Source organism: Streptomyces sp. NPDC050703 (genome assembly GCF_040654435.1).
GTDB lineage: Bacteria > Actinomycetota > Actinomycetes > Streptomycetales > Streptomycetaceae > Streptomyces.
Map to the genome: position 1 here is coordinate 55,341 of NZ_JBFAHX010000030.1, position 41,410 is coordinate 96,750.

Sequence of the window (41,410 nt, forward strand, 5' to 3'; positions counted from 1 at the left end):
TCGACGAGCGCTCGCGCGAGTTCTTCGTCGACTGGGAGCAGAAGGCGTCCGACATCGTCGGCTACCTCCGCATGGACGCGGGCTGCTACCCCAACGACCCCCGGCTCTCGGCGCTCGTCGGTGAACTCTCCGTCAAGAGCGAGGAGTTCAGGAACCTGTGGGCCACCCACGACGTGCGGGAGAAGGGGCACGGCGTCAAGCGCATGCGCCACCCGCTGGTGGGCGAGCTGACCCTGTCGTTCGAGACGCTGCGGCTGCCGGACGACTGCGACCAGTCGATGATCATGTACCACGCGGAGCCGGACTCGGCGTCCGCGCAGGCGCTGCGGCTGCTGGCGAGCTGGGGGCGGGACGCCTCGTCGGTGGGGTCGGCCACGCGGTAGCGGCCCGTCGGTTTCGCGCCCGGCGGAACGCCTCGCGCTGCCCGGCCGGCGGATCGGCTCCTAGGGTGGAACGGTGAGCAGCGAAGCGAGCAGCCGAGTGCGGGGCGGGACCGGCGGGACCGGTGGGGCCGGTGGGACCGGCGGTGGGGCGAGCGGGGCGGCCGGGCCGGGCCGCCGGGGGCCGGGCGGGGCCCGGGTGATCCCGTTGCGCCCGGTCACGGCGGGGCCTGCCGCGCGGGGCGGGAATACCGGAGCCCCCGCGGCCGGTCCCCCCGCGGCCGGTCCCCCCGCCGCCAGGGAACCCCTCTGGAGGGATGTCGTGGGGGACGTCCTGCGCCGCGAGCGCCTCGCCCAGGAACGCACCCTCAAGGATGTGGCCGACGCCGCCCGCATCTCCATGCCGTACCTCTCCGAGCTGGAGCGCGGCCGCAAGGAGGCCTCCTCCGAGGTCCTCGCGGCCGCGGCCCACGCGCTCGGCCTGCGGCTGACCGATGTGCTGTCCCTGGCCCAGAGCCGGCTGGCCGCCTCCCCGCGTGCGCGGCCCGCCGGGGCTCCGTACCAGGGCCAGGTCCGCCTGGCGGCCTGACGCCTGACGCCCCCGCCGCGCGGCTCAGGCGGCGACGGGCAGGGCCCGCTTGCTGAGCACCTGGTCGGCGAGCCCGTACGCGACGGCCTCCCGCGCGGTGAAGAACTTGTCGCGGTCCATGTCGGCCCGGAGCGTGGCGACGTCGTGGTGCGTGTGCCGCGCGAGGACCTCCTCCACCTGCGAGCGGATGCGCAGCATCTCCTTGGCCTGCAACTGGAGGTCGGAGACGGTGCCCTGCTGCCCCCGGCTCGCGGGCTGCCCGAGCAGCACGCGCGCGTGGTCGAGCACGAACCGCCGCCCCGGGTCGCCGCCGGCCAGCAGCACGGCGGCCGTGGACGCCGCCTGGCCCACGCAAAAGGTGGAGATGGGCGCCGAGATGAAGCTCATGGTGTCGTAGATGGCCATGAGCGAGGTGAAGGAACCGCCCGGCGAGTTGATGTAGACGGCGACCTCGCGGTCCGGGGCGGACGACTCCAGGTGGAGGAGTTGCGCGATGACGACGTTGGCGACGCCGTCGTCGATCTCCGTGCCGAGGAAGATGATCCGCTCGGCGAGCAGCCGGCTGTAGACGTCGTAGGAGCGTTCGCCCTGCGGGGTGCGCTCGACGACGGTGGGGATCGTGTACTGGCTCATGCGCTGTCTCCCTCTCCCTCAGACACCCAGGCCGATGCGCCGCTTCGACCCGGCGGGCCGCACGTCGTCGAGGGACCGGACCACGTGGTCGACCATCCCGTACTCCTTGGCCTGCTCGGCCGTGAACCACCGGTCGCGGTCGCCGTCCCGCGAGATGTCCTCCTCGCTCTGGCCGGTGTGCTCGGCGGTGATCCGCTCGATGGCCTTCTTCGTGAACTCCAGGTTCTCCGCCTGGATGGCGATGTCTGCGGTGGTGCCGCCGATGCCGGCCGACGGCTGGTGCATCATGATCCGCGCGTTGGGCAGCGCGAACCGCTTGCCCGGGGTGCCGACACAGAGCAGGAACTGGCCCATGCTGGCGGCGAACCCCATGGCCAGCGTGGCCACGTCGTTCGGGATCAGCCGCATGGTGTCGTAGATGGCGAGCCCGGCGCTCACCGAGCCGCCGGGGCTGTTGATGTAGAGGCTGATGTCGGTCTTGGGGTCCTCGGCCGACAGGAGCAGCATCTGCGCGCAGACGCGGTTGGCCGACACGTCGTCGACCTGGGTGCCGAGGAACACGATGCGCTGGTTGAGCAGTTGGGCGGCGAGGTGATCGTCGAAGCGCGACGGAGCGGTGTCCCCGTCCTCCCCCCGAGGCCGCGCCTCCCCACCATTACCGAGCACGGACCCACCGAACACGGACATGAAACCTCCTCAGGAACCCGCGACTCCGAACGCCGCGGCACTGCCCTCACTGTTGCCCGACGGGGCGGCGGGGGGCGGCGATATCGGCTGGGGGCAGATTCGCTGAGGGCAGAGGGGCCGGACGGTTCGGGTTGCGCGATGGCCGACGCCGGTACCACCCTCACCTCGTGAGACGACACGCGTGGCAACACCTGGGTGCCTGGTCCGCGTTGGCGCTGTGCGGTGCGCTCGGAGTCGGGGGTGCGCTCATCGCGGGACTGTGGCTGCCGGCCTCCTGGGCGGCGGTGATCGGCGGCGGCGTGACCGCCGTGACCGCGGTCTGGGCGGACCGGGTCAAACGGTGGCTCGACCGGCAGACCGAAGCACGGCAGAGCATCGACGGAAGCACCTCCGTGGCCGGTCGCGGAGGTGGGTTGCCCAGGGCCAGGGAGGCCCATGACGCCGTCCGGCTGGGGGTGCACCCGGCGCGGCAGGACGAGGAGTCACCGGTCGCGGGCGCGTTGCCGCCGTACGTCCCGCGCACGGTGGACCGGGCACTCCGGGAGGCCCTGCGCACCACGTCGTGCGTCGTGGTGGTCGGGGAGTCCACTGCGGGCAAGTCGCGAGCGGCGTACGAGGCCATGCGCGCGGTGCTCCCGGACCACCGGCTGGCCGCTCCCGCGGGCAGGGACGTGCTTCCCGCGCTGGTGACGCTCCTGTCACGCGGCGGCCCCTCGGTCCTCTGGCTGGACGACTTCGAACGCTTCCTCGGGCCGGGCGGCCTGACGTCCACGACGGTGGCCCGGCTGACCGGCGAGGGCACGGTGGTGCTGGCCACCATGCGTACCGCTGAGTACGACCGGTTCAGCGCACGGGAGTCCCGGTTGGCCGGTGACGAGGAGCGGGCCGCACTCCGGGAGGGCCGGGGAATCCTGCAGGCCGCACGCCTGGTGTTCATGGACAGGCTATGGTCCCCGGAGGAACTGCGGGCGGCCGAGGAGCACGCGGACGACCCGAGGATCGCGGGAGCGTTGCGGCAGACGGAACACTTCGGGCTCGCCGAGGTACTGACCGCGGGACCGGAGCTGCTGCGCGACTGGCGCCTGGCGTGGAGCCCCGGCACGCATCCGAGGGCGGCCGCGCTGGTGGCCGCCGCTGTCGACTGCCGCCGCACCGGCCTGGACCAGCCCGTCTCACGCGAGATCCTGGAAGAACTGCACGACCACTACCTGAGCTCCCGCGGCGGACACAGGTTGCGGCCGGAGCCGTTGGAAGAGGCGTGGCAGTGGGCACTGACACCCGTACACGGAGCGAGCAGCCTGCTGATCCCGGCGGGGCCGAACGATGAGGAGCCTCGGTTCCTCGCGTTCGACTACCTCATCGACCAGCCGGAACACGACCCCGTGCCGCGCGAGGTCTGGACGCGGCTCATCGCGATGGCGGACGCCTCACAGGCGCGGCAGGTCGCGAACGCGGCGTTCTGGCGCGTACGGACGGCGTTCCACACGGCAGTGGAGTCGGGGACCGTGGACGACGTGTACTCACGGGCGAGCGCGCTGGCCGACCGAGGCGAACGGACCGCAGCGATCGCCCTGCTGACCGAGGCGCTGGAAGCGTCACAGACCGGACCGGACCACGGCTCACAGGAGCAGGACGCACCTCTCGCCGACAAGGTGACGTTGCGACATCAGATCGCGTTCTACCGGATGCTGGCCGGACAGCACGCCGAGGCACAGGAGTCGTTCCGCGCACTCCTGGCCGAGTGCGAGGCGCGACTTCCCGCGGACGACGAGTATCTGCAGGTCATCAGGCACAACCTCGCCTCCTGTCTGCGGCGCGGCGGTGACCTGCCGGGCGCGCTCGCGGAGTTCCGCCGCATCCTCGCCGTCCGCGAGCGGAGCCTGGGGCCGACGGCGATGAACACGCTGGCCACTCGTGGGGTGATCGCCGACCTCACCTGCGACATGGGAGACCCCGTGGAGGCGCTTCACCAGGCCAGGGAGATCCTCGCCGCGGAAGAGGCATCCCTGGGCAAGGACCACACGAACACACTCGAGACCCGCTGCGCCATGGCGAAGTTCCTGGCCGCATCCGGTGATCACGCGGCGGCGGCCGAGGCGCTCGACGCCTGCCTTCCGGACCTGATCGCGGCGCTGGGCGACGACCACCCGGACGTCCACAAGGCGCGCGGCGATCTGACCGCCTATCGCGCGGTGGACGGCCCTGTGCGCGCACCCGGCGACCACCGGTCCTAGACAGCGTCGCGTGCCGACGCCAGGCCGCTGCGCGACCGGGCCCGGTGATGACGCTCACGCACCACGTCGAGGAGGACCGGGCGCAACGCGTGCCGCGTGCTGCCTCGGGTCTTGACGGCGTGGCAATTCGGACAGAGGGCGATCATCTGGCTCGGATGGTCGCGGCCCTCATGTGCGATCTGCACGATGTGGTCGACCTCCAGTATCGGGTCGCCGGCGTCGGTCACGTCGTCGGGTTGCCCCCGGCAGGCGGGGTTCTCGCATGCCCCCTCACTGCGCAGGAGGACTGCCCGCCTGGCCGATCCGGAACGGATGGGGTCGTGGGCCACGCTCTCGCGCCGTCGGCCGCGTCCCGACTCCTCCCGGCGTTCCACGAGCGTGCACAGTCGTTCGTACTGGGCGGCCAGGGTGACCGGATCGGCTGCCGGGGGCGGGGCGGAGGCGCCGTCGGGTGTCAGGTCAGGATCGTCGGCCACCGACTCGTCGTACAGACCGACTGCGGTGAGCAGCGGAATCTCGTCGAGGCCGTCGAAGAAACGGTCGACGATCTCCTGGATCATCGTGACGCGCGCCGGGCCCGAGGCACGCATCAACTCATGGACCGGCCTTGCCAGCCCTCCGACCGGCTGCTGCGCGGCGAACCAGCGACGGGGCACGGCGTCGCCGTGCGCGGACGGCACGGCCCCCTCGTGACCGTCGAGCGTCCACAGTCCCGCGTGGTACAGAGCGAGCACGGGGTAGTCCGGGCGGAGGCGTTCGCCGCGCGCGCCGAAGCGCTCCAGCAGGTCACGCAGAGAAGCGTTCGTCTCGCTCCAGGGCAGGGTCCGCGATCGGCCGCGGAAGGCCCGCCCTATCGCCCACAGCAGGGTGATCGGCTGGTAGAGGAGGGGGCCGCTCGGGCCGTGGGCGACACGCAGTCCGGCGATGCGGCCGATGAGATCGCCGGGGGCGGCATCGGTGACCGCCTCCTGGGACACCACCTGGAACCCCAGCACGCCGAGCCGCTTCACCGCGTGGTCACGACCGCCGGAGAACTCCGAGGCCAACAGCGGGGCCCGCCCCGGGAGATAGCCGTGGGCGGCCCCGACGATGGCCTTCGAGTCGTAGTACTGACCGTCGACCACGAGGAAGTAGCTGCGGGACGCCTTGAAGCCGTACCGCCCGAGGAACGCACTGCGGCCGAGTCGCCCGAACTCCTCGACCGCCCGCAGCACTTCCGCCCTGCCCACGTCATTCAGCCCCATGCCCCCACGATAAGCGGGGAAGGCCGGGCTACTCGCCCGCCTCCGGCGCCGGCGCGATGCCCGTCGGGCAGGCTCGGCCCCAGTTCGTTTCCGAGGGGCTTTCCAGTTCTACGCCCGTGCCGCCGATGCCGCAGTAGCCGTCGGGGTTCTTGTCCAGATACTGCTGGTGGTACGGCTCCGCCGGCCAGAGGGGGCGGGGGGCCGCGGGCAGGATCGTCGTGGTGATCTCGCCGTGGTTCGCGGCGGTGAGCACCTGCTGGTAGGCCTCGCGGGACGCCTCCGCCGCCGCTTCCTGCTCGGGGGAGTGCGTGTAGATCGCCGAGCGGTACTGCGTGCCCACGTCGTTGCCCTGGCGGAAGCCCTGCGTGGGGTTGTGGGACTCCCAGAAGACCTTCAGGAGGGACTCGTACGAGACGCGCTCGGGGTCGAAGACCACGCGGACCACCTCCGCGTGGCCCGTGAGGCCGGAGCACACCTCCTCGTAGGAGGGGTTCTCCGTGTAGCCGCCCTGGTAGCCGACGTACGTCGTCCAGACGCCCTCCGTCTGCCAGAACTTGCGCTCCGCGCCCCAGAAGCAGCCGAGGCCGAAGTCCGCGATCCGCAGACCCTCGGGGTAGGGGCCGAGGAGGGGGTTGCCGAGGACGGTGTGGCGGGAGGGGACCTCGAATTCCGGGGTCGCCCGGCCCTTGAGTGCCTGCTCCGGGGTGGGGAGCTCGGGCGTGCGGCCGAAGATCATGTGGTGGCTCTCCTCGTGCTGACCGTGGAAACAGGGGGTGCGTGACCGCGAAAGGCGCGGCTTCGGCACAACGCCGCCGAGCGGGCCCGCATTCCGGGGCCCGGCGGCCTCAGTGGGGCAGGGTCGCCGGGCTGCCGCCGTTCGCCTCGTACCCCGCGACGGCCAGGGCGCGGTAGATCGCGTAGTCCGACGCCGGGTCGGCGGAGAGGGTCCAGGGGAGGGCGCCGACGTGGCCGTCCACGTGGACCAGCTGGCTCATGGCCTCGCCCCAGCGCTCGCAGCGGACCAGGAAGAAGACCAGGAGGTGGCGGACGTGCGCCAGCATCGGGTCGTCCGGGCGCGCCGCGTGCACCGCGAAGAGGGCGCCCTCGATGGCCTTGGAGACGACCTCGCTCTCGTAGAACCCGCGGACGAGGTTGACTTCGGGGAGGTGTTCGTACACCGCGAAGAGGGGCAACGCCGCGAGCAGGGAGGCTCTGGGCGCGCGGGACGCGGCCGCCTCCGCGAAGCTCTGGGCGAGGTCGCGGGAGCCGTGCCACTTCTCGCACCAGTAGTGCAGCGCCGCCAGGTGCGCCCCCATGTGCGCGGGCGCGCGGTCCAGGATCTTCAGCCACAGCTGCTCGAACTCCTCGCGGGGGTACGCGAGGCCACGGGCGATGGACAGCTCGACGATGTACGGAATGGGGTCGCTGGGGGCCAGCAGCGCGGCCTGCGCGCACGCCTCCTTCGCCTCCTCCAGGATGATCCGGAACTCGTCGGTCCCCTGCGTGGAGGTGCGCCACGCCTGCTGGACCAGGAACTCCGCGTGCACGGCGGCGCCGCCCGCGTCCTTGGGCGCCTCCGCCCGCCAGACGCGCAGCCACTGCCCGCCGGGGCTGTCACCCACCCCGCCGGGCCGCTGCTTGAGTTCGAGGGAGGCCGCGCCCGCGAAGGCCTGCACGCGCTGCCAGCGCTGCTCGCCGTGCGTCTCCGTGCCCGCGAGGAGCTGCGAGGCCGCCTTCCACTCCTGCGTGCGCTGGACCAGGTCGAGCACTTCGAGGAGGTCGGCGTCCGGGCCCGGCATGCGGATGTCCAGCTCCTCCTGGCGCAGGAAGCCGTAGTCCGCCGGGTCCGCGGCGTCCGGCGAGCCCGGGGCGACCTGCCGGATTCCACCGCGCCCGCGCAGCAGGACGGGTCCGAGGACCGCGCCGATCATGATCACTGCCATCAGGACCCAGAGAATCTCCATGGACCAAGCGAACCAGACGGGTCCGACAATTGGCCAACCTGTGGGGACGTACCCGGACCGACTCGGGCGGAAGGCCCCCGCGGCGCACTACGCTCAGGCCGCATGAGTGACTCGTACAGCAGGCACAGCAGGCAGAATTTCGAGACCGTGGCGATCCACGCCGGCAACACCGCCGACCCCCTCACCGGTGCCGTCGTCCCGCCCATCTACCAGGTCTCGACCTACAAGCAGGACGGCGTGGGCGGGCTGCGCGGCGGCTATGAGTACAGCCGCAGCGCGAACCCGACGCGGACCGCCCTGGAGGAGAACCTGGCCGCGCTGGAGGGCGGCAGCCGCGGGCTCGCCTTCGCGTCGGGACTGGCGGCCGAGGACTGCCTGCTCCGTACGCTGCTCGGCCCCGGTGACCACGTCGTCATCCCCAATGACGCGTACGGCGGCACGTTCCGCCTCTTTGACAAGGTCGTCTCGCGCTGGGGCGTTGACTGGTCGGTGGCCGACACCTCCGACCCGGAGTCGGTGCGGGCCGCGCTGACCGACCGCACCAAGGCGATCTGGGTGGAGACCCCCTCCAACCCGCTGCTCGGCATCACCGACATCGCGGTGCTCGCGCAGATCGCCCGCGAGGCCGGCGTGCGCCTGGTCGTCGACAACACCTTCGCCAGCCCCTACCTCCAGCAGCCGCTGGCGCTCGGCGCGGACGTCGTCGTGCACTCCATGACCAAGTACATGGGCGGCCACTCGGACGTCGTCGGCGGCGCGCTCGTCGTCGGTGACGCGGCGCTCGGCGAGGAGCTGGCCTACCACCAGAACGCGATGGGCGCCGTCGCGGGCCCCTTCGACGCCTGGCTGGTGCTGCGCGGCATCAAGACCCTCGCGGTGCGCATGGACCGGCACAGCGAGAACGCCACCCGGGTGACGGAGATGCTGTCCCGGCACGCGCGCGTGACGCACGTCCTGTACCCGGGCCTCCCCGAGCACCCCGGCCACGAGATCGCCGCCAAGCAGATGAAGGCGTTCGGCGGGATGGTGTCGTTCCGCGTCGCGGGCGGCGAGGAGGCGGCCGTGGAGGTCTGCAACCGCGCCCGGCTGTTCACCCTGGGCGAGTCCCTGGGCGGCGTCGAGTCCCTGATCGAGCACCCGGGCCGCATGACGCACGCCTCCGTGGCGGGCTCGGCCCTTGAGGTCCCCGCCGACCTGGTGCGCCTCTCCGTGGGCATCGAGTCCGCGGACGACCTGCTCGCCGACCTCCAGCAGGCGCTCGGCTCGTAGGCCGGCTACCAGCGGGTGAGCGGTGGGGTCGTCTCCGCGGGCGGCTCCACCCACGGCTGCGCGACGGAGGCCCACACGGCGAAGGCGACGACGGCGGCGAACAGCGCGAACCACAGGAGCCTGCGCACCGCCCTGTGCCGCCGCAGCCTGCGCCCGCCGCGCCGGACCGCCTCCTCGTACAGCTCACGCGGCACGGGCGGCGGGACGCCGTCAAGGAGGCGCCGGACGGCGGCCTCCTTGCGCTCGTACTGGCTCATGACGGCGCCGTCCCGCTGAGGGCCCGCGCGGGCGCCGGGCCGCGCGGCGGGTGCAGGACCCGCGCCATGGCGCGGGCGCAGATCACCTGGACGCGCTCCGTGGGCAGGCCGAGGAGCGCCGCCGTCTGCTCCTCGGCCACGCCCTCGTACATCCGCAGGACGAGGATCAGCCGCTCCTGGGGATTCAGCCGTTCGAGGACCCCGCCGTGCCCGCGGTGACGCCGCCAGGCGCCGCGCGCGAAGCGGACGGCGACCTGCTGCCTGGCGCGGTCGTACGGGTCCTCGCCGCGCAGCCGGTCCCACGTCGCGTACGTGTGGGTGAGGGCGTCGGTCAGCAGGGCACGCGCGCGTGGGTTGTCGTCGGGCAGCTCGGCCGTGAGCAGGGTGGCGGCATGGAGGAGCCGCCCTGCCGCGCCCGCGACGAACGCCTCGAACTCCCGGGCACGGCGGGCGTCCTGGAACGCCTGCCGTTCTCGCACCGCGCCTCCCGGCCGGAAGGAAGGGGTATCCCGGTCTCATATGAGGCCCGACGCGGGGCCGGGGTCAAGACTCCGGAGTGGCCGGAACCTCCGCGCCGGGCGCCGTCTGTGACGTCTGTCGCGCCGAGAGGGCGGAATTGAAGCGTGTGAGGAGCGCGCAGAAGCTCTCACGCTCCTCCGGGGCCCAGTCCTGCGTCAGCTCGGCCATCAGCTCGCGCCGCGAGGAGCGGACCTCCTCCAGCCTGGCCTGGCCGCGCGGGGAGAGCTGGAGGACGACGGCCCGGCCGTCCTCGGGGTGCGAGGTGCGCTTCACGAGCCCGGTGTCCACCAGCGGGGCGACCTGCCGGGTGACGGTCGACGAGTCGATGCCCATGCTCGCGGCGAGCGCCTTGACGCCCATGGGGCCTTCCTTGTCGAGGCGGTTGAGCAGCAGGTACGCGGCTCGGTCCATGGAGTTGCGGACCTGGCCTACGCCGCCGAGGCGGGTCTGTTCGGCCCGGCGGGCGAAGACGGCCACTTGGTGCTGCAGGCTGTCGAGGAGGCCGGGTTCACTGGCGGTCGTCATGTCCGGAGTTGTGGGCATGGCCGGGGGCTCACTTCATGCGAGGGCGTTTGGGTTGGGGGACAGGGTACGCGGCCACGGCGTGGACCGTACCTGCGCTGCGCAAACCTACGCGGCAAACGGTCTCGGCCCGTGGTCGCCACGGAGGCGCGGGGCCTTCGGCTGCAAGACTTGCGGTCATGAGCTTCCGCACGCCTGACTCCTTTCCGACGGTGACCCTCGACGACGTGCGCGGCGCGCGGAAGATGCTGTCCGGCGTGGCGCGGACGACCCCGATCGAGGGCAGCAGGCACCTGTCGCACCTGGTCGGTGCCCCGGTGCGGCTCAAGTGCGAGAACCTTCAGCGGACCGGCTCCTTCAAGCTGCGCGGGGCGTACGTGCGGATCGCGGGCCTGCTGCCCGAGGAGCGCGCGGCCGGTGTGGTGGCCGCCAGCGCGGGCAACCACGCGCAGGGCGTGGCGCTGGCCTCCTCGCTGCTCGGCGTGCGCTCCACGGTGTTCATGCCGGCCGGCGCGCCGCTGCCGAAGGTCGCGGCGACGCGGGAGTACGGCGCCGAGGTGCGGCTGCACGGCCAGGTCGTCGAGGAGACGCTGGCCGCGGCGCAGGCGTACGCGCACGAGACGGGCGCGGTCTTCATCCACCCCTTCGACCATCCCGACATCATCGCGGGCCAGGGCACGGTCGGCCTGGAGGTCATCGAGCAGTGTCCCGAGGTGCGCACGCTGGTGGTGGGCGTCGGGGGCGGCGGTCTCGCGGCGGGTGTCGCGGTGGCGGTCAAGGCGCTGCGGCCCGACGTGCGGGTGGTCGGCGTGCAGGCGGCGGGCTCCGCCGCGTATCCGCCCTCGCTGGCCGCCGGGCGCCCGGTGTCGATCGCGGCGCAGGCGACGATGGCGGACGGCATCAGGGTCGGACGCCCCGGCGACGTACCGTTCCGTCTGATCGCCGACCTGGTGGACGACATCGTCACGGTCTCCGAGGACGAGCTCTCCAGTGCCCTGCTGCTCTGCCTGGAGCGGGCCAAGATGGTCGTCGAGCCGGCGGGCGCCAGCCCGGTCGCGGCGCTGCTCAGCCGCCCCGAGGCGTTCGAGGGCCCGGTGGTCGCGCTGCTCTCCGGCGGCAACGTGGACCCCCTGCTCATGCAGCGCATCCTGCGCCAGGGCATGGCGGCCGCGGGCCGCTACCTCTCGCTGCGGCTGCGCCTGACGGACCGCCCCGGCGCCCTGGCCACCCTCCTCGGCGTGGTGTCGGAGGTGGACGCCAACCTGCTCGACGTCCGGCACGTACGCACCGACCCGCGCCTCGGCCTCACGGAGGCGGAGGTCGAGCTGCACCTGGAGACGAAGGGCCCCGAGCACCGCGCCGAGGTGGAGTCGGCGCTGCGGGCGGCGGGCTACACGGTCATCGCCTGACGAGTTGTGGAAAAGGGGAGCGCGAACGCGATGTATCGCGTTACTGTGTGCTGCGCATCACGGATTCCCGGGCGCCCGGAGCCCGGCGAACCTAGTCTTTTTCCATAGGAAGTCACCCACATCACGGGGAGGGCTCTCATGCCAGGAGCCATCTACGCCGAAGGCCTGGTCAAGACCTTCGGCGACGTAAGGGCTCTGGACGGCGTCGATCTGGATGTCCCCGAAGGCACGGTGCTCGGCCTCCTCGGGCCGAACGGCGCCGGGAAGACCACGGCGGTCCGCTGCCTGACGACACTGCTCACACCGGACAGCGGCAAGGCCGTCGTCGCGGGCGTCGACGTGCTCAAGCACCCCAACGAAGTGCGCCGTTCGATCGGCCTCTCCGGCCAGTTCGCCGCCGTCGACGAGTATCTGACCGGCCGCGAGAACCTCCAGATGGTCGGCCAGCTCTACCAGATGCGGGCCAAGGAGGCGAAGGCCAGAGCGGCCGAGCTGCTCGACAGGTTCAATCTCCTGGACGCCGCCGACCGGCCCTCCAAGACGTACTCCGGAGGCATGCGCCGCCGCCTGGACCTCGCGGCGGCGCTCGTCGTGTCGCCGCCCGTCATGTTCATGGACGAGCCCACCACCGGGCTCGACCCGCGCAACCGCCAGCAGCTGTGGGAGGTCATCCAGGAGCTCGTCGCGGGCGGCACGACGCTGCTCCTCACGACGCAGTACCTGGAGGAGGCCGATCACCTCGCGCACGACATCTGCGTCATCGACCACGGCCGCGTCATCGCCCGCGGCACCTCCGACCAGCTCAAGGCCAGGACCGGCGGCGAGCGCGTCGAGGTCGTGGTGCACGAGCGCGAGCACATCCCGACCGCGTCGGAGGTCCTGCGCGGCTTCGGCAAGGGCGAGGTCGCCGTCGCCGAGCACACGCGCAAGCTGACCGTGCCCGTCACCGGCGGCGCCAAGCTGCTCGCCGAGGTCATCCGCGAGCTGGATGCCCGGGGCATCGAGATCGACGACATCGGGCTGCGCCGCCCGACCCTCGACGACGTCTTCATCTCCCTCACCGGCCACGCCGCCGAGCTGACGGACGAGGCAGGCGAGGAGGGCGCGGACGGCGCCGACGCCAAGACCCGTACGAAGTCCAGGCACGGCAAGGAGGCCGGCAAGTGAGCACCGTCACCGACGCCGTGCGCGGCGCGGGCCCCAGGCCCGCGGGCGGCATCGGCCAGTCCGTCAGGGACTCCCTGGTCGTCGCCAAGCGGAACCTGATCCGCATGACCCGCATCCCCGAGATGATCCTCTTCGGCCTCGTCCAGCCCGTGATGTTCGTGATCCTGTTCACGTACGTCTTCGGAGGCTCGATGAAGATCGGCGACACCGCGAACGCGGACGTCTACAAGAACTTCCTGATGGCGGGCATCTTCGCCCAGACCGTCACCTTCGCCACGGCGGGCGCGGGCGCCGGCATCGCCGACGACATGCACAAGGGCCTCATCGACCGCTTCCGCTCGCTGCCCATGGCGCGCGGCGCGGTCCTCACCGGACGCACCATCGCCGACCTCGTGCAGACCGCGCTGACCCTGCTCGTCCTCGCGGTCGTGGCGCTGCTCGTCGGCTGGCGCGTCCACGAGGGCATAGGCAAGGCGCTGGCCGCCTTCGGCCTGCTGCTCCTGCTGGGGTACGCCTTCACCTGGGTCGGCGCGCTCATCGGCCTGTCGGTCCGCACCCCGGAGGCGGCCACGTCGGGCGGGCTGATCTGGCTCTTCCCCGTCACGTTCATCTCGAACGCGTTCGTGGACTCCAGCCAGATGACGCCCTGGCTGCGGCACGTCGCGGACTGGAACCCCTTCAGCGCGACCGTCCAGGCCTGCCGTGAGCTGTTCGGCAACCCGGGTGTCTCGACCTCGACGGCCTGGCCCATGGAGCACCCGGTCTGGGCCTCGGTGATCTACTCGGTCGTGATCATCGTGTTCTTCCGGACGCTGGCCGTGCGCAAGTACCGCTCGGCGACGGCCTGAGCAAGGCCCCCGGGCACGGAATCCGGCACGGGACGCGGCAGGGCCCCCGGTGGCGCGTGGTCACCGGGGGCCCTGTCGTGCCGTGAGCGTCGAAGGTGCCTCAGGACTGGTACGGCTTGGCCTCAAGGATCTTGACGGAGGCGAACTTGCCGTTCGGCAGTTCGTACTGCGCGTTCTCGCCGACCTTCTTGCCGTTCACACCGGTGCCCAGCGGGGACTGCGGCGAATACGTCTCGATCTCGTCGCTGGCGTACTCCCGGGACGCGAGCAGGAAGGTCACCGTGTCGTCCTCGTCGCCGTCGAAGGCGATGGTCACGACCATGCCCGGCGCCACCACGCCGTCGGCGGCCGGAGCCTCGCCGACCTTCGCGGTCTCCAGGAGCTGGGTCAGCTGGCGGACGCGGAGCTCCTGCTTGCCCTGCTCCTCCTTGGCCGCGTGGTACCCGCCGTTCTCGCGCAGGTCGCCCTCCTCACGCGCTGCCGCGATCTTCGCCGCGATCTCGGTGCGCGCGGGACCAGACAGGTACTCCAGCTCGGCCTTGAGCTGGTTGTACGCCTCCTGGGTCAGCCAGGTGACGTTTTCGCTGGTCTGGGTCACAGGTGCTCCTCGTAGGTACTGGGAATACAAAGCATCGCCCTACCCAGAAGGATGTTCCTTCTCGGGTGGGCGAAACCACGAGCCTAACAATTCAGGCGTGCCAGAGGGAGGACATAAGCTATCGGACTTACGTCGTCGCTGGTGGAGGCCGTAAAGCCGCTACGTCAGTCGGCGTGGCAGCCGAGCAGCTCGACGCTGGTGGCCTTCTCCGTCGTACGGAGGGTGACGACCTTGTCGATCCGGTCGGTGCGCTGGTCGAAGCGGAAGTCCGCGCGGCCGACCTCGGCGCCGGACTCGGCCTGCGCGCGCAGCGTGCAGTAGCCCTTGGCGCCGGCGTCCTTGCGCACTTCGAGGTGGGCCTCGACGGATTCGGCGGAGACGACGTCGAACTTGATGACCTCGGCGCTCAGCTTCGTACCGTTGATGTAGTCGTAGCCGAACCAGCCGACCACGCCGAGCAGGAGCACGCCGAGCACGGAGCCCACGATCCTCAGCTTGCGGTCGGCGGCCTCGTCCGCGGTGCGGGAGCGGCCGTACCGGCCCGCGGGGACGCCTTCCCGGTGACCGCCGGGAAGCCCGTCGGGGAGCTTCGAGCCCGCCGCCGTCATGATCGTCCTCCAGGAACAGGGGATGCCGGAATTTTCCGCCCCCCGGTTCCGTCACTATAGAAGCCGGCTGAAGCGCCGGAATCACGAGGGCGCCCAATATCTTGAGGATCGAGTCTTGACTGAGCAGCTTCGACTGATGGCCGTGCACGCCCACCCCGACGACGAGTCGAGCAAGGGCGCGGCCACCATGGCCAAGTACGTGTCCGAGGGGGTGGACGTGCTCGTCGTGACCTGCACGGGCGGAGAGCGCGGCGACATCCTCAACCCCAAGCTCCAGGGCGACGCCTACATCCAGGAGCACATCCACGAGGTGCGCAAGAAGGAGATGGACGAGGCGCGCGAGATCCTCGGCGTCAAGCAGGAGTGGCTGGGCTTCGTCGACTCCGGGCTCCCCGAGGGCGACCCGCTGCCGCCGCTGCCCGAGGGCTGCTTCGCCCTGGAGGACGTCGACAAGGCCGCCGGTGAGCTGGTGCGGCAGATCCGCTCCTTCCGTCCGCAGGTCATCACGACGTACGACGAGAACGGCGGCTATCCGCACCCCGACCACATCATGACCCACAAGATCAGCATGGTGGCGTTCGACGGTGCTGCGGACGCCGAGAAGTACCCGGAGAGCGAGTTCGGGCCGGTCTTCCAGCCCCAGAAGCTCTACTACAACCAGGGCTTCAACCGTCCGCGCACCGAGGCCCTGCACCAGGCCATGCTCGACCGCGGACTGGAGTCGCCGTACGGGGACTGGCTCAAGCGCTGGGACGAGTTCGAGCGGGTCGAGCGCACGCTGACCACGCACGTTCCGTGCGGCGACTTCTACGAGATCCGCGACAAGGCCCTGATCGCGCACGCCACGCAGATCGACCCCGACGGCGGCTGGTTCCGGGTGCCGCTGGAGCTCCAGCGGGAGGTCTGGCCCACGGAGGAGTACGAGCTGGCCAAGTCGCTCGTCGATACTTCCCTCCCCGAGGACGACCTCTTTGCGGGCATCCGCGACAATGCCTAGCGTGAACGTACATCTGGCAATGACGCATCTCGTCCCTCTTGCCAAGGAGGTCGACGACGACAAGGTGACGCCCGGCGTCCTCGGGTTCATCGTCTTCGCCGTGATGGCCCTCGCCGTCTGGGGCCTCATGAAGTCGATGAACCGCCACATGGGCAAGGTCGACTTCAAGGAGCCCGAGCAGGACCGCGCCGAGCGGGACGAGCCGGTCGGCGCCGCGGCGGGCGGCGAGGGCCCGTCCCCGAAGAAGCAGGGCGGCGACACCGAGAAGTAGCGGCCTTCCGGGGCGGCCGGACAGGGGGCCCGCGAGCCGTTCCGGCGGCGGCCCACCGCGCCGCCGCGGCGGCGGCCGACCGCGCCGTCAGCCCGCTTGTGGCATGTCCACACCCATGATCTCGCGGGCGTGCCGGCTCGGGACCATGCCGAGCCGCCACGCCTGCCAGCCCGCCTCCAGGTCCGCGCCCCGCTCCAGGAGCAGCCCGTACGCCTGGATGTACTCGGCCAGCTTGCCGTCACGGGCCGGGTGCCCGGCGCGGCCGAGCTGCGCCAGCTCCTCCTGCGCGACCGCCGTGCCGATCTCCCAGCCGCCGGGCGAGGCGTACGGCAGCAGCGTGCAGCGCAGGAAGCGGGCCCAGTCCTCGCCCCGGCGGTCGCCGTACGAGGTGAACAGCGTGATCGCCTCGTCGCACAGCCCCAGCGCCTGCTGCGTACGGCTGTTGCCCGCGTCCACGACGGCCAGCTCCAGGCACGTCCACGCCTCGCCGTGCGCCACGCCGATCCGCTGGAAGTCGGCGCGGGCGTCGACCAGGAGCTGACGGGCGAAGCCGGAGTTGCGCAGGGAGCCGGTCTGCGCCGCGCGCTGGTCCCGGGTGACGCGCGCGGAGTGGTGGCGTGCGCACGCTAGGCCGTACACGTCCCGCATCCGGGAGAACATCGTCCGCGCCCGCTCCAGGTCCCGCACCGCCTGGTCGAGGCTGCCGGTCTCCTCCAGGGCCTGACCGAGGTAGTACAGCGACCACGCCTCGCCGCGCGCGTCCTCGTTGTCGCGGTGCCGGGACACCGCCTGGCGCAGGCCGTCCACCGCCGGCGAGGGATCGCCGTCCACCAGGCGGGCCCGCGCGAGCTGCGTGAGCGCCCAGGCCTCGCCGCGCGCGTCACGGGTGCGGCTGTAGCGGTCGAGGGCGTCGCGCAGCTCGCTCTCCGCGCGCGGAACGTCGCCCATGCGCAGGCAGAGCTGGCCGAGCTGGAAGTGCGTCCACGCCTCGCCGTGCACCGAACCGCTCTCCCGGTGCAGCCGCAGCGCCGCCCCCAGCATCTCCAGGGCGTGCGCGAGGTGCGCGCGGTCCCGCTCCACCGCCGCGAGCGCGTGCAGCGTCCAGGCGCGGTCGCCCGCGAGGTCGTCGGCGGCCTGGAGGTCGAGCGCCTCGGTGAGCCGGGCCGCGGCCTCGGTGAGATTGCCCTGGTGGTGCAGCGTGATGCCGAGCGAGCCGAGCGCGCGGGCCGCGGCGGCGTCCTGGTTGGCCTCGAAGTACAGGTCCACGACGGAGTTCAGCGTCGTACGCGACTGGTCCAGCTCGCCGAGCTGCCGGGCCGCGATGCCGGTGCGCCACTGCACGCTGCGGCCGAGCAGCCCCTGGTCGATGGCGTGCGTCAGCTCCTGGATCTCGCCGAGGCGGTACAGGTCGCCGCGGAGCAGGCAGTAGTCGCACAGGGCGCCCAGGAGGTTCAGGACGGTCCCCTGGTCGACGCCCTCGGCGTTGCGCAGGGCCGCCGTGATGAACGTCGACTCGTCGTCCAGCCAGCGCAGCGCCGCGTCCAGCGAGGCGAAGCCGTGCTGCCCGAACTGGTCCGCGCGGGTCGACGTCTTGCCGTCGACCAGGCGGATCACGGTGTCCGCCAGCTCTCCGTAGCTGGCGATGAGCCGTTCCTGCGCGGCCGTGCGCTCGGCGGGCTCCTCCTCGTCCAGGAGACGGCTCTGCGCGAAGGAGCGCACCAGGTCGTGCAGCCGGTGGCGGCCGCCGCGCAGCAGATCGACCAGACCGGCCCGGGTGAGCGCGGTGAGCAGCCGGGCCGCCTCCTGCTCGTCGGTGCCGAGCAGCGCCGCGGCGGCGGAGGGCCCCAGCGAGGCCCGCCCGGCCAGCGCGAGGCGCCGCAGCAGGCGCCGCGCCGACTCGGTCTGGTCGTTGTAGCGCAGCCACAGGACGCGCTCGACGGGGCCGATCTTCTCCGCGGGACCGTACGCGGCGAGGTCCGACGCGAGCTGCCGGGGCGTGCGGGGGCCGAGCGAGGAGCCCGCGGCGCGCAGGGCCAGCGGCAGGCCGCCGCACAGCTCGCGGATCACGTCCGCCGAGTCGGCGTCGTACGGGCCGGACGGGTCCTCGGCGGACTCCCGCAGAAGCTGCTCGGCGCCCGCCTCGTCCAGCGCCCGGACGGGCAGCGAGTGCACCCACGCGGGCAGGTCGGCGGAGAGCTCGACGGGCTCCCGCGCGGTGACGAGGACCAGGCTGTCGGAGCGCTCGGGGACCAGGGTGCGGATCTGCTCGGCGTCGCCCGCGTCATCGAGGATGATCGTCACCGCGACGCCCGTCAGATACTGGTGGTACAGCTCGCTGAGCCGCTTGACCTGCTGTTCCTGCGAGGACCGCTCGCGGAACAGCAGCTGCTCGCGGGGGGCGCCCAGCCGGTTCAGGAGATGCAGCAGCGCGTCCCGCGTCGAGAGCGGCGTCTCCCGCGGGTCGTCGCCGCGCAGGTCGACCACGCAAGCCCCGCGGAACTGGTCCCGCAGATCGTGCGCCGCCCGCACGGCGAGCGAGGACCGCCCGGAGCCGGGCGCCCCGTGCAGGACGACGACCGTGGGCCGGGTGTCGGTACTGGCCCGCGCCGCGTGCACCCACCGGGCGATCTGCCCCAGCTCCGTCCTGCGCCCGGCGAACGGCCCCTCGTTCCGCGGCAGTTGCTCGAAGGACTGCTGGAGTACGGAGCGCCTGCGCGCCGCCGCGCTCTTGTCCGTGCCGCGCAGCTGCGGCGCGGGCTTCTTCGCCGCCCTGCCGCTCGTGGACGCGGCGAGGACACGCTGCTGGTCGAGAAAGGGCCGGATGCCCCGCACCTCCAGGGCGGTCAGCCACTGCAGCCTGAGCTGCTCGGGCCCGCCCGGCTGGTTGAGCGCCCCGGCGCGGCGGCTCGCCGCGGGCAGGTGGGACGCCGTGACCTTCAGGACGGTGGCGGCGGCGCCCGCGACCGCCACGACCACACCGGTGCCGAGTGCCGTACCGGCGCTCGTGCCGAAGGAGAGGTCGGAGACACCGGCCGCGACCGCGGCGACCACCGCGACGAGCAGCGGGGTCCCCGCGCCCTCACGGGCATACCGCTGGCCGAAGGTGAGCCGCCCCGCGTCCGCCTCGTCCAGCGCGCGGGTATACGTCTCGTACTCCTCGGCGGCCGTCTGCGCCATGGCGTCCAGGGCGCCGCGCGACCGCGAGAGCAGCACGCTCCCGTCGACGCGCCCGCCCGAGCGCCGCACCTCCTCCTCCACGGCCCGTGCCAACAGCCGCTCGGCCTCGGCCCGATGGCTGTCCCGCATATGGTTCCCCCTTGAGTACGACAGTCGCCGGCGGTCACAAGTGTCCTGCGTACGGGGCGCCCGCGCGAGGGAGTCGACGGATCAGGGCCCGGCCTGCGCGGGTGCGGTGCCCGGTGTGCGCGAGGATGGGAGGCATGCCGAACCGACTGGCGCACGAGACGTCCCCCTACCTGCTTCAGCACGCCGACAACCCCGTCGACTGGTGGCCGTGGTCGGCCGAGGCCTTCGACGAGGCGCGCGAGCGCGGCGTACCCGTGCTGCTCAGCGTCGGGTACAGCAGCTGTCACTGGTGCCACGTCATGGCGCACGAGTCCTTCGAGGACGAGGCGACGGCCGCGCTCATGAACGAGAAGTTCGTGAGCGTCAAGGTCGACCGCGAGGAGCGGCCCGACGTCGACGCCGTCTACATGGAGGCCGTGCAGGCCGCGACGGGCCACGGCGGCTGGCCCATGACCGTCTTCCTCACCGCCGACGCCGAGCCCTTCTACTTCGGCACGTACTTCCCGCCCGAGCCCCGGCACGGCATGCCCTCCTTCGCTCAGGTGCTCGACGGGGTGCACCGGGCCTGGACGGACCGGCGCGGCGAGGTCGACGAGGTCGCGGGCAAGATCGTGCGGGACCTCGGGGAGCGGCAGCTCACCCACGGCACCGGTGAGAAGCCCGGCGAGGACGAGCTGGCGCAGGCGCTGCTCGGCCTGACCCGCGACTACGACCAGGCGCACGGCGGCTTCGGCGGCGCGCCCAAGTTCCCGCCGTCCATGGTCATCGAGTTCCTGCTGCGCCACTACGCCCGCACGGGCGCCGAGGGCGCGCTCCAGATGGCCGCGGAGACCTGTGAGCGGATGGCCCGCGGCGGCATCTACGACCAGCTCGGCGGCGGCTTCGCGCGCTACTCCGTCGACCGCGAGTGGACCGTGCCGCACTTCGAGAAGATGCTGTACGACAACGCGCTCCTGTGCCGCGCCTACGCCCATCTGTGGCGGGCCACCGGCTCCGACCTCGCGCGGCGCGTCGCCCTGGAGACCGCGGACTTCATGGTCCGCGAACTGCGCACCAACGAGGGCGGCTTCGCCTCGGCGCTCGACGCCGACAGCGAGGACCCGGCCACGGGCGAGCACGTCGAGGGCGCGTACTACGTCTGGACGCCGCGGCAGCTCCGCGACGTCCTCGGGGACTCCGACGCGGAGCTGGCCATGGCGGCCTACGGCGTGACCGAGGAGGGCACCTTCGAGAAGGGCGCCTCCGTGCTGCGGCTCCCGCTCGCCGAGGGGCCCCTCGCGGACGCCTCCCGCCTCGCCTCCGTACGGGAGCGGCTCCTCGCGGCGCGCGCCGATCGGCCCGCGCCGGGGCGGGACGACAAGGTCGTCGCCGCGTGGAACGGCCTGGCCGTGGCCGCGCTCGCGGAGGTCGGCGCGTACTTCGACAGGCCGGACCTCGTCGCCGCCGCCGTGGGCGCGGGCGACCTGCTCGTACGGCTGCACATGGACCCGCGGGCGCGGCTCGCCCGCACCTCGAAGGACGGGCGGGCCGGGTCCAACGCCGGTGTCCTGGAGGACTACGCCGACGTCGCCGAGGGGTTCCTGACGCTGGCTTCGGTGACGGGGGAGGGGGTGTGGCTGGAGTTCGCCGGGTTCCTGCTCGACCACGTGCTCGCCCAGTTCGCCGATCCGGAGAGCGGCGCGTTGTACGACACGGCGGCGGACGCGGAGCGGCTCATCCGCCGGCCTCAGGACCCCACGGACAACGCGGCGCCGTCCGGGTGGACCGCCGCCGCGGGGGCGCTCCTGTCGTACGCGGCCCACACCGGGGCCTCGCCGCACCGGCTCGCGGCGGAGCGGGCGCTGGGGGTCGTCAAGGCGCTCGGGCCCCGGGTGCCGCGGTTCATCGGGCACGGCCTCGCGGTGGCCGAGGCCGCCCTGTCGGGGCCGCTCGAAGTCGCCGTCGTCGGCGAGGTCCTCGGGGACCTGCACCGGACGGCCCTCCTCGGCGGGGCGCCGGGCGCGGTCGTCGCGGCGGGTCCCCCCGGCTCGGCGGAGCTTCCGCTGCTGGCCGGCCGGGGCCTGGTCGACGGGCTCCCGGCGGCCTACGTCTGCCGGTCCTTCGTCTGCGACGCGCCGACGACCGACCCGGGCGAGCTGGCGTCGAAGCTGTCCTGACCGCGGTCGGCGAGGCGGTCAGCGCACCGCCTCGCCGAACTCCGCGAGGGCGGCGGCGACCATCGCCTCCAGGCGGTCGTGGTGGGCGCCCCGCCAGTACACGCGGGCGCACGCCTCGCACTGGGCGAAGACGTCGTACGTGCCCCGGGTCCCGCCCTCGACGAGGTCCGCCACGTCCTCCTTCGCCGCCTCGCGCAGCGTGCCGTTGCAGGCGGTGCAGCGCGTCCACGGCCGCAGCGGCGGCGCGAAGCGGCCGAGGACGTCGCGGAGCTGCTCGTCGGGGCGGTCGCTGTAGACGTACGCCCCCGCCCACAGCTCGCGGCGGCGCAGGAGCCCCCGGTCGCGGCTCAGCAGCACCCGCCGCTCGGCCGCCGAGCGCGCGGCGAGGGCCGGGTCGCCGATGTCCGTGCTCTCGTACGCCGCGTCGACGCCGAGGAGCCGCAACCGCCGGGCCAGCGTGCCCAGATGGACGTCGAGGAGGAAGCGGAGCGGGGCGCCGGGCACCCGCTGGGGGCGGGGCACCGCCCGTACGGTGACGGTCTCGCCCGCGGCGGGCACGTGCCCGGTGGCGGTCTCGCGGCCGTCCACCACGAGCGCGCCGACCTCCGTGAGCGGCACCCCGAGGGACTCGACGACGTGCCCGAGGGTGGACGCGCCGTCGGTGACGACCGTGCTGGGTCCGCCCCTGCGCTCGTGCGGGACGAACAGCCCCAGCTCGGGGGCGAAACTGACGTTGATCTGCGGACCGTTCATGCGGTCAGGATGGCACGGGACCCGCTTCGGCCGCCCCCGGGAATCCGCTCGTCAGCACGGTGAGCGTGCGGTCCACGAGGACGGCGGGGTCGTCCTTGTGGCCGTGCTCGGCCCAGTACGCCGTGGTCTCGGTGAGCGCGCCGATCAGCCCCATGGCGAAGGTCCGCACCTCCAGGTCGCCGGGATCCCTGCCGGTGCGTTCCGCGATGACCCGGCGGAGGATGCCGCCGGTGACCGACATGCTCTCCAGCATCCGCGAGCGCACGGCGGGGACCTCGATCATGAGCCGCGTCCGCAGGACGGCCTCGTCGGGTTCGGCCGAGAAGCCGAAGGCCACGGCGTGGCGCAGCACGTGCCGCAGCGACTCCACGATCGGCTCGTCGGCGGGCCGCTGCCGCAGTTCGCTCTCCAGGACCGGGTCGAACTCGTCGGTGAGGACGATGTCCTCCTTGGTCGGGAAGTAGCGGAAGACCGTGGAGGGGGAGACCTCCGCCGCCTCCGCGATCCGCTCGACGGTCGTCGCGTCGTACCCCTGCTCCCGGATCAGCCCGTAGGTCGCCTCCCGGATGGCGCGGCGGGTCTTGAGCTTCTTCCGCTCGCGCAGCCCCGGTTGCGGGGCGGAGGCGGGGCGGGGGGTACGTGCGGCCGTCATGCGGTTCATTGTCGGGCATCCTCCGAGGCCCTGCCCCTGCCCCTGCCCCTGCCCCTGCCCCTGCCCCTGCCCGTGGTGCCCGTGGCCGGGCGGGACGCCTTGGCGCGCGGAAGAGGCCGCGGCTGGGGGAGCCGCGGCCTCTGGGTGTGGTGGAGGGGAGGGGGTCAGCCGTGCTGGTAGGCGACCAGGGAGATGCCGATGTAGTGCACGGCGAAGGCCGCCAGGGTCAGCGAGTGGAAGACCTCGTGGAAGCCGAAGAAGCGGGGGGAGGGGTTGGGGCGCTTGATGCCGTAGATCACGCCGCCGGCGCTGTAGAGCAGCCCGCCGACGACGACCAGGACGAGGACGGCCACGCCGCCCTTGTGCAGGAAGTCCGGCAGGAAGAAGACGGCGGCCCAGCCCATCGCGATGTAGCACGGGGTGTAGAGCCAGCGGGGCGCGCCGACCCACAGGACGCGGAAGGCGATGCCCGCGACGGCGGCGCCCCAGATGCCCCAGAGCAGCCACCGCCCCTTGGCGTCGGGGAGCAGCAGCATCGTGAGCGGGGTGTAGGTGCCCGCGATGATCAGGAAGATGTTGGAGTGGTCGAGCCTGCGCAGGACGCCGTCGGCCCGCGGTCCCCAGTTGCCCCGGTGGTAGAGCGCGCTGACACCGAAGAGCAGACAGGCCGTCAGGGCGAAGACGCCGCAGGCGATGCGGCCTCGGGTGGAGTCGGCGAGGGCCGTGAGCGTCAGGCCGGCGACGAGCACCGCGGGGAACATGCCCGCGTGCAGCCAGCCGCGCATCTTCGGCTTCGGGGGGAACGGCAGGGACACGGTGGGCGAACCGGGCGAGGCGGTGCCGGTGGCTTCCGGAATCGCTTCGGGGACGGGAGCGGTCATGAGCGGAATCGTACCTACGGACCCGTAAGTCATACATCAACCACCCGAACCCACCCCCCAGACCGAAGCCCGGGCCCACCCAAGCCCCGCCCTGACGCAGGCCCCCCGGCCCTGACGCAGGCCCCCCGGCCCTCACGCAGGACCCCCGGCCCTCACGCAGGACCCCCGGCCCTCACGCCGGAACCCGCAGCCCTGACGCCGGAGCCTCGGTACTCGCGCCCGAGTCCCGGCCTCTCGGCCGAGTCCCGGCCCTCGTGCCCAAGTCCTGATCCTCACGGCCGACCCTCGGTTCCCGCGGCTGGTTCCGGGCCTTCACACCCGGTTGCCGGTTCTCGCGTCCGATTCCCGGCCTCGCGCCCGAGTCCCGCCCTCACGCCGCCCCCCCGGCCCTGACGCCTGAGCCCCTCGGTCCCGTGTCCGGGTCCCGCCCCTCACGCCCGAGTCCCGCCCTCACACCCGAACCGCCACCCTCACGCCCGAACCCCCGCCCTAGCACCCGAACCCGTACAAGTGGCGATGCTCACGTCGCTCAGGTGTGAAGCCCTCTGGACAGATGCGCACTGCCGTCGGATGATCATATGAGTGCGGTCGGCACCGGATGAGCGCCAGAGGGAATTTCCACGTGAAGCGTCCGGGTCGCAGCCCCCACGGGGCATACATCCTCAAAACCCCCTCGATTAGGAGCAATCGTGGCGCGCGACATCGCGGCTCCCAGCACCCTTCCGACCAACACCGTCCCGACCGGCCACCGGGAGCTCGCCTCCTGGGTCGACGAGATCGCCGAACTGACGCAGCCGGACAGGGTGGTCTGGTGTGACGGCTCCGAGGCCGAGTACGAGCGCCTGTGCAAGGAGCTCGTGGCCAAGGGCACGTTCAGGAAGCTCGACCCCGTCAAGCGCCCGAACTCGTACTACGCGGCCTCCGACCCCACCGACGTCGCGCGCGTCGAGGACCGCACCTTCATCTGCTCCAGGAAGGAGCAGGACGCGGGCCCGACCAACCACTGGAAGGACCCCGCGGAGATGCGGGAGATCTTCCGTGGCAAGGGCGGGCAGGGCGGTGTCTTCCGCGGCTCCATGCGTGGCCGCACCATGTACGTCGTGCCCTTCTGCATGGGCCCGGTCGGCTCGCCGCTGTCCGCGATCGGCGTCGAGATCACCGACTCGGCGTACGTCGCCGTGTCCATGCGCACGATGACCCGCATGGGCCAGGCGGTCCTGGACGAACTGGGCGAGGACGGCTTCTTCGTGAAGGCCGTCCACACGCTCGGCGCGCCCCTCCAGGAGGGCGAGGCCGACGTCCCGTGGCCCTGCAACTCCACGAAGTACATCTCGCACTTCCCCGAGGACCGCGAGATCTGGTCCTACGGCTCGGGTTACGGCGGCAACGCCCTGCTCGGCAAGAAGTGCTACGCCCTGCGCATCGCCTCCGTCATGGCGCGCGACGAGGGCTGGCTCGCCGAGCACATGCTGATCCTGAAGCTGACGCCGCCGCGGGGCGAGTCGAAGTACGTCGCCGCCGCGTTCCCCTCCGCCTGCGGCAAGACGAACCTCGCCATGCTGGAGCCGACGATCTCCGGCTGGACCGTGGAGACCATCGGCGACGACATCGCCTGGATGCGGTTCGGTGAGGACGGCCGCCTCTACGCGATCAACCCCGAGGCCGGCTTCTTCGGCGTCGCGCCCGGTACCGGCGAGCACACCAACGCCAACGCGATGAAGACGCTCTGGGGCAACTCCGTCTTCACCAACGTCGCGCTCACCGACGACGGCGACGTCTGGTGGGAGGGCATGACGGAGGAGACCCCGGCCCACCTGACGGACTGGAAGGGCAACGACTGGACGCCCGAGTCCGCCCGCGAAGCAGATGGATACCGTCCCGCGGCCCACCCGAACGCCCGCTTCACCACGCCCGCCGCGCAGTGCCCGATCATCGCGCCCGAGTGGGAGGACCCCAAGGGCGTGCCGATCTCGGCGATCCTCTTCGGCGGCCGCCGCGCGAGCGCCGTGCCGCTGGTGACCGAGTCCTTCGACTGGCAGCACGGCGTCTTCCTCGGCGCGAACGTGGCGAGCGAGAAGACCGCCGCGGCCGAGGGCAGGGTCGGCGAGCTGCGCCGCGACCCGTTCGCCATGCTGCCGTTCTGCGGCTACAACATGGGCGACTACATGGCCCACTGGATCAAGGTCGGCAAGGACAAGGACCCGTCCATGCTGCCGAAGATCTACTACGTGAACTGGTTCAGGAAGAACGAGGCCGGCAAGTTCGTCTGGCCCGGCTTCGGCGAGAACAGCCGCGTCCTGAAGTGGATCGTGGACCGCCTCGACGGCAGGGCCGAGGGCGTCGAGACCCCGATCGGCGTCCTGCCGACGGCCGACGCGCTGGACACCGAGGGGCTCGACCTGGACAAGGCCGACCTGGAGTTCCTGCTCACGGTCGACAAGGAGGTCTGGCGCGAGGAGGCCTCACTGGTCCCCGAGCACCTGAACACCTTCGGCGACCACACGCCCAAGGAGCTGTGGGACGAGTACCACGCCCTGGTGAAGCGCCTCGGCTGACGCTCCCGCCCGCGTGAGTGGCACCCGGTCCGCGGCCTCACCGGCCGCGGACCGGGGCCGTTCAGGAGGCGCCGACCAGGCGCGTGGCGTCCGCGTGGGCGTCCATGCGCTCGGCGGCCAGGATGGCCGCCGCGGTGTCGGCGCGCGAGGCCGCCACGACCAGGGCCCGGCCTGCGAGGGCGTGGGCGCGCTGGTGCAGGGCGGCGACATGCGGTTGGGGGTCCCTCCCACGCGTCGGGCCGTGGGGGCGGATGGCGCCCGCCACCGAGGCGCGCGGGGGGCGCGCTCCGTCGCGGAGGCGGGCCACCTGGGCCGCGAGGCGGTCGGCGGCGGCGTCCAGGCCGGCGTCGGGGGCGAGGGCGCGCAGTTCGTCGGTGACGGCGAGCAGTGCGGCGAGGTGCCCGGCGAGCTGGATGTCCAGCTCCTCCTCGCGGGAGCGGTGGGGGAAGCCCGCGTCGTCGGCCATCGAGTGGACCGACTTGGTGCGGATCGGCTCGTACATGAGATGGCCTCCAAGCTGTCTTGGAGACATCTTAGCTTAGATTTCGTCTAAAGTTGAGTCGGGTCCGGTCCGGTCGGCGGCGCGGCAGGTCCGGTCGGCGGCGCGGCGGGTCCGGCCGCGCGGGCTCAGGGCTGGCTGTAGCCGTCCAGGAAGGTGCCGATCCGCTTGACCGCCTCCGCCAGGTCGGTCGCCGTCGGCAGGGTCACGACGCGGAAGTGGTCGGGTTCGGGCCAGTTGAAGCCCGTACCGTGCACCACCATGATCTTCTCGGCCCGCAGCAGGTCGAGGACCATCTGCCGGTCGTCCTTGATCTTGAACACCTTCGGGTCGAGCCGCGGGAAGAGGTACAGCGACCCCTTGGGCTTCACGCAGCTCACGCCGGGGATCTGCGTCAGCAGGTCGTACGCCGTGTCGCGCTGTTCGAGGAGGCGCCCGCCCGGCAGCACGAGGTCGTTGATCGTCTGCCGCCCGCCCAGCGCGGCGACGACACCGTGCTGGCCCGGCATGTTCGCGCACAGCCGCATGTTGGCGAGGATCGTCAGGCCCTCGATGTACGAGGTGGCGTGCGCCTTGGGTCCGGAGACGGCCATCCAGCCCACGCGGTACCCCGCGACCCGGTACGCCTTCGACATGCCGTTGAAGGTGAGGGTCAGCAGGTCGGGGGCGACGGCGGCGGTCGGTGTGTGCGTGGCCCCATCGTAGAGGATCTTGTCGTAGATCTCGTCGGAGCAGACCAGCAGGTTGTGGCGGCGCGCGATGTCGGTGAGGCCGCGCAGCAGCTCCTCGCCGTAGACCGCGCCCGTCGGGTTGTTCGGGTTGATGATCACGATCGCCTTGGTGCGGTCGGTCACCTTGCGCTCGATGTCGGCGAGGTCCGGCATCCAGTCGGCCTGCTCGTCGCAGCGGTAGTGCACGGCGGTGCCGCCGGACAGCGAGACGGCCGCGGTCCACAGGGGGTAGTCGGGCGCGGGGACGAGGACCTCATCGCCGTCGTCGAGCAGGGCCTGCATGGCCATCACGATCAGCTCGGAGACGCCGTTGCCGATGAAGACGTGCTCGACGTCGGTCTCGATGCCGAGCGTCTGGTTGTGCATGACGACCGCGCGGCGGGCCGCGAGGAGGCCCTTCGCGTCGCCGTAGCCATGGGCGTCGCCGACGTTGCGGAGGATGTCCTCCAGGATCTCCGGCGGGCACTCGAAGCCGAAGGCGGCGGGGTTGCCGGTGTTCAGCTTCAGGATGCGGTGACCGGCCGATTCCAGCCGCATCGCTTCCTCGAGCACGGGGCCCCGGATCTCGTAACAGACGTTGGCGAGCTTCGTCGACTGGATGACCTGCATGCGCGCGAGCTTACGGGGTGTTCCGGTCCCGCGGGGGGCGGAAGGCCACGGCCGTACCCCGGCCCCCGCCCGGCACCGCGCCCTTGTCCGGGGTGCGGGGAGTCCTCAACAATGCGCATGACAAAGCCGGAGGATCTCCGGCCACACAGTCGTCTGAGGGGACCCCACATGAAGAAGCCTCTCGTCGGTACGTGCTGCGCCGCCCTGCTCATCGGGGCGACGGCGGCACCGGCCACTGCCGTGAGCGACGAACCGCCCGCACGGGTCAGGGCCGCCGACCTCGCGGGGACGGTGGCGCTCAGCAACTGCTCCGGCTCCGTCGTCCGCGTATCCGGCTCGCAGCCCGGCGACCGCGCGCTCGTCCTGTCCAACGGGCACTGCGTCGAGAGCGGCTTCCCCGCACCGGGCGAAGTCGTCGTCGACCAGCCCTCCACGCGCAGCTTCACGCTGCTCGACGGCGCGGGCGGAAGGCTCGGGACCCTCAGGGCCGACAGGATCGCCTACGCCACCATGACCGACACGGACATGTCGCTCTACCGGCTCACCAGCACCTACGCGGACGTGGAGAGCCGGTACGGGATCAAGGCCCTGGAGCTGGACGGGAAGCGCCCCACGCAGGGCCGGGCCATCACCGTCGCCTCGGGGTACTGGAAGAAGCTCTACAAGTGCGGCATCGACGGCTTCGCGTACCGCCTGAAGGAGGGCGACTGGACCTGGAAGGACTCGGTCCGGTACACCTCCGCCTGCAAGACGATCGGCGGCACATCGGGCGCACCGGTGATCGACGACCAGACCGGCAAGGTCGTCGCCGTCAACAACACCGGCAACGACAGCGGCGGCCGGTGCACGGACAACAACCCCTGCGAGGTCGACGAGAGCGGCAGGGTCACCGTCCGCAGGGGCATCAACTATGCCCAGCAGACCTACACGATCGTCCCCTGCGTCGGCGCGGGCAACAAGATCGACCTGAGCCGCGCCGGCTGCGAGCTGCCGAAGCCGTCCGGGGCCCGCTGACGGCGCCGCGGGCGCGGTCCGGCCCCCGGGACAGGGAGCCGCACCGCGCCCGCGGTCCGGTCGCTCAGGCCGCCGGTGCCAGCTCGGCCCTGCCGAACAGCAGGGCGTAGCCGGACGGCAGCAGGGCGAGCAGGCGGTCGACGAGCTCGTCGCCGACCGCCTCGGCCAGGGCGGTGAGGACGGAGCTGACGTCCCATCGGGCGGTGGCGGGCGTGGCCCCTTCGAGCCGCCGCGCCACGCTCTGCACGAACTCCGGCGCCGTGCACGGCCGGACCTCGGGCACCTGGTCCGCGATCAGCCGGGCCGCCTCCGGGGGCAGCCGGCGCGCCAGGTCGACGCGCTCCTCCCCGGTGACCTGGCCGCCGAGGGCGGACAGGACGACGCCCGCCACCCGCTCGGCCTCCTTGGCGGTCGGGTACTGCCCGCTCCGCCGCACCGCCTCGATGAGTTCGCTCCATCTCATCGCGCCGTTCTCCTCCGTTCGGTCGTGGACTTCCGTGGTGATCCGTCAGCCCCTGATCTGCTTGCGGCCGCCGCCGCTGCCGCTGATCTGGATCTTGCGGGGCTTGGCCTGCTCGGCCACCGGGATGCGGAGCGTCAGGACGCCCGCCTCGTACGAGGCGTCGATGCGCTCGGTGTCCAGGGTGTCGCCGAGGAACAGCTGGCGGCTGAAGGTGCCGGTGGGGCGCTCGGCCGCGATCAGCTCCGCGCCCTCGGGGGCGGGGGAGCGGCGCTCGGCCCTGACGTTCAGCACGTGGCGCTCCACGTCGAGGTCGATCGACTCCGGGTCGATGCCCGGCAGATCGAAGTGGACGACGAAGTCGTCACCCTCGCGGTAGGCGTCCATCTGCATCCCGGCCGGCCGGGCGCTGCTGAAGACCTGCTGGGCGAGGCGGTCGATCTCGCGGAACGGGTCGGTGCGCATGAGCATCACGGGTCACTCCCTTCCTCAGAAACTGGGTGCGATGCCCTTCGCTTTTTTATATAGCTCGGAGGAGGAAAATTGACAAGCCCCGACTCAGGGCGGCCGGTCGGGCCGCCCTGAGTCGGGGCTCGTCGGGGTGCGCTCCTCCGGTTCTCCGCGTGCGCGTTCAGTTCTCCGAGTAGCTGAGGTCTCCCACGCTCCAGGCGCTGACGTCCTGGAGCGGGATGCGGTACATCCCGCCTGTTTCGGGGAGGCCGAGACTGCCCTGGAGGATGCGCGCCAGGTGGAAGTGGAGGTGGGTGGGGTGCTTGCGCTCGGGCGGCGGGCCGGCGTCGGCGCCGTCCGCAGCGAAGACGGAGGCGAACGGGCCGAGCCGGTCCGAGTCCTTCAGGACTTCGGCGACACGCCGCCGCCACAGGGCTTCTGGGGCCAGGCGTCCGGTGATGACGGCGCCGGCCACGACCACGGTGAGGGACATCTGATTGCTGTGCTCGGACTCCACCAGAGAGGCGATGTCGACGAGCAGTTCGTCAGGCTTCGACATGACCGATGAGCCTACCGAGGAGTCGGGCGCCTCGGGTGACCGGATCCCTGCTCCTCCGGCTGCGAAAATCTATCGTGGTTACGGTAGACATGCGGGGTTGCCGTGGCTAGAGTTCCTTATGCAGCCAACGACAGTCGACATCAGGACTGTCGGTGAAGAGAGATGAGAGGAGTTGACGCCATCAGGATCGCCCGGGCGAGGTTCAGGACCGCTCGGGTACCGCAGGCCCCGGATTGGAAGGTGGTCCCCGGTCACGCATACGCGATCCCCGCATCCCCGCCCCCTCGGGCGGCCGTGCGGAAACAGACAGCCGGCGCACATAGCCGGTAGATGGTGTTGAAACCCCTCGGGGCCTGGTGCCAGGACGGCGCCAGGCCCCTCGACGCGTTCAGGAAAAGGTGCAAATGCCCTCAGAGACCCTCACGCATGGCCCCGATCGGTTCGACGACGAGGACTATCCCGCCTACACGATGGGCCGTGCCGCCGAGATGATCGGCGCCACGCCCGGCTTCCTCCGGGCGGTCGGCGAGGCGGGCCTCGTCACTCCGCGGCGGTCCGAGGGCGGCCACCGCCGCTACTCCCGCCAGCAGCTCCGCACCGCCGCGCGCGCCCGCGAGCTCGTCGACCAGGGCACGCCGATCGAGGCCGCCTGCCGCATCGTCCTCCTGGAGGACCAGCTCGACGAGGCGCTGCGGCGCAACGGGGAGCTGGGCGGCCCAGCCGGGCGGGCCGAGGGGATGCCCTCCTCCTGAGTCCGCCGACGCGTCCGGCACGCCCGGCGCATATCTGTTCCGGCAGATGCAGAATTTCGTCCGATGCGCCATGAGGGTTTATCTGCCGACCGGCGGAGCGATATGAAAAGTCATGCGTCTTCGCGGTGGGCGTGCTAGTGTCATTTTCAGTTGCAGTTGTGGTTCCCAGAGACTTCAAGTGCTCCGGTCGACTTTCTGTGTCGACGGGGCACTTTGTATTGCCGGTCTATCCGGACGGGGTAATCATCGCGGCGACGCGGAGTTCGCACAGTGTGGACTCCACGGGCACTGCCCCGAAGGAGATATGACATGGCCAACGGCACCGTGAAGTGGTTCAACTCGGAAAAGGGCTTCGGCTTCATCGAGCAGGAGGGTGGCGGCGCGGACGTCTTCGCCCACTACTCGAACATCGCCACCCAGGGCTTCCGTGAGCTGCAGGAGGGCCAGAAGGTGACCTTCGACGTCACGCAGGGCCAGAAGGGCCCGCAGGCCGAGAACATCCTGCCTGCCTGACGCTCACGCGTACTTCGTGGCTGGGGCCCGCACCTTGGGTGCGGGCCCCAGCCCGTTGTCTTTTCGGGGTCCAGCACCCCGGTGATCGCGCTCCGGCACCCCGGTGAAAACGCCCGGCATGCCCCGCGATCCACGACCGGCCGGTCCCAGAAAATTCGCGGCCGTATTCATGTTTAATTTGTTCCGGCCCGTTCCTGCAATTCTCGGCACCGTTCCGTGCCGCCAAGAATTCCTCGATACGCGCCGCATCGAGGAAGGTTCACCATGAACCGCTCGTCTCGCACGGATGGCCGACAGTCGAACGCCGGCCGCCGCGGTTCCGGCAGTGCCCGCTCGGGCGGGGCCCGTCAGGGCGGACGCCCGTACTCCGGGGGACAGGGCCGCCGGCCCGCCGCCCCCCAGGGAGAGTTCGCGCTCCCGGTGACCGTCACCCCCGCCCTGCCGCCCGTGGAGGACTTCGCGGCGCTCGGCCTCCCCGACGGGCTGCCGGCCACCCTCACGCGCCTCGGCGTCACCCGGCCCTTCCCGATCCAGGCGGCCACGCTGCCCAACTCCCTCGCGGGCCGTGACGTCCTCGGCCGCGGGCGCACCGGATCGGGCAAGACCCTCGCCTTCGGCCTCGCGGTGCTCGCCAGGACGGCCGGGCTGCGCGCCGAGCCGCGCCGCCCCCTCGCCCTGATCCTCGTACCCACCCGGGAGCTCGCGCAGCAGGTGACCGACGCGCTCACCCCGTACGCGAGGACGGTGCGGCTGCGCATGGCGACCGTCGTCGGCGGCATGTCGATCGGGCGGCAGGCGAGCGCGCTGCGGGCCGGGGCCGAGGTCGTCGTGGCGACGCCGGGCCGGCTCAAGGACCTCATCGAACGCCGCGACTGCCGGCTCGACCAGGTCGCCGTCACCGTCCTCGACGAGGCCGACCAGATGGCCGACATGGGCTTCCTGCCGCAGGTCACCGAACTCCTCGACCAGGTGCGCCCGGACGGGCAGCGGATGCTGTTCTCCGCCACCCTCGACCGCAACGTCGACCTCCTGGTCCGCCGCTACCTCAGCGACCCCGTCGTCCACTCGGTGGACCCCTCGGCGGGCGCGGTCACCACGATGGAGCACCATGTGCTGCACGTGCACGGCGCCGACAAGTACGCCACCACCACGGAGATCGCGGCCCGCGACGGGCGGGTCATCCTGTTCCTGGACACCAAGCACGCGGTCGACCGGCTCACCACGCACCTGCTCAGCAGCGGGGTGCGGGCGGCGGCGCTGCACGGCGGCAAGTCCCAGCCCCAACGCACGCGCACCCTGGCCCAGTTCAAGTCCGGCCAGGTCACGGCGTTGGTCGCCACCAACGTCGCGGCCCGCGGCATCCACGTGGACGACCTCGACCTCGTCGTCAACGTGGACCCGCCCGCCGACCACAAGGACTATCTGCACCGCGGTGGCCGCACCGCCCGCGCAGGCGGGTCGGGCAGCGTCGTCACCCTGGTCACCTCGGCGCAGCGACGGGACATGAGCCGCCTCCTCGCCACCGCGGGCATCACCCCGCAGACCGCGCAGGTGCGCTCGGGCGACGCCGAGCTGACGCGGGTGACCGGCGCGAGGACACCCTCGGGGACCCCGGTGACCATCCCCGCCCCGCCGAAGGCCGACGCCGGGCGCGGCGGCTCGTCGGGCCGGGGCCGCCGCCCCCGCGACGGCCGTGCCCGCCGCGCGTACGCCGCCCGTGCGCAGGGCGACGGCCAGGGCGGTGCGGCGAACGGGGCCGCGAACGGCCCGCACGGCAAGGCCGCCTGACGCCGGCAGCGCCCGCCGCGCACCCGGTGGGGCCCGCCGTGGAGCGGGCCTTCGCTCAGGGCGTCCTGCGTACGGCGCGTCCCGCGAGGACGTCCGTGCGCAGGCCGTCCCGCATCACGAACCTGCCGTCGATCAGGACGTGCGGAATCCCGGTGGGGAGCGTGCGGGGCGCGTCGAAGGTGGAGCCCGCGGCGACCGTCTCCGGATCGAAGAGGACCAGGTCGGCGCGGTAGCCCTCGCGGACCACGCCCCGGTCGGGGAGCCGCAGCCGGGCGGCGGGGCGCGAGGTGAGGTGCGCGACGGTCTCCTCCAGGGACAGCACGCCGAGTTCGCGCGCGTACCGCCCGAGGTACTGGGGGAACGTCCCGTACGCCCGCGGGTGCGGCTTGGTGCCCTGCAGGATGCCGTCGCTGCCGCCGGTGTGCACCGGGTGGCGCATGATCGCCCGGACGTTCTCCTCGTGGCCGACGTGCTGGAGGATCGTCGAGCCCAGCCCGTCGTCGACGAGGAGCCGGCGGGCGGTGGCCCAGGGGGCCTCGCCGCGCAGGTCCGCGGACTCCTTGACCGTCTTGCCGACGAACGCGGAGAGCGCGGGGTCGGAGACGCCGGAGATCTCGATCGTGTCCCACTCGATGGGCACGCCGTGGCAGCCGTCCGCGCCGATGACCTCCATGTGGTGGCGGATCTTCTCGGCGGACGCGTCGTCCTTGAGGCGGCCGAGGATCGCCTCGGGGCCGCCCTCGCTCGCCCAGCTCGGCAGCATCGCGACGAGGGTCGTGCAGCCCGGGGTGTAGGGGTAGGTGTCGAGCGTGATGTCCGCGCCGTGCGCGAGGGCGTCGTCGAGGAGGGCGAGCAGGTCGGGGGCCTTGCCCTTGTTCACACCGAAGTTCATGGTGGCGTGGGCGAGGTGCAGCGGGCAGTGCGCGGTCCGCGTGAGGTTCACCATCTCCTCGTACGCCTGGAGGGCGCCGGCGCCGTAACTGCGGTGGTGGGGGCAGTAGTAGCCGCCGTACTCGGCCACGACCCGGCACAGCTCGGTCAGTTCGGAGTCGTCGGCGTACATGCCGGGGGTGTAGGTGAGCCCCGACGACATGCCGACGGCGCCCTCCCGCATCCCCTCGGCGACGAGCTGCTTCATGCGGTCCAGCTCGGCGGGCCCGGCCGGGCGGTCGTCCCAGCCGAGTGCGTACATCCGTACGGTTCCCTGCGGGATGAGGTACGCGGCGTTCACCGCGATGCCGTGGCCGCCGTGGGCCCCGTCCAGGGCGTCCAGGTAGCCGCCGACGGTGCGCCACGTGAAGTCGATGTCGCTTCCGTCGCCGTTCCAGCCGGTGATGGCCCGGCGGACCTGGGCGAGCGTGCGGTCGTCGACCGGGGCGTAGCTGAGGCCGTCCTGGCCGATGACCTCCAGGGTCACGCCCTGGGCGGCCTTCGCGGTGTGCTCCGGGTCGCGCAGCAGGGCCAGGTCGCTGTGCGCGTGCATGTCGATGAAACCGGGGGCGAGGGCGAGGCCCTCGGCGTCCAGGGTGCACAGTCCCGTGGGGCGGGGGCCCTCTCCCTCCCTGCGGATCTCGGCGATCCTGCCCTCGTGTACGGCGATGTCGGCGCGGTAGGAGGCGCCTCCGGTGCCGTCTATGACGCGTGCGTCGCGGATCACCAGGTCCATGGTGCGGCTCCTCTTTGCCTTGCGGTTCGTCTGGGGTGCGCCCGGCCTCCGGCCGGGTCTGTGTGTCCACCCGCGCCGGCCGGGCGACTTTCGTGGAGAACGGGTGGGTGGGTGGGAAACATCCGCCGCGGAGCGGCGGTTCAGGGGATGCCCCCGGGCCACGGGCGAAGCGGCGGCGCGCCGGGGGCGGCCTGGACCCAGGGGTCAGAAGAACGTCCGGACGTAGTCCGTGACCGTTCCGTCCGCCTCGACCAGAGGGATCAGCTGCCACTTGTCGAACGCCGTGCAGGGGTGCGAGAGCCCCATGCCGACCCAGTCGCCCACGGCGAGCTGAGCCTCCGGGGAGGTCGAGAGCCACCCGTGCTGATCGGAGAGCCCGGTCACCGCGATCCCGGTCGCGGGCCGCTCGCCCCCGTCGCCCTCGCCCCGTACGACCTGCGCCTCGGGCAGATCGAGGTCGTGGGCCGCGTCCCGCTTGCCCGCGTTGGTGAACGCCTGCTCCGGCGACGGCCGGGACACCACCTGCGCCCAGAGCCGGAAGGCCGGTTCGAGCGCGCCCTCCTGCGGGACGCGGTTGAACGGCGTGAGGTGGCGGTAGTGACCGTCGTCGTGCGACACGTACGCGCCCGAGCGCAGCAGTTTCACCACCGGCGCGGAGAGTGCGGGCACCTCCTCGAAGACGGCCGCCACCGCGTCGAACCACGCGCTGCCGCCCGCGCTGAGCACGATCTCCGGCAGGTCCGCGAACCGCCCCGCCTCGTCGATGCCGACGAGCAGCGCGACGAGCCGCCGCAGCCAGGCGGTGACGGTCTCCGTCGACGCCTTCGGCACCTCGCCTTCGTACCCGGCGACGCCCACGAGCCGCAGCGTGTCCGCCGCGGCGACGGCGTCGGCGATCTCGAAGCACTCCGCCTCGGTCCGCACCCCGGTCCGCGCCCCCTCGCCCGCGGCCAGCTCGACGACGACGTCCACCGGGCGCGTCGCCCCGGCCTCGCTGAGCGCGGCGTGCATCGCCCTGACGCCGCGTACGGAGTCGACGTAGCAGATGAAGCGGAAGTCCGGGTCGGCGCCGAGTTCACCGGCGAGCCAGCGCAGCGCCGCCGCGTCGACCAGTTCGTTGGCGAGGAAGACGCGCGAGACGCCGAACGCCCGCGCCACGCGCACCTGGTGCGGCACCGCGAGCGTGATGCCCCACGCCCCGCGGTCCAGCTGCCGCCGGAAGAGCTGCGGGGCCATCGACGTCTTGCCGTGCGGCGCGAAGGCGAGGCCGTGCCGCTCCGCGTACGCCTCCATGAGCGCGAGGTTGTGTTCGAGGCGCTCGGCGGAGAGCGCGAGCACGGGCGTCGTGAAGCCGCCGGTGAAGAGGTTCCTGCGCTGGGCCGCGAGCTCCCCGACCGTCAGGCCTTCGGCGTCCGGCGGCAGCCCCTTGAAGCGGTGGTCGATCCGCTCGTCCGCGAGCGCGGCCAAGGGGTCGGCGGGACGTTCGACGGCGTTGTCGGCGGCCATGGGCGCCTCCTCCAGGAGTGCATTCATGAGTGCGTTGCATTATGTGCAACAGTCATTGCGTATGTCGCTTACTGCTGTCTAACATCCGAGCCAACGCCGGGTCAACGGATCCGGAGAGTCGGTTGAGGGGCTGGAAGATCGTGACCGCACAGGCAGCCGCACGGCCCGTCGACGAGACGGCCGCCCGCGCAGCAGTGGACGTCGTGGCGCTCGGCGAGTCCATGGTCACCTTCCTGCCCGCGCGGCCGGGACGCCTCGCCGACGTGCCCTCCTTCGACCGCGGGATCGGCGGCGCCGAGTCCAACGTCGTCTGCGCGCTCGCCGCCGCGGGGCACACCACCCGCTGGGTCAGCCGCGTCGGCGCCGACGGCTTCGGCGACCACCTCGTCGAGACGATCGCCCGCTACGGAGTCGACACCTCCGCCGTCGGCCGCGACCCCCGCCGCCCCACCGGCATCTACTTCCGCACCGCCGACGACCGCGACACCGACGCCCACGAGGTCGTCTACTACCGCGCCGGCTCGGCGGCCTCCGCCATGTCCCCCTCCTCGGTGGACGAGTCCGCGCTCACCTCGGGCCGCGTCCTGCACCTGTCGGGCATCACCCCCGCGCTCTCCGCCGACTGCCTCGACCTCGTACGCCACCTCTGCGCCCGGCGCCCCGGCCGCGCCCCGCTGGTCTCGTTCGACGTCAACCACCGCCCCGGCCTCTGGAAGGACGCTGCGGCGGGCCCGGACGTCCTCCTCGACCTCGCGCGCGGCGCCGACCTCGTCTTCGTCGGCGAGGACGAGGCGGCCGCCGCCTGGGGCGTGACCGGCGGCCCCGACGCCGTCCGCGCCGCCCTGCCCGAACCCGCCACCCTCGTCGTCAAGCAGGGCAGCAGCGGCGCCACCGTCTACCGGCACGGCGAGGACCCCGTCTTCCGGGCCGCCCTGACCGTGGACGTCGTGGCCCCCGTCGGCGCCGGCGACGCCTTCGCCGCCGGGTTCCTCTCCGCCACCCTGCGCGGACTGCCCGCCGGGCACCGGCTCCGGCACGGCCATCTCATGGCCGCCGCCGCGCTCACCGTCCCCGGCGACCTCGCCACGCCGCCCGCCCGCGCACACGCCGACCGCCTCGCCGACCTCGACGACTCCGCCTGGGAGACACTTCGTCTCGGCCCCGGCTGGACGGCGGACGTCCTCAAGGACAGCGGGGCCGAGGAGGAGGTACGTACCCCATGAGCCAGACCGTCGACCGCGCGCTCTCGATCCTGCCGCTGCTCGCCGAGGGCCCCGCCGACCTGGGACAGGTCGCCGACCGGCTCGGCGTCCACAAGTCCACGGCCCTCAGGCTCCTGCGCACCCTCCACGAGCACGGCCTGGTCTTCCGCCAGTCCGACCAGCGCTACCGCCTCGGCGCCCGCCTCTTCGCGCTCGCCCAGGAGGCCGTCGAGAACCTCGACGTGCGCGAGATCGCCCACCCCCACCTCCTCGCCCTCAACGAGCGGTGCGGCCACACGGTCCACCTCGCCGTCTACGAGGAGCAGGAAGTCCTCTACATCGACAAGGTCGAGAGCCGCTACCCGGTGCGGATGTACTCCCGTATCGGCAAACCGGTGGCCATCACCGTCGCCGCCGTCGCGAAGCTGCTGCTCGCCGACTTTCCCGAGGCCGAGCGCCGCGCCATCGCGGAGAAGCTCGACTACCCCACCTACACGTCCCGTTCGACGCCCAACGCCGCCGCGTTCCTCAAGGAACTCAGCGCCGTGCGCGAACAGGGCTGGGCCACCGACCTCGGTGGCCACGAGGAGTCCATCAACTGCATCGGGGCCCCCATCCGCGGTGCGGACGGGCGCGTCGTCGCCGCCATGTCGGTCTCCGCGCCGAACGTCGTCGTCACCGCCGAGGAACTCCTCACACTGCTCCCGCAGGTGCGCCGCACGGCGGACGCCATCAGCCGGGAGTACTCCGGCAAGTCACCCCTGAAGGAAGCCTGAGCACGTCATGACCACCGAGAAGACCGCCCTCACCCCGGCCACCCACACCACCCCGCCCGCGAAGTTCTCCCACGGCGTCAAGAAGGGCAACATCCTTCAGGTCGCCGGCCAGGTCGGCTTCCTCCCCGCCGAGGAGGGCAAGGCCCCCACCCCCGCGGGCCCGACCCTGCGCGAGCAGACCCTCCAGACGTTCGCCAACGTCAAGGCGATCCTCGAAGAGGGCGGCGCCACCTGGGACGACGTGATGATGATGCGCGTCTACCTCACGGACGTCGACCACTTCGCCGAGATGAACGAGATCTACAACGCCTACTTCGAGGAGCAGGGCCTCAAGGCCCCCGCCTCGGCCCGCACCACGGTCTACGTCGGACTCCCCAAGGGCCTCCTCATCGAGATCGACGCGCTCGCCGTCCTGAGCTGACGCACCACTGGCACGATCTCCCCCCGCAAGCCGTACGTCGTCACGGCACGGCGCCCTCTTCCCCTCCGGGCGCCGTGCCGCGATCCCCCCTGCCCCGAAAGCTCCATGCACTTACGAGGTCAAAGATGTCCCCGTCCCACCCCGCCGCGCTCGCGGCCGCCACCGAGGCGCCGCCGCACACCGGCGGCATACTCACCCTGATCGACGGCACAGCGGGCCTGCTGACGGTCGCCGCGCTCGGCATCGTCCTGCTCCTCTTCCTGATCATCAAGGTCAGGCTCCAGCCCTTCGTGGCGCTGCTCGCGGTCTCCATCGTCGTCGGTCTCTCGGCCGGTCTCTCCGTCACCGAACTCTTCGGCACCGTCCAGAAGTCCGACGCCGTCTCGGTCATCGAGTCCGGCATGGGCGGCATCCTCGGCCACGTGGCGATCATCATCGGCCTCGGCACGATGCTCGGCGCCATCCTGGAGGTCTCCGGCGGGGCCGAGGTCCTCGCCTCCCGCCTCCTCGGCCTCTTCGGAGAGAAGCGCGCGCCCCTGGCCATGGGCCTGACGGGCCTCATCTTCGGCATCCCGGTCTTCTTCGACGTCGGCATCTTCGTCCTCGCGCCGATCGTGTACGCCGCCGCCAAGCGCAGCGGGAAGTCGATCCTCCTCTACTGCCTCCCGCTGCTCGCGGGCCTGTCGATGACCCACGCCTTCCTGCCCCCGCACCCGGGCCCGGTGGCCGCCGCCGGTCTGCTCCACGTGGACCTCGGCTGGGTCATCCTGATGGGCGTCGTCTGCGGCATCCCCGCGGTGCTCGCCGCCTGGGTCTTCTCCGCGTGGGTCGGCAAGCGCATCTTCGTGCCCGTACCGCAGGACATGGTCGAGGCGGCGGAGGAGGCCAGGTCCGCGGTGGTCGCCGAGCAGCGGGCGGCGGGCGTGGAGCCCCGGGAGAAGCCGGTGCCGCTGGGCACGGTCTTCACGATCATCGGTACGCCGCTGTTCCTGATCCTCCTGGCGACGTTCTCCTCGATCGCCTTCGACCCCTCGACCTTCCGCTCGGTCATCGAGTTCTTCGGCAGCCCCTTCGTGGCCCTGACGATCGCGCTGCTGATGGCGTACTACCTGCTGGGCATCCGCCGCGGCTGGTCCCGCAAGTCCCTGGAGACGGTGTCGACGTCGTCCCTGAAGCCGGTCGGCAACATCCTGCTCGTGGTCGGCGCCGGCGGCATCTTCGGCGCGGTCCTCAAGGCGAGCGGTGTCGCGGGCGCCCTCTCGGACACCTTCCAGGACGTGGGCCTCCCGATCATCGTCCTGTCCTACCTGCTGTCCCTGGTCCTGCGGGTGGCGCAGGGCTCCGCGACGGTCGCGATCGTCACGACGGCGGGCATCGTGGCCCCGCTCCTCTCCGAGGGCGACTACTCCCAGGCGTTCATCGCCCTGGTCATCATGGCGATCTCGGCGGGCTCGATCTTCGCCTCGCACGTCAACGACGGCGGCTTCTGGATGGTGGCGAAGTACTTCGGCATCTCGGAGCGGGACACGCTGAAGACGTGGACGGTCCTGGAATCGGTCCTCTCCGTGGCGGGCTTCGCGGTGGCGGCCGTGGTGAGCGTCTTCGTGTAGCGGAGGGCTTGTTCGTCGTACGTGGGGCACCTGGCAGCGGCATCTGCCGGGTGCCCCTTTGCGTTGACCGCCGTGTTTGGGGCTTCGTCGTGCCGGGGCCGGCTTCGGTCGGCCGGGGGCGTTGTCTGGTTGCCGGGGCCGCCCGGTTCTCCGGAAGTGTGGCGCCTCCCCCGGGTGGGGGCGGGAGGTGGGGTCGGGAGGTGGGGCCGGCCGGGGGCGTTGCCCGGTTGCCGGGGCCGCCCGGTTCTCCGGGAGTGTGGCGGTTCCGCCCCGCCAGTAAAGGGCGCTCCCTGTCGGTCGCGTCGGCTGCGCCGATGACCCTGCGGGTCACCCTTGACTGGCGGGGCTCCACCGC

Annotated in this window: 40 protein-coding genes (1 of these 40 running past the window's edge); 19 read left to right on the forward strand and 21 right to left on the reverse strand. The window is 72.1% G+C overall.

The features are described from left to right. On the forward strand, positions 1–383 hold the end of the coding sequence (locus AB0I16_RS25245; RefSeq protein WP_363251821.1) for a helix-turn-helix transcriptional regulator. 538 nt of this gene lie to the left of the window's left edge; 383 of the gene's 921 nt are visible here — the last part of the coding sequence; its start codon lies off the left edge, out of view; it ends in the stop codon at positions 381–383. Positions 384–579: 196 nt separating this feature from the next. After that, positions 580–969, forward strand: coding sequence for a helix-turn-helix transcriptional regulator (locus tag AB0I16_RS25250; RefSeq protein ID WP_363251863.1), 390 nt, complete (start codon positions 580–582; stop codon positions 967–969). Between the two features lie 24 nt (positions 970–993). Here AB0I16_RS25250 and AB0I16_RS25255 read toward each other — a convergent pair whose 3' ends face one another. Then, positions 994–1,602 carry an ATP-dependent Clp protease proteolytic subunit gene (locus AB0I16_RS25255; protein WP_363251822.1) on the reverse strand — a complete coding sequence of 203 codons (609 nt, stop codon included), beginning with the start codon at positions 1,600–1,602 and terminating at the stop codon, positions 994–996. A gap of 18 nt (positions 1,603–1,620) precedes the next feature. Continuing rightward, a complete protein-coding gene (locus tag AB0I16_RS25260) occupies positions 1,621–2,289 on the reverse strand; it encodes an ATP-dependent Clp protease proteolytic subunit (RefSeq protein WP_363251823.1) in 669 nt (222 codons plus the stop codon). 167 nt (positions 2,290–2,456) lie between these two features. On the opposite strand from AB0I16_RS25260, the gene AB0I16_RS25265 reads away from it, so the two are divergent. Continuing rightward, positions 2,457–4,523, forward strand: coding sequence for a tetratricopeptide repeat protein (locus AB0I16_RS25265; protein ID WP_363251824.1), 2,067 nt, complete (start codon positions 2,457–2,459; stop codon positions 4,521–4,523). On the opposite strand, the gene AB0I16_RS25270 is transcribed toward AB0I16_RS25265, so the two are convergent. From AB0I16_RS25270 to AB0I16_RS25280, 3 genes are all read right to left on the reverse strand, one after another. Next, positions 4,520–5,767 carry an HNH endonuclease signature motif containing protein gene (locus tag AB0I16_RS25270; protein ID WP_363251825.1) on the reverse strand — a complete coding sequence of 416 codons (1,248 nt, stop codon included), beginning with the start codon at positions 5,765–5,767 and terminating at the stop codon, positions 4,520–4,522. The genes AB0I16_RS25265 and AB0I16_RS25270 overlap by 4 nt on opposite strands. 28 nt (positions 5,768–5,795) lie before the next feature. Further along, a complete protein-coding gene (msrA, locus tag AB0I16_RS25275) occupies positions 5,796–6,503 on the reverse strand; it encodes a peptide-methionine (S)-S-oxide reductase MsrA (protein ID WP_363251826.1) in 708 nt (235 codons plus the stop codon). Positions 6,504–6,612: 109 nt separating this feature from the next. Continuing rightward, on the reverse strand, positions 6,613–7,731 hold the full coding sequence (locus AB0I16_RS25280; RefSeq protein ID WP_363251827.1) for a hypothetical protein: 1,119 nt from the start codon (positions 7,729–7,731) through the stop codon (positions 6,613–6,615). A 102-nt stretch (positions 7,732–7,833) separates the two neighbouring features. Between AB0I16_RS25280 and AB0I16_RS25285 the strand changes: the two genes are divergently transcribed. After that, entirely contained in the window at positions 7,834–9,000 is a 1,167-nt protein-coding gene (locus AB0I16_RS25285) for a cystathionine gamma-synthase (protein ID WP_363251828.1), read from the forward strand. A gap of 5 nt (positions 9,001–9,005) precedes the next feature. Here the strand turns inward: AB0I16_RS25285 and AB0I16_RS25290 are convergent, their stop codons facing one another. The 3 genes from AB0I16_RS25290 to AB0I16_RS25300 form a co-directional block, all read right to left on the reverse strand. Beyond that, on the reverse strand, positions 9,006–9,257 hold the full coding sequence (locus tag AB0I16_RS25290) for a hypothetical protein (RefSeq protein WP_363251829.1): 252 nt from the start codon (positions 9,255–9,257) through the stop codon (positions 9,006–9,008). Then, positions 9,254–9,736 carry a sigma factor-like helix-turn-helix DNA-binding protein gene (locus AB0I16_RS25295; RefSeq protein ID WP_363251830.1) on the reverse strand — a complete coding sequence of 161 codons (483 nt, stop codon included), beginning with the start codon at positions 9,734–9,736 and terminating at the stop codon, positions 9,254–9,256. Before AB0I16_RS25295 ends, AB0I16_RS25290 begins: the two co-directional genes overlap by 4 nt. Positions 9,737–9,800: 64 nt before the next feature. Beyond that, entirely contained in the window at positions 9,801–10,319 is a 519-nt protein-coding gene (locus tag AB0I16_RS25300) for a MarR family transcriptional regulator (protein ID WP_363251831.1), read from the reverse strand. Between the two features lie 158 nt (positions 10,320–10,477). On the opposite strand from AB0I16_RS25300, the gene ilvA reads away from it, so the two are divergent. The 3 genes from ilvA to AB0I16_RS25315 all read left to right on the forward strand — a co-directional run bounded on the left by ilvA (position 10,478) and on the right by AB0I16_RS25315 (position 13,722). Then, positions 10,478–11,707 carry a threonine ammonia-lyase gene (ilvA, locus tag AB0I16_RS25305; protein ID WP_363251832.1) on the forward strand — a complete coding sequence of 410 codons (1,230 nt, stop codon included), beginning with the start codon at positions 10,478–10,480 and terminating at the stop codon, positions 11,705–11,707. Positions 11,708–11,845: 138 nt separating this feature from the next. Next, the gene (locus AB0I16_RS25310) at positions 11,846–12,874 is read left to right on the forward strand and encodes an ATP-binding cassette domain-containing protein (RefSeq protein ID WP_363251833.1); all 1,029 of its coding nucleotides are present in this window, start codon (positions 11,846–11,848) and stop codon (positions 12,872–12,874) included. Next, positions 12,871–13,722, forward strand: coding sequence for an ABC transporter permease (locus AB0I16_RS25315; protein WP_363251834.1), 852 nt, complete (start codon positions 12,871–12,873; stop codon positions 13,720–13,722). The genes AB0I16_RS25310 and AB0I16_RS25315 overlap by 4 nt, the downstream gene beginning before the upstream one ends. Before the next feature lie 100 nt (positions 13,723–13,822). Here AB0I16_RS25315 and greA read toward each other — a convergent pair whose 3' ends face one another. Together greA and AB0I16_RS25325 are read right to left on the reverse strand one after the other, a co-directional pair. Continuing rightward, entirely contained in the window at positions 13,823–14,320 is a 498-nt protein-coding gene (gene greA / locus AB0I16_RS25320; protein ID WP_363251835.1) for a transcription elongation factor GreA, read from the reverse strand. Positions 14,321–14,484: 164 nt separating this feature from the next. Further along, positions 14,485–14,928: a DUF4307 domain-containing protein gene (locus AB0I16_RS25325; RefSeq protein ID WP_363251836.1), complete on the reverse strand. Its 444-nt coding sequence runs from the start codon at positions 14,926–14,928 to the stop codon at positions 14,485–14,487. 115 nt (positions 14,929–15,043) lie between these two features. Between AB0I16_RS25325 and mca the strand changes: the two genes are divergently transcribed. Together mca and AB0I16_RS25335 are read left to right on the forward strand one after the other, a co-directional pair. Then, positions 15,044–15,925, forward strand: a complete 882-nt coding sequence (gene mca / locus AB0I16_RS25330) for a mycothiol conjugate amidase Mca (RefSeq protein ID WP_363251837.1) — start codon at positions 15,044–15,046, stop codon at positions 15,923–15,925. Positions 15,926–15,944: 19 nt separating this feature from the next. Beyond that, a complete protein-coding gene (locus AB0I16_RS25335; protein WP_363251864.1) occupies positions 15,945–16,196 on the forward strand; it encodes a hypothetical protein in 252 nt (83 codons plus the stop codon). A gap of 87 nt (positions 16,197–16,283) precedes the next feature. Here AB0I16_RS25335 and AB0I16_RS25340 read toward each other — a convergent pair whose 3' ends face one another. Beyond that, a complete protein-coding gene (locus AB0I16_RS25340; RefSeq protein ID WP_363251838.1) occupies positions 16,284–19,502 on the reverse strand; it encodes a tetratricopeptide repeat protein in 3,219 nt (1,072 codons plus the stop codon). A 134-nt stretch (positions 19,503–19,636) separates the two neighbouring features. On the opposite strand from AB0I16_RS25340, the gene AB0I16_RS25345 reads away from it, so the two are divergent. Continuing rightward, positions 19,637–21,658 (forward strand): thioredoxin domain-containing protein, encoded by a 2,022-nt coding sequence (locus AB0I16_RS25345; protein WP_363251839.1) that lies wholly within the window; start codon positions 19,637–19,639, stop codon positions 21,656–21,658. A gap of 18 nt (positions 21,659–21,676) precedes the next feature. On the opposite strand, the gene AB0I16_RS25350 is transcribed toward AB0I16_RS25345, so the two are convergent. The 3 genes from AB0I16_RS25350 to AB0I16_RS25360 form a co-directional block, all read right to left on the reverse strand. Next, a complete protein-coding gene (locus tag AB0I16_RS25350; protein WP_363251840.1) occupies positions 21,677–22,411 on the reverse strand; it encodes a Mut7-C RNAse domain-containing protein in 735 nt (244 codons plus the stop codon). 4 nt (positions 22,412–22,415) lie between these two features. After that, positions 22,416–23,063: a TetR family transcriptional regulator gene (locus AB0I16_RS25355; RefSeq protein WP_363251841.1), complete on the reverse strand. Its 648-nt coding sequence runs from the start codon at positions 23,061–23,063 to the stop codon at positions 22,416–22,418. A 164-nt stretch (positions 23,064–23,227) separates the two neighbouring features. After that, entirely contained in the window at positions 23,228–23,944 is a 717-nt protein-coding gene (locus AB0I16_RS25360; protein ID WP_363251842.1) for a hemolysin III family protein, read from the reverse strand. Positions 23,945–24,633: 689 nt separating this feature from the next. Between AB0I16_RS25360 and AB0I16_RS25365 the strand changes: the two genes are divergently transcribed. Next, positions 24,634–26,499, forward strand: coding sequence for a phosphoenolpyruvate carboxykinase (GTP) (locus AB0I16_RS25365; RefSeq protein WP_363251843.1), 1,866 nt, complete (start codon positions 24,634–24,636; stop codon positions 26,497–26,499). Between the two features lie 61 nt (positions 26,500–26,560). On the opposite strand, the gene AB0I16_RS25370 is transcribed toward AB0I16_RS25365, so the two are convergent. Together AB0I16_RS25370 and AB0I16_RS25375 are read right to left on the reverse strand one after the other, a co-directional pair. Continuing rightward, positions 26,561–27,001 (reverse strand): hypothetical protein, encoded by a 441-nt coding sequence (locus AB0I16_RS25370; protein WP_363251844.1) that lies wholly within the window; start codon positions 26,999–27,001, stop codon positions 26,561–26,563. Positions 27,002–27,126: 125 nt separating this feature from the next. Then, positions 27,127–28,338 (reverse strand): pyridoxal phosphate-dependent aminotransferase, encoded by a 1,212-nt coding sequence (locus AB0I16_RS25375; RefSeq protein ID WP_363251846.1) that lies wholly within the window; start codon positions 28,336–28,338, stop codon positions 27,127–27,129. 168 nt (positions 28,339–28,506) lie between these two features. On the opposite strand from AB0I16_RS25375, the gene AB0I16_RS25380 reads away from it, so the two are divergent. Next, a complete protein-coding gene (locus tag AB0I16_RS25380; RefSeq protein WP_363251847.1) occupies positions 28,507–29,352 on the forward strand; it encodes a trypsin-like peptidase domain-containing protein in 846 nt (281 codons plus the stop codon). A gap of 64 nt (positions 29,353–29,416) precedes the next feature. On the opposite strand, the gene AB0I16_RS25385 is transcribed toward AB0I16_RS25380, so the two are convergent. The 3 genes from AB0I16_RS25385 to AB0I16_RS25395 form a co-directional block, all read right to left on the reverse strand. Next, on the reverse strand, positions 29,417–29,815 hold the full coding sequence (locus AB0I16_RS25385) for a DUF2267 domain-containing protein (RefSeq protein WP_363251848.1): 399 nt from the start codon (positions 29,813–29,815) through the stop codon (positions 29,417–29,419). Between the two features lie 45 nt (positions 29,816–29,860). Then, on the reverse strand, positions 29,861–30,283 hold the full coding sequence (locus tag AB0I16_RS25390; protein WP_363251849.1) for an Hsp20/alpha crystallin family protein: 423 nt from the start codon (positions 30,281–30,283) through the stop codon (positions 29,861–29,863). Between the two features lie 160 nt (positions 30,284–30,443). Continuing rightward, a complete protein-coding gene (locus AB0I16_RS25395) occupies positions 30,444–30,821 on the reverse strand; it encodes a hypothetical protein (protein ID WP_363251850.1) in 378 nt (125 codons plus the stop codon). Between the two features lie 404 nt (positions 30,822–31,225). Here AB0I16_RS25395 and AB0I16_RS25400 point away from each other — a divergent pair, with 404 nt between their 5' ends. From AB0I16_RS25400 to AB0I16_RS25410, 3 genes are all read left to right on the forward strand, one after another. Then, positions 31,226–31,573 carry a MerR family transcriptional regulator gene (locus AB0I16_RS25400; RefSeq protein WP_363251851.1) on the forward strand — a complete coding sequence of 116 codons (348 nt, stop codon included), beginning with the start codon at positions 31,226–31,228 and terminating at the stop codon, positions 31,571–31,573. A gap of 309 nt (positions 31,574–31,882) precedes the next feature. Next, positions 31,883–32,086 carry a cold-shock protein gene (locus AB0I16_RS25405; RefSeq protein WP_062780821.1) on the forward strand — a complete coding sequence of 68 codons (204 nt, stop codon included), beginning with the start codon at positions 31,883–31,885 and terminating at the stop codon, positions 32,084–32,086. A 264-nt stretch (positions 32,087–32,350) separates the two neighbouring features. Further along, positions 32,351–33,874, forward strand: a complete 1,524-nt coding sequence (locus AB0I16_RS25410) for a DEAD/DEAH box helicase (protein WP_363251852.1) — start codon at positions 32,351–32,353, stop codon at positions 33,872–33,874. Positions 33,875–33,929: 55 nt separating this feature from the next. Here the strand turns inward: AB0I16_RS25410 and AB0I16_RS25415 are convergent, their stop codons facing one another. Then, entirely contained in the window at positions 33,930–35,540 is a 1,611-nt protein-coding gene (locus AB0I16_RS25415; protein WP_363251853.1) for a D-aminoacylase, read from the reverse strand. Positions 35,541–35,744: 204 nt separating this feature from the next. Further along, positions 35,745–37,046 (reverse strand): amino acid deaminase, encoded by a 1,302-nt coding sequence (locus AB0I16_RS25420; RefSeq protein WP_363251854.1) that lies wholly within the window; start codon positions 37,044–37,046, stop codon positions 35,745–35,747. Between the two features lie 140 nt (positions 37,047–37,186). Between AB0I16_RS25420 and AB0I16_RS25425 the strand changes: the two genes are divergently transcribed. The 4 genes from AB0I16_RS25425 (at position 37,187) to AB0I16_RS25440 (ending at position 41,055) form a co-directional block, all read left to right on the forward strand. Then, complete coding sequence (locus tag AB0I16_RS25425) at positions 37,187–38,269, forward strand: sugar kinase (protein WP_363251855.1); 1,083 nt, start codon at positions 37,187–37,189, stop codon at positions 38,267–38,269. Continuing rightward, the gene (locus AB0I16_RS25430) at positions 38,266–39,024 is read left to right on the forward strand and encodes an IclR family transcriptional regulator (protein WP_363251856.1); all 759 of its coding nucleotides are present in this window, start codon (positions 38,266–38,268) and stop codon (positions 39,022–39,024) included. Before AB0I16_RS25425 ends, AB0I16_RS25430 begins: the two co-directional genes overlap by 4 nt. Positions 39,025–39,031: 7 nt before the next feature. Next, positions 39,032–39,445, forward strand: a complete 414-nt coding sequence (locus tag AB0I16_RS25435) for a RidA family protein (protein WP_062770654.1) — start codon at positions 39,032–39,034, stop codon at positions 39,443–39,445. A 125-nt stretch (positions 39,446–39,570) separates the two neighbouring features. Further along, on the forward strand, positions 39,571–41,055 hold the full coding sequence (locus tag AB0I16_RS25440; protein WP_363251857.1) for a gluconate:H+ symporter: 1,485 nt from the start codon (positions 39,571–39,573) through the stop codon (positions 41,053–41,055). The last annotated feature ends 355 nt before the right edge of the window (positions 41,056–41,410 follow it).

Bases quoted from the DNA above. Each gene is read 5' to 3' on its own strand.
- AB0I16_RS25255 (WP_363251822.1), bottom strand. From the start codon at position 1,602: ATGAGCCAGTACACGATCCCCACCGTCGTCGAGCGCACCCCGCAGGGC.
- AB0I16_RS25260 (WP_363251823.1), bottom strand. From the start codon at position 2,289: ATGTCCGTGTTCGGTGGGTCCGTGCTCGGTAATGGTGGGGAGGCGCGG.
- AB0I16_RS25270 (WP_363251825.1), bottom strand. From the start codon at position 5,767: ATGGGGCTGAATGACGTGGGCAGGGCGGAAGTGCTGCGGGCGGTCGAG.
- msrA (WP_363251826.1), bottom strand. From the start codon at position 6,503: ATGATCTTCGGCCGCACGCCCGAGCTCCCCACCCCGGAGCAGGCACTC.
- AB0I16_RS25280 (WP_363251827.1), bottom strand. From the start codon at position 7,731: ATGGAGATTCTCTGGGTCCTGATGGCAGTGATCATGATCGGCGCGGTC.
- AB0I16_RS25285 (WP_363251828.1), top strand. From the start codon at position 7,834: ATGAGTGACTCGTACAGCAGGCACAGCAGGCAGAATTTCGAGACCGTG.
- AB0I16_RS25290 (WP_363251829.1), bottom strand. From the start codon at position 9,257: ATGAGCCAGTACGAGCGCAAGGAGGCCGCCGTCCGGCGCCTCCTTGAC.
- AB0I16_RS25300 (WP_363251831.1), bottom strand. From the start codon at position 10,319: ATGCCCACAACTCCGGACATGACGACCGCCAGTGAACCCGGCCTCCTC.
- ilvA (WP_363251832.1), top strand. From the start codon at position 10,478: ATGAGCTTCCGCACGCCTGACTCCTTTCCGACGGTGACCCTCGACGAC.
- AB0I16_RS25310 (WP_363251833.1), top strand. From the start codon at position 11,846: ATGCCAGGAGCCATCTACGCCGAAGGCCTGGTCAAGACCTTCGGCGAC.
- AB0I16_RS25325 (WP_363251836.1), bottom strand. From the start codon at position 14,928: ATGACGGCGGCGGGCTCGAAGCTCCCCGACGGGCTTCCCGGCGGTCAC.
- AB0I16_RS25335 (WP_363251864.1), top strand. From the start codon at position 15,945: ATGACGCATCTCGTCCCTCTTGCCAAGGAGGTCGACGACGACAAGGTG.
- AB0I16_RS25340 (WP_363251838.1), bottom strand. From the start codon at position 19,502: ATGCGGGACAGCCATCGGGCCGAGGCCGAGCGGCTGTTGGCACGGGCC.
- AB0I16_RS25345 (WP_363251839.1), top strand. From the start codon at position 19,637: ATGCCGAACCGACTGGCGCACGAGACGTCCCCCTACCTGCTTCAGCAC.
- AB0I16_RS25350 (WP_363251840.1), bottom strand. From the start codon at position 22,411: ATGAACGGTCCGCAGATCAACGTCAGTTTCGCCCCCGAGCTGGGGCTG.
- AB0I16_RS25355 (WP_363251841.1), bottom strand. From the start codon at position 23,063: ATGACGGCCGCACGTACCCCCCGCCCCGCCTCCGCCCCGCAACCGGGG.
- AB0I16_RS25360 (WP_363251842.1), bottom strand. From the start codon at position 23,944: ATGACCGCTCCCGTCCCCGAAGCGATTCCGGAAGCCACCGGCACCGCC.
- AB0I16_RS25370 (WP_363251844.1), bottom strand. From the start codon at position 27,001: ATGTACGAGCCGATCCGCACCAAGTCGGTCCACTCGATGGCCGACGAC.
- AB0I16_RS25375 (WP_363251846.1), bottom strand. From the start codon at position 28,338: ATGCAGGTCATCCAGTCGACGAAGCTCGCCAACGTCTGTTACGAGATC.
- AB0I16_RS25380 (WP_363251847.1), top strand. From the start codon at position 28,507: ATGAAGAAGCCTCTCGTCGGTACGTGCTGCGCCGCCCTGCTCATCGGG.
- AB0I16_RS25385 (WP_363251848.1), bottom strand. From the start codon at position 29,815: ATGAGATGGAGCGAACTCATCGAGGCGGTGCGGCGGAGCGGGCAGTAC.
- AB0I16_RS25390 (WP_363251849.1), bottom strand. From the start codon at position 30,283: ATGCTCATGCGCACCGACCCGTTCCGCGAGATCGACCGCCTCGCCCAG.
- AB0I16_RS25395 (WP_363251850.1), bottom strand. From the start codon at position 30,821: ATGTCGAAGCCTGACGAACTGCTCGTCGACATCGCCTCTCTGGTGGAG.
- AB0I16_RS25400 (WP_363251851.1), top strand. From the start codon at position 31,226: ATGCCCTCAGAGACCCTCACGCATGGCCCCGATCGGTTCGACGACGAG.
- AB0I16_RS25405 (WP_062780821.1), top strand. From the start codon at position 31,883: ATGGCCAACGGCACCGTGAAGTGGTTCAACTCGGAAAAGGGCTTCGGC.
- AB0I16_RS25410 (WP_363251852.1), top strand. From the start codon at position 32,351: ATGAACCGCTCGTCTCGCACGGATGGCCGACAGTCGAACGCCGGCCGC.
- AB0I16_RS25415 (WP_363251853.1), bottom strand. From the start codon at position 35,540: ATGGACCTGGTGATCCGCGACGCACGCGTCATAGACGGCACCGGAGGC.
- AB0I16_RS25420 (WP_363251854.1), bottom strand. From the start codon at position 37,046: ATGGCCGCCGACAACGCCGTCGAACGTCCCGCCGACCCCTTGGCCGCG.
- AB0I16_RS25430 (WP_363251856.1), top strand. From the start codon at position 38,266: ATGAGCCAGACCGTCGACCGCGCGCTCTCGATCCTGCCGCTGCTCGCC.
- AB0I16_RS25435 (WP_062770654.1), top strand. From the start codon at position 39,032: ATGACCACCGAGAAGACCGCCCTCACCCCGGCCACCCACACCACCCCG.
- AB0I16_RS25440 (WP_363251857.1), top strand. From the start codon at position 39,571: ATGTCCCCGTCCCACCCCGCCGCGCTCGCGGCCGCCACCGAGGCGCCG.